The organism is Staphylococcus sp. EZ-P03 (assembly GCF_003344575.1).
In the GTDB taxonomy this organism is placed as follows: Bacteria; Bacillota; Bacilli; order Staphylococcales; family Staphylococcaceae; genus Staphylococcus; species Staphylococcus simulans_B.
The window spans coordinates 1-57,671 of the sequence record NZ_QPMO01000012.1 but is presented as its reverse complement, the minus strand read 5'-3'; the positions used below and the strand labels follow the sequence as shown (position 1 = coordinate 57,671).

46 protein-coding genes and 1 riboswitch are annotated in these 57,671 nt (G+C 37.0%); of the genes, 34 read left to right on the top strand and 12 right to left on the bottom strand.

The features are described 5' to 3' along the window. The first annotated feature begins 22 nt into the window (after nucleotides 1-22). The 6 genes from ygs (at nucleotide 23) to DVJ99_RS07435 (ending at nucleotide 6,507) form a co-directional block, all read left to right on the top strand. On the top strand, nucleotides 23-409 hold the full coding sequence (gene ygs / locus DVJ99_RS07460) for a S1 domain-containing post-transcriptional regulator Ygs (protein ID WP_114603753.1): 387 nt from the start codon (nucleotides 23-25) through the stop codon (nucleotides 407-409). Between the two features lie 175 nt (nucleotides 410-584). Further along, nucleotides 585-1,712: an NADH-dependent flavin oxidoreductase gene (locus tag DVJ99_RS07455; RefSeq protein ID WP_114603752.1), complete on the top strand. Its 1,128-nt coding sequence runs from the start codon at nucleotides 585-587 to the stop codon at nucleotides 1,710-1,712. Between the two features lie 276 nt (nucleotides 1,713-1,988). Beyond that, nucleotides 1,989-3,533: an L-glutamate gamma-semialdehyde dehydrogenase gene (pruA, locus tag DVJ99_RS07450; RefSeq protein WP_114603751.1), complete on the top strand. Its 1,545-nt coding sequence runs from the start codon at nucleotides 1,989-1,991 to the stop codon at nucleotides 3,531-3,533. 195 nt (nucleotides 3,534-3,728) lie between these two features. Continuing rightward, nucleotides 3,729-4,919: an ornithine--oxo-acid transaminase gene (locus tag DVJ99_RS07445; protein ID WP_105993667.1), complete on the top strand. Its 1,191-nt coding sequence runs from the start codon at nucleotides 3,729-3,731 to the stop codon at nucleotides 4,917-4,919. Nucleotides 4,920-5,028: 109 nt separating this feature from the next. Beyond that, nucleotides 5,029-6,273, top strand: coding sequence for a Glu/Leu/Phe/Val family dehydrogenase (locus DVJ99_RS07440; protein ID WP_105993668.1), 1,245 nt, complete (start codon nucleotides 5,029-5,031; stop codon nucleotides 6,271-6,273). Between the two features lie 141 nt (nucleotides 6,274-6,414). After that, nucleotides 6,415-6,507: a type I toxin-antitoxin system Fst family toxin gene (locus tag DVJ99_RS07435; protein WP_114603750.1), complete on the top strand. Its 93-nt coding sequence runs from the start codon at nucleotides 6,415-6,417 to the stop codon at nucleotides 6,505-6,507. Nucleotides 6,508-6,821: 314 nt separating this feature from the next. Here DVJ99_RS07435 and argH read toward each other — a convergent pair whose 3' ends face one another. Together argH and DVJ99_RS07425 are read right to left on the bottom strand one after the other, a co-directional pair. Further along, a complete protein-coding gene (gene argH / locus DVJ99_RS07430; RefSeq protein ID WP_114603749.1) occupies nucleotides 6,822-8,195 on the bottom strand; it encodes an argininosuccinate lyase in 1,374 nt (457 codons plus the stop codon). Next, the gene (locus DVJ99_RS07425; RefSeq protein ID WP_105993670.1) at nucleotides 8,185-9,390 is read right to left on the bottom strand and encodes an argininosuccinate synthase; all 1,206 of its coding nucleotides are present in this window, start codon (nucleotides 9,388-9,390) and stop codon (nucleotides 8,185-8,187) included. Before DVJ99_RS07425 ends, argH begins: the two co-directional genes overlap by 11 nt. Before the next feature lie 337 nt (nucleotides 9,391-9,727). Here DVJ99_RS07425 and DVJ99_RS07415 point away from each other — a divergent pair, with 337 nt between their 5' ends. From DVJ99_RS07415 to DVJ99_RS07390, 6 genes are all read left to right on the top strand, one after another. Further along, on the top strand, nucleotides 9,728-11,059 hold the full coding sequence (locus DVJ99_RS07415; RefSeq protein WP_114603747.1) for a glucose-6-phosphate isomerase: 1,332 nt from the start codon (nucleotides 9,728-9,730) through the stop codon (nucleotides 11,057-11,059). Nucleotides 11,060-11,179: 120 nt separating this feature from the next. Beyond that, nucleotides 11,180-11,704 carry a signal peptidase I gene (gene lepB / locus DVJ99_RS07410; RefSeq protein WP_114603746.1) on the top strand — a complete coding sequence of 175 codons (525 nt, stop codon included), beginning with the start codon at nucleotides 11,180-11,182 and terminating at the stop codon, nucleotides 11,702-11,704. A gap of 16 nt (nucleotides 11,705-11,720) precedes the next feature. After that, nucleotides 11,721-12,287 carry a signal peptidase I gene (gene lepB / locus DVJ99_RS07405; RefSeq protein ID WP_114603745.1) on the top strand — a complete coding sequence of 189 codons (567 nt, stop codon included), beginning with the start codon at nucleotides 11,721-11,723 and terminating at the stop codon, nucleotides 12,285-12,287. 127 nt (nucleotides 12,288-12,414) lie between these two features. After that, on the top strand, nucleotides 12,415-15,885 hold the full coding sequence (gene addB / locus DVJ99_RS07400) for a helicase-exonuclease AddAB subunit AddB (protein ID WP_114603744.1): 3,471 nt from the start codon (nucleotides 12,415-12,417) through the stop codon (nucleotides 15,883-15,885). Further along, nucleotides 15,882-19,541 (top strand): helicase-exonuclease AddAB subunit AddA, encoded by a 3,660-nt coding sequence (gene addA, locus DVJ99_RS07395; RefSeq protein ID WP_114603743.1) that lies wholly within the window; start codon nucleotides 15,882-15,884, stop codon nucleotides 19,539-19,541. The genes addB and addA overlap by 4 nt, the downstream gene beginning before the upstream one ends. A 175-nt stretch (nucleotides 19,542-19,716) precedes the next feature. Continuing rightward, nucleotides 19,717-20,628, top strand: coding sequence for a fumarylacetoacetate hydrolase family protein (locus DVJ99_RS07390; RefSeq protein WP_114603742.1), 912 nt, complete (start codon nucleotides 19,717-19,719; stop codon nucleotides 20,626-20,628). Here the strand turns inward: DVJ99_RS07390 and DVJ99_RS13110 are convergent. From DVJ99_RS13110 to DVJ99_RS07375, 4 genes are all read right to left on the bottom strand, one after another. Next, nucleotides 20,596-20,745: a hypothetical protein gene (locus tag DVJ99_RS13110; protein ID WP_162912153.1), complete on the bottom strand. Its 150-nt coding sequence runs from the start codon at nucleotides 20,743-20,745 to the stop codon at nucleotides 20,596-20,598. The genes DVJ99_RS07390 and DVJ99_RS13110 overlap by 33 nt on opposite strands. 39 nt (nucleotides 20,746-20,784) lie before the next feature. Continuing rightward, complete coding sequence (locus DVJ99_RS07385; protein ID WP_114603741.1) at nucleotides 20,785-21,180, bottom strand: YisL family protein; 396 nt, start codon at nucleotides 21,178-21,180, stop codon at nucleotides 20,785-20,787. Between the two features lie 151 nt (nucleotides 21,181-21,331). Beyond that, nucleotides 21,332-22,654, bottom strand: a complete 1,323-nt coding sequence (locus DVJ99_RS07380) for a CoA-disulfide reductase (RefSeq protein ID WP_114603740.1) — start codon at nucleotides 22,652-22,654, stop codon at nucleotides 21,332-21,334. Between the two features lie 114 nt (nucleotides 22,655-22,768). Beyond that, nucleotides 22,769-23,614 carry a Cof-type HAD-IIB family hydrolase gene (locus tag DVJ99_RS07375; RefSeq protein ID WP_114603739.1) on the bottom strand — a complete coding sequence of 282 codons (846 nt, stop codon included), beginning with the start codon at nucleotides 23,612-23,614 and terminating at the stop codon, nucleotides 22,769-22,771. A gap of 242 nt (nucleotides 23,615-23,856) precedes the next feature. Between DVJ99_RS07375 and DVJ99_RS07370 the strand changes: the two genes are divergently transcribed. From DVJ99_RS07370 to clpB, 3 genes are all read left to right on the top strand, one after another. After that, a complete protein-coding gene (locus DVJ99_RS07370) occupies nucleotides 23,857-24,165 on the top strand; it encodes a metal-sulfur cluster assembly factor (RefSeq protein ID WP_105993681.1) in 309 nt (102 codons plus the stop codon). A gap of 310 nt (nucleotides 24,166-24,475) precedes the next feature. Further along, nucleotides 24,476-26,329, top strand: a complete 1,854-nt coding sequence (locus tag DVJ99_RS07365) for an acyltransferase family protein (protein ID WP_114603738.1) — start codon at nucleotides 24,476-24,478, stop codon at nucleotides 26,327-26,329. 238 nt (nucleotides 26,330-26,567) lie between these two features. Next, entirely contained in the window at nucleotides 26,568-29,174 is a 2,607-nt protein-coding gene (gene clpB, locus DVJ99_RS07360; RefSeq protein WP_114603737.1) for an ATP-dependent chaperone ClpB, read from the top strand. A gap of 99 nt (nucleotides 29,175-29,273) precedes the next feature. On the opposite strand, the gene DVJ99_RS07355 is transcribed toward clpB, so the two are convergent. Beyond that, nucleotides 29,274-29,477, bottom strand: coding sequence for a YjzD family protein (locus DVJ99_RS07355; RefSeq protein WP_105993684.1), 204 nt, complete (start codon nucleotides 29,475-29,477; stop codon nucleotides 29,274-29,276). 258 nt (nucleotides 29,478-29,735) lie between these two features. Between DVJ99_RS07355 and DVJ99_RS07350 the strand changes: the two genes are divergently transcribed. From DVJ99_RS07350 to DVJ99_RS07340, 3 genes are all read left to right on the top strand, one after another. Further along, nucleotides 29,736-30,677, top strand: coding sequence for a beta-ketoacyl-ACP synthase III (locus DVJ99_RS07350; RefSeq protein ID WP_114603736.1), 942 nt, complete (start codon nucleotides 29,736-29,738; stop codon nucleotides 30,675-30,677). 11 nt (nucleotides 30,678-30,688) lie between these two features. Beyond that, nucleotides 30,689-31,933 carry a beta-ketoacyl-ACP synthase II gene (gene fabF / locus DVJ99_RS07345; RefSeq protein ID WP_105993685.1) on the top strand — a complete coding sequence of 415 codons (1,245 nt, stop codon included), beginning with the start codon at nucleotides 30,689-30,691 and terminating at the stop codon, nucleotides 31,931-31,933. Nucleotides 31,934-32,231: 298 nt separating this feature from the next. Then, nucleotides 32,232-33,464 (top strand): MFS transporter, encoded by a 1,233-nt coding sequence (locus DVJ99_RS07340; RefSeq protein WP_114603735.1) that lies wholly within the window; start codon nucleotides 32,232-32,234, stop codon nucleotides 33,462-33,464. A gap of 57 nt (nucleotides 33,465-33,521) precedes the next feature. On the opposite strand, the gene DVJ99_RS07335 is transcribed toward DVJ99_RS07340, so the two are convergent. Continuing rightward, nucleotides 33,522-33,896: a DUF3899 domain-containing protein gene (locus DVJ99_RS07335; RefSeq protein ID WP_114603734.1), complete on the bottom strand. Its 375-nt coding sequence runs from the start codon at nucleotides 33,894-33,896 to the stop codon at nucleotides 33,522-33,524. A 284-nt stretch (nucleotides 33,897-34,180) separates the two neighbouring features. Between DVJ99_RS07335 and opp3b (DVJ99_RS07330) the strand changes: the two genes are divergently transcribed. The 13 genes from opp3b (DVJ99_RS07330) (at nucleotide 34,181) to DVJ99_RS07270 (ending at nucleotide 50,138) form a co-directional block, all read left to right on the top strand. Beyond that, nucleotides 34,181-35,107, top strand: coding sequence for an oligopeptide ABC transporter permease (opp3b, locus tag DVJ99_RS07330; RefSeq protein WP_105993688.1), 927 nt, complete (start codon nucleotides 34,181-34,183; stop codon nucleotides 35,105-35,107). Continuing rightward, nucleotides 35,107-36,174 (top strand): oligopeptide ABC transporter permease, encoded by a 1,068-nt coding sequence (gene opp3C / locus DVJ99_RS07325; protein ID WP_105993689.1) that lies wholly within the window; start codon nucleotides 35,107-35,109, stop codon nucleotides 36,172-36,174. Before opp3b (DVJ99_RS07330) ends, opp3C (DVJ99_RS07325) begins: the two co-directional genes overlap by 1 nt. Before the next feature lie 15 nt (nucleotides 36,175-36,189). Next, nucleotides 36,190-37,272, top strand: coding sequence for an ABC transporter ATP-binding protein (locus DVJ99_RS07320; RefSeq protein WP_105993690.1), 1,083 nt, complete (start codon nucleotides 36,190-36,192; stop codon nucleotides 37,270-37,272). Then, entirely contained in the window at nucleotides 37,262-38,305 is a 1,044-nt protein-coding gene (locus DVJ99_RS07315; protein WP_114603733.1) for an ABC transporter ATP-binding protein, read from the top strand. Before DVJ99_RS07320 ends, DVJ99_RS07315 begins: the two co-directional genes overlap by 11 nt. Before the next feature lie 13 nt (nucleotides 38,306-38,318). Beyond that, a complete protein-coding gene (locus DVJ99_RS07310; protein WP_105993692.1) occupies nucleotides 38,319-39,986 on the top strand; it encodes a peptide ABC transporter substrate-binding protein in 1,668 nt (555 codons plus the stop codon). 168 nt (nucleotides 39,987-40,154) lie between these two features. Further along, nucleotides 40,155-41,144: an MsnO8 family LLM class oxidoreductase gene (locus tag DVJ99_RS07305; protein ID WP_114603732.1), complete on the top strand. Its 990-nt coding sequence runs from the start codon at nucleotides 40,155-40,157 to the stop codon at nucleotides 41,142-41,144. A gap of 23 nt (nucleotides 41,145-41,167) precedes the next feature. Continuing rightward, a complete protein-coding gene (locus tag DVJ99_RS07300) occupies nucleotides 41,168-41,779 on the top strand; it encodes a GNAT family N-acetyltransferase (RefSeq protein WP_114603731.1) in 612 nt (203 codons plus the stop codon). Between the two features lie 90 nt (nucleotides 41,780-41,869). Further along, nucleotides 41,870-41,969, top strand: a riboswitch (TPP riboswitch). 159 nt (nucleotides 41,970-42,128) lie between these two features. Beyond that, a complete protein-coding gene (thiC, locus tag DVJ99_RS07295; RefSeq protein WP_114603730.1) occupies nucleotides 42,129-43,874 on the top strand; it encodes a phosphomethylpyrimidine synthase ThiC in 1,746 nt (581 codons plus the stop codon). Between the two features lie 584 nt (nucleotides 43,875-44,458). Continuing rightward, entirely contained in the window at nucleotides 44,459-45,388 is a 930-nt protein-coding gene (gene opp3b, locus DVJ99_RS07290; RefSeq protein WP_114603729.1) for an oligopeptide ABC transporter permease, read from the top strand. Next, complete coding sequence (gene opp3C, locus DVJ99_RS07285; RefSeq protein WP_114603728.1) at nucleotides 45,385-46,428, top strand: oligopeptide ABC transporter permease; 1,044 nt, start codon at nucleotides 45,385-45,387, stop codon at nucleotides 46,426-46,428. Before opp3b (DVJ99_RS07290) ends, opp3C (DVJ99_RS07285) begins: the two co-directional genes overlap by 4 nt. 21 nt (nucleotides 46,429-46,449) lie before the next feature. After that, complete coding sequence (locus DVJ99_RS07280; RefSeq protein WP_114603727.1) at nucleotides 46,450-47,529, top strand: ABC transporter ATP-binding protein; 1,080 nt, start codon at nucleotides 46,450-46,452, stop codon at nucleotides 47,527-47,529. After that, on the top strand, nucleotides 47,526-48,461 hold the full coding sequence (locus tag DVJ99_RS07275) for an ABC transporter ATP-binding protein (RefSeq protein ID WP_114603726.1): 936 nt from the start codon (nucleotides 47,526-47,528) through the stop codon (nucleotides 48,459-48,461). The genes DVJ99_RS07280 and DVJ99_RS07275 overlap by 4 nt, the downstream gene beginning before the upstream one ends. Before the next feature lie 51 nt (nucleotides 48,462-48,512). After that, nucleotides 48,513-50,138, top strand: a complete 1,626-nt coding sequence (locus tag DVJ99_RS07270) for a peptide ABC transporter substrate-binding protein (protein WP_114603725.1) — start codon at nucleotides 48,513-48,515, stop codon at nucleotides 50,136-50,138. 54 nt (nucleotides 50,139-50,192) lie between these two features. Here DVJ99_RS07270 and DVJ99_RS07265 read toward each other — a convergent pair whose 3' ends face one another. Beyond that, the gene (locus DVJ99_RS07265) at nucleotides 50,193-50,483 is read right to left on the bottom strand and encodes a hypothetical protein (RefSeq protein ID WP_105993696.1); all 291 of its coding nucleotides are present in this window, start codon (nucleotides 50,481-50,483) and stop codon (nucleotides 50,193-50,195) included. 151 nt (nucleotides 50,484-50,634) lie between these two features. Beyond that, nucleotides 50,635-51,630, bottom strand: coding sequence for a tryptophan--tRNA ligase (trpS, locus tag DVJ99_RS07260; protein WP_105993697.1), 996 nt, complete (start codon nucleotides 51,628-51,630; stop codon nucleotides 50,635-50,637). Nucleotides 51,631-52,042: 412 nt separating this feature from the next. Between trpS and spxA the strand changes: the two genes are divergently transcribed. The 3 genes from spxA to pepF all read left to right on the top strand — a co-directional run bounded on the left by spxA (nucleotide 52,043) and on the right by pepF (nucleotide 55,474). Next, nucleotides 52,043-52,441 carry a transcriptional regulator SpxA gene (gene spxA, locus DVJ99_RS07255; RefSeq protein ID WP_002481951.1) on the top strand — a complete coding sequence of 133 codons (399 nt, stop codon included), beginning with the start codon at nucleotides 52,043-52,045 and terminating at the stop codon, nucleotides 52,439-52,441. 310 nt (nucleotides 52,442-52,751) lie between these two features. After that, the gene (mecA, locus tag DVJ99_RS07250) at nucleotides 52,752-53,468 is read left to right on the top strand and encodes an adaptor protein MecA (RefSeq protein WP_105993698.1); all 717 of its coding nucleotides are present in this window, start codon (nucleotides 52,752-52,754) and stop codon (nucleotides 53,466-53,468) included. A gap of 197 nt (nucleotides 53,469-53,665) precedes the next feature. After that, on the top strand, nucleotides 53,666-55,474 hold the full coding sequence (gene pepF, locus DVJ99_RS07245; RefSeq protein WP_114603724.1) for an oligoendopeptidase F: 1,809 nt from the start codon (nucleotides 53,666-53,668) through the stop codon (nucleotides 55,472-55,474). Nucleotides 55,475-55,740: 266 nt separating this feature from the next. On the opposite strand, the gene DVJ99_RS07240 is transcribed toward pepF, so the two are convergent. Then, nucleotides 55,741-56,070: a staphostatin A gene (locus DVJ99_RS07240; protein ID WP_162912152.1), complete on the bottom strand. Its 330-nt coding sequence runs from the start codon at nucleotides 56,068-56,070 to the stop codon at nucleotides 55,741-55,743. A 134-nt stretch (nucleotides 56,071-56,204) separates the two neighbouring features. Further along, nucleotides 56,205-57,368, bottom strand: coding sequence for a C47 family peptidase (locus tag DVJ99_RS07235; protein ID WP_114603722.1), 1,164 nt, complete (start codon nucleotides 57,366-57,368; stop codon nucleotides 56,205-56,207). Between the last annotated feature and the right edge of the window lie 303 nt (nucleotides 57,369-57,671).

Here is a 57,671-nt window from a genome sequence, read left to right as displayed (position 1 = left end):
TACGAATTAAGGGGTTATTAAGTTGAATAATCACTATAAATCAGGACAGCATGTGAAAGTAAAAGTGACTGGTATTCAACCTTATGGCGCATTTGTAGAAACCCCTGACAACACTGAAGGACTCATTCACATATCAGAGATTATGAATGACTATGTCCATAATTTAAGTCGTTTCTTATCTGAAGGACAAGTTGTGAAGGCTAAAATATTATCCATTGATGAAGAAGGCAAACTCAATTTGTCGCTGAAGGATAATGACTATTTTAAGAATTATGAACGTAAGAAAGAGAAAAAATCTGTTTTGGATGAGATCAAAGAAACTGAAAAATACGGGTTTCAAACATTGGAAGAACGTTTACCGGTTTGGATTGCGCAGTCTAAGAAAATGATTAGAGAGAATAAGCTTTAATCTTATACGAGGTCAGTATACGACATTTAATGGAGATGTGGTATGCTGGCCTATTGTTTTGTCCTATGGTCAGTAGTGGTACATAGTTAATGACACAATGAGCAATTTTTTTCTGAAATAATTCCGAGTACTGTACAATGTTTTAATAGAAAGAGAAAGAGGAGGAAACACGACTATGGATAAGAAATATGAACCATTGTTTTCACCATATACATTGCCGAACGGAGTAGAAATCCGCAATCGTTTCGTACTTGCACCCCTTACACATATTTCATCAAATGATGATGGTACGATTGCTGATGTTGAATTGCCATATATGGAAAAACGTTCGAAAGATGTTGGTATTAGTATCAGTGCAGCAAGTAATGTGACAGATATTGGGAAAGCATTCCCTGGACAACCTTCAGTTGCACATGATTCTGATATTCCTGGTTTAAAACGTTTAGCACAAGCGATGAAGAAACATGGTGCGAAAGCACTTGTACAAATTCATCATGGCGGGGCACAAGCGTTAGATAACTTAACACCTAATGGAGATGTTGTAGCGCCGAGTCCAATTACCCTTAAAAGTTTTGGCCAGCAGCAAGAACATGATGCACGTGAAATTACACCAGAAGAAATTGAAAAGACAATCAAAGCATTCGGCGAAGCAACACGTCGCGTAATCGAAGCAGGCTTTGATGGTGTCGAAATTCATGGTGCCAACCATTATCTAATCCACCAATTCGTTTCACGTCACTATAACCGACGCAATGACGAATGGGCAGATCCGTATAAATACCCGCTTGCAGTTGTAGATGAAGTAGTGAACACTGTAAAACAATATGGTGATAAAGACTTTATTATCGGTTATCGTTTCTCACCAGAAGATGCGGAAGCAGAAGGCATCAAAATGGAACAAACAAAAGAATTGCTTGGTTACTTATCTGATAAACCGCTGGATTATCTGCATGCTTCATTATTTACGATTCATTCAGAAACAAGAGAAGGCAAGTATCAAGGCCAAGAACGTATACGTTTGATTCATGAATGGATCGGCGGTAAAGTACCGTTAATCGGTATCGGTTCAATCTTTAATGCAGATGAAGCATTATCCGCATTTGAAACAGGGGTTGAATTTATCGCATTAGGTCGTGAACTTTTATTAGATCCGCGTTTTGTTGAAAAAATCAAAGAAGGACGTACAGACGAAATCATTTCCTACTTTGACTCAAAACGTGAAGATAAACATGAATTGCCGCCGAATTTATGGGAACAATTCAACAAAGGCTTTTACCCGCTGCCTAAAAAAGGCGAGCACTAAAAATTTAATTTTTCAGTGAGCATTATATAAAAATAAACCATTTGATGGACGCAATATATATGAAAAATGAGACTGCACGTATATTTTCGTGTGGTCTTTTTTAATTTTAGTGTAGATTCTACATATCGCACAACGACAGTAGATGAGCAATCACACTATTAAAAATTTTCACAATTTTGAAGATTTTCCTTTTACATAGTCTGAATTTTATGTAATTATAAGAAATGTAAGGGCTTTCTTAAACCATTTTTAATATTAAACAAAGGGGGATTAAAAATGATTCCGTACAAACATGAACCATTTACAGATTTTTCAAAAGCAGAAAATAGAGAGGCTTATGAAAAAGCACTCAAAAAAGTCGAAGAAGACTTAGGCAAAGAGTATCCACTCATTATTAATGGTGAACGTATCTATACTGACGACAAGGTGAGATCATTCAACCCGTCAAATAGAGAAGAGACAATCGGATATGTTTCTAAAGCAAACAAAGCACATGCAGAAAAAGCTTTAGAAGCAGCAAAAGAAGCATTTAAAACTTGGCGTACAGTGCCGCCTGAAGTAAGAGCAGACATCTTATTCAGAGCAGCAGCAATTACACGCCGCCGCAAACATGAGTTCTCAGCAACACTTACAAAAGAAGGCGGTAAGCCATGGAAAGAAGCAGACGCAGATACTGCAGAAGCAATTGACTTCATGGAATACTACGGCCGCCAAATGTTAGAACTTAAAGACGGCAAACCTGTCAACTCTCGTCCAGGCGAATATAACCAATTTGATTATTTACCAATCGGTGTATCAGTTGTAATTTCACCTTGGAACTTCGCTTATGCGATTATGGCAGGTACTACAGTAGCACCTGTAGTTACAGGGAACACAGTATTATTAAAACCGTCATCAAATACACCAGTGATTTCATATAAATTTATGGAAGTATTAGAAGAAGCAGGACTTCCAAAAGGGGTAGTTAACTGGATTCCTGGTGATTCTAGCGATATCGGCGACTTCTTAGTAGAAAATAAAGATGTCGGCTTGATTTCATTCACTGGTTCTAAAAATGTCGGTACAAGCATTATGCAGAAAGCTTCAAAAATCCAAGAAGGTCAAAATCACTTGAAACGTGTCATTGCTGAAATGGGCGGTAAAGATACGATTGTAGTAGACAGCGAAGCAGACTTGGATGTAGCGACAGATGCGATTGTTAATTCAGCATTCGGCTTCTCAGGCCAAAAATGCTCAGCTTGCTCTCGTGTTATCGCAGTTGAAGATGTCTATGATGAATTATTAGAACGTGTACAAAAAGCGACAGAACAATTAACTGTCGGCGATGCTTCTAGTTACGATAACTACATGGGACCTGTTATCGATGACAAAGCACTGAAGAAAATCAAAAAATACTTGAAGATTGGTGAAGATGAAGGCCGCTTAGTTACAGGCGGCAAAGTGGATGATGAAGTAGGGAACTTCGTTTATCCGACAGTCTTTGCAGATTTAGCTTATGACAGCCGCGTGATGCAAGAAGAAATCTTCGGACCGGTAGTCGGCTTCAGCAAAGCGAAAGACTTTGACCAAGCCATCGACTATGCGAATGCGACTGAGTATGGTTTAACTGGCGGTGTTATCTCTAATAACCGTATGAAATTAGAACAAGCACGCCGCGACTTTATGGTCGGCAACCTTTACTTCAACCGCGGTTGCACAGGCGCGGTCGTAGGTTATCAACCATTCGGCGGCTTCAAAATGTCAGGTACAGACTCTAAAGCAGGCGGCCCGGATTATCTAGTACTTCACTTGCAAGGCCGTACAGTATCTGAACATCTATAAGGTAACAAGCGCCAATCGAATAAAGCAGGAATTTAAATGAATAAGGAAATCACATTATAGCTTTCATCATTAAGATGAGAGGTATCTATAATGTGATTTTTTTCAAAGCTGTTTTATATTGGAACACAACAGAATTGAATCACATTCATCACATATAAATATAAAGAAAAAAGCGTTTATAAGGAGGAATAATTTATGACAAGATCAGAAGATATCATTAAAAAAACAGAACACTATGGGGCACGCAACTACACACCACTTCCAATTGTCATTTCAGAGGCTGACGGTATTTGGGTTAAAGATCCAGAAGGCAATAAATACATGGACATGTTAGCAGCTTATTCAGCAGTCAACCAAGGACACCGTCATCCTAAAATTATTCAAGCGTTAAAAGATCAAGCAGATAAAGTGACTCTAGTTTCTCGTGCTTTCAACAGTGACAATTTAGGGGACTGGTATGAGAAAGTCAGCGAATTAACAGGTAAAGAAAAAATCTTACCGATGAATACAGGCGCTGAAGCTGTTGAGACTGCAGTTAAAGCAGCACGCCGCTGGTCTTATGATGTTAAAGGGATTGACCCGGATAAAGCGGAAATTATCGCATTTAACGGCAACTTCCACGGACGTACAATGGCACCTGTGTCATTATCATCTGAAGCGGAATATCAACGCGGTTATGGTCCATTATTAGAAGGGTTCAAAAAAGTTGATTTCGGTGATGAAGCCGCATTAAAAGATGCGATTAATGAAAACACAGCAGCTATTTTAGTAGAGCCGATTCAAGGTGAAGCGGGCATTAACGTTCCGCCGGAAGGTTATTTGAAAACAATCCGCGAATTAGCTGATGAGCATAATATCTTATTCATCGCAGATGAAATTCAATCAGGCTTAGGCCGTTCAGGTAAAATGTTTGCGACAGATTGGGATGGTGTGAAACCAGATGTTTATATCTTAGGTAAAGCTTTAGGCGGCGGTGTGTTACCAATTTCAGCGGTAGCAGCTGACCATGAAGTATTAGATGTCTTCACACCAGGCTCTCATGGTTCTACATTCGGCGGTAATCCTTTAGCAGCTGCAGTGTCAATTGCGGCATTGGATGTATTAGTTGATGAAGATTTAGCGGGACGTTCACAAGAGTTAGGCGAATATTTCCAAGAAGAATTGAGAAAAATCGATCATCCAGCGATTGAAGAAGTACGCGGACGCGGATTGTTCATCGGTTTACAATTAAATGAAAGTGCACGCCCATATGCTGAAGCGTTAAAAGAAGAAGGCTTACTATGTAAAGAAACGCATGATACAGTGATTCGTTTTGCGCCTCCGCTTGTTATTTCTAAAGAAGAAATCGATGACGCATTAGAAAGAATCAAGAAGGTATTCAGCTAAGTTCAAAAAGTTGTAACAAAAGGATTGAAAACACTTTAAAAAGGTTGCGCTTATGTTACAATACAAATGAAAGCGAAATCATTGTTAGGAAAAAGAGGCGAGAAGGATTATGACTGAGAACAATAATTTAGTGACATCGACACAACAAATTATTAAAGAAGCATTGCATAAATTAGGTTTTGATGACGGCATGTACGATCTTGTGAAAGAACCATTACGATTTTTAGAAGTTCGTATTCCAGTAAGAATGGATGACGGTACGGTTAAAACATTTACTGGTTACCGTGCGCAACATAACGATGCAGTTGGACCTACTAAAGGCGGAGTACGTTTCCACCCGAATGTCAATGTAGATGAAGTTAAAGCATTATCAATGTGGATGACAATGAAATGCGGTATCGTGGACTTACCATACGGTGGCGGTAAAGGCGGTATCATCTGTGACCCGCGTCAAATGAGTATTCATGAAGTTGAACGTTTATCACGTGGTTATGTTCGTGCAATTTCACAAATTGTTGGGCCTTCTAAAGATATTCCGGCACCAGACGTTATGACGAACTCACAAATCATGGCTTGGATGATGGATGAGTACAGTGCATTAGATAAATTCAACTCTCCTGGATTTATCACTGGTAAACCAATTGTACTTGGCGGTTCAGAAGGACGCGACCGTTCAACAGCACTTGGTGTTGTAATTGCGATTGAACAAGCTGCGAAACTTAAAGATCTTGACCTTAATGGTGCAAGAATTGTAATTCAAGGTTTCGGTAACGCAGGTAGTTTCTTAGCGAAATTCTTATTTGATAAAGGTGCTAAAATCGTTGGTATCTCTGACGCATACGGTGCATTATCTGACCCAGAAGGTTTAGATATCGATTACCTATTAGATCGCAGAGACAGCTTCGGTACAGTTACAAACTTATTCGAAGAAACAATCTCTAACAAAGAATTATTCGAATTAGATTGTGATATCTTAATCCCAGCTGCAATCGAAAACCAAATCACTAAAGATAACGCACCAAACATTAAAGCGGATATCTTAGTAGAAGCAGCAAACGGACCTACAACACTTGAAGCAACACGTATCTTACACGAGCGCGGCGTATTATTAGTACCAGACGTACTTGCAAGTGCCGGCGGTGTAACAGTATCTTACTTCGAGTGGGTACAAAACAACCAAGGTTACTATTGGTCAGAAGAAGAAGTAAACAAAAAAATGCGCGATAAATTAGTCACAGCATTTAACGATATTTATGAATTAGCACAAAACCGTAAAATCGATATGCGTTTAGCCGCATACATCGTAGGTATCAAACGTACAGCAGAAGCTGCACGCTACCGCGGTTGGGCATAAGTCAATAATGAGTTATATTAATTAGAAAAGAGTCGACAATGTCGGCTCTTTTTGCGTTTTGAAATTACAAAAAATCAAGTATAATATAAAGGTCGCCTTAACTTCCATAGGCGAATTGTGCTATGGAAGGAGGTGGAATCTATGGTAATACTCTTTGTCAGTATTATAGCCCCTATTATATCAGGGTGCGTTGTTGCGATTTTCACATTTTGGCTAAGTAACCGCAACAAATAATAAGGCGATCTAGCTACACCAAAAAATCCCCTCACTACTGCTGATAGTGAGGGGATTGGTGTTTCTATGGAATACTCTTTGTTAATTGAATTATAACACTAGGGTGTAGTGATTTGCAAAGAAATAATAGCACGGAGTCATTAACCATCATTGAAACTACACTTATTCAAACCTTGTCACAAATTACTTTAGATAATGTTAAAGCAAATATAGTAAAGCAGTATCGTTTAGAAGATTTAAGACAATGGATTAAGCATTCTATTTAAAATAAACAGCCGAATCTCACAATAGCGTGAAATTCGGCTGTATTTTTATTAGAGTAACGCTTTTGCGACTTCGATTTGATGACGTACTGCATCTTGTCCTGTAGAACCATAACTTTTTCTGCGTTTTAAGCAGTTTTCTGGTTTGAGGTAACTATAAATCGTGTCATCGATTTTTGATGAGAATGATTGATATTGTTCAAGCGGCACATCAAGTAAGTAGCAATCGTGCTGGATACACCAATATACGATTTGTCCTACGATTGCATGTGCCTCTCTGAAAGGTACGTCTTTTTCAACGAGATAGTCCGCAAGTTCTGTCGCATTTGAGAAGTCGTTATGAACTGTTTCGTTTAAACGATCTGTATTAACGGTCATGCTTGCTAACATACCTTCAAAGATACGAAGTGAACCTGTAACAGTATGGACTGCATCGAATAAGCCTTCTTTATCTTCTTGCATGTCTTTGTTATAAGCTAGAGGCAAGCCTTTTAATGTCATTAACATACTGACAAGATGACCTGTTGTACGGCCTGTTTTGCCTCTGATAAGTTCTGCCATATCCGGGTTCTTTTTCTGCGGCATAATCGATGAGCCTGTTGAAAATGAATCGGATAAAGTAATGAATTTAGCTTCATCAGTTGACCAGAAAATAATTTCTTCAGAGAAACGTGATAAATGAATCATTACGAGTGAAATGGCATTTAAAGTTTCTACGATATAATCACGATCACTGACTGCATCTAAACTGTTTTCATACAGCGATGCAAAGTCTAACAATTCTTGTGTTTTCTTACGATCAATCGGATGTGTTGTCCCGCTGAGTGCTGCAGCACCTAATGGATTGATATCAATACGTTTTAAAGCATCTTCAAAACGATTTTTATCACGTTCTAACATCCAGAAGTAAGTCATGACGTGATGTGCGAATGAAATCGGCTGTGCACGCTGTAAGTGCGTATAGCCGGGCATGATCGTATCTACATGTTTATCTGCCAAATGTACAATTGTTTCTTGAAGTGAATGAATTAATGCGATGATTTCTTTTACGGCTTTCTTCGTATAAAGGTGCATATCTGTCGCAACTTGGTCATTACGGCTGCGGCCTGTATGCAGTTTACCGCCGACAGGGCCGATACGTTCGATTAATTCATGTTCGATATTTAAATGAATATCTTCTAATGCTTCTGTAAATTCAACTTTACCATCATGGTAGTCTTGTTGGATGTCCTGGAGTCCCTTAATAATGGTGTCGCTTTCTTTGGAAGTGAGGATACCTTGTTTAGCAAGCATTGTCGCATGTGCAATACTCCCTTGAATATCTTCATCTATTAATAGATGGTCGAAATGAATAGATGCGTTAAACGCATCTACCCATTCTTCTGGTTCCGATTGGAAACGACCGCCCCAGGCTTTATTGCTCATTAGAATAACCCCCATGCAACATAGAATTGACTTCAGTAGGCAAGCCGTAGATTTCAATGAATCCTACCGCTGCTTCTTGATTGAATGCATCTTCTTTTGTATAAGTCGCAAGTTTTTCATTATATAAAGAGTAAGGTGATTTTCTTCCGTTAACGACTGCATTGCCTTTGAACAATTTCACACGTACTTCCCCAGTGACATGTGCTTGTGTAGAATCGATAAAGACTTTTAATGAGTCAGTTAAAGGTGAGAACCATAAACCATTGTATGTTTGTTCTGCAAATTGTTTTTCGATAACTGGTTTAAAGTGTGCAACATCTTTAGTCAAAGTGATTGTTTCTAAAGCTTTATGTGCTTTAAGAATCACTTCAGCGCCAGGTGTTTCATAAACTTCACGAGATTTAATTCCGACTAATCTGTTTTCAACATGGTCGATACGTCCGATACCATGTTTGCCGGCTAAATCATTTAAATACAAAATCAAATCATCTAATGGATACGCTTTGCCATCGATTTCTACTGGAATACCTTTTTCAAACTTCAAAACGATTTCATCAGGTGTATCGGGTGTATCTTCAATTTCGCGTGTTAAATCAAATGCGTCTTTCGGCGGCGCTGCATACGGATCTTCTAAAATACCGCATTCGTTTGCGCGGCCCCATAAGTTTTGGTCGATAGAATAAGGCGAGTCATGGTTGATCGGTACGGGAATATTATTTTTAATCGCATAATCGATTTCTTCTTCACGACTCCAACCCCATGAACGTACCGGTGCAAATACTTTCAATTCTGGGTTCAACGCTTTGATGGCTACTTCAAAACGTACTTGGTCGTTACCTTTACCAGTACAGCCATGTGCAATACCAACTGCATTTGTTTTTTCTGCGATTTCGACTAATTTTTTAGAGATTAATGGACGAGATAATGCTGAAACGACTGGATAAGTATTTTCATACATTAAATTACCTTTAATGGCATAAGCTACATACTCGTCACTGAATTCTTTAGTAGCATCAATGATATAGCATTCAACTGCGCCCATATCTAATGCTTTTTGATAAACAACATCTAAATCTTTTCCTTCTCCTACATCTAAACAGCAAGCAACAACATCGTAACCTTTATCGATCAGCCACTTAACTGCCACACTTGTATCTAATCCGCCTGAATAGGCTAATACGATTTTATCCTTCATAATTTATACACCTCGTTAGAATAGTTTGAATTTTTTAACATGTTATTATCATAGCAGATTAAAGATGAGAAATAAACCATTATTTTACATAAATATACAGAAATATGAAATCTCAATCATTTATGTTCCTGCAATGGCGGGCTTATACAATATTATATGCACATACCATAAAATATCAGAAAAGGCTTTAAATCAAGAAAAGTACGAGGATTTTGTAAAAAATGGCGATTTTTTCACAAATCCAGTTGAGGTTGAAAAATCATAGACAGTTTTATTGAATGTGTTGTCAGAAATTTAGTAAAATATGAGTGAAATCAAAAAGCAGGAGGCAGTTCAAATGACACATATTGAGCTAGACTATAGCAAAGCTTTAAAATTCGTTGACGAACATGAGTTAACGCAACAACAAGAAATCGTTAAAACAATCCACCGTGTAATTCATGAAGGTACTGGTGCAGGCAATGACTTTTTAGGATGGTTAGACCTTCCGGTCGATTATGATAAAGAAGAATTCTCACGTATCTTAGAAGCAGCTAAACGTATTAAAGAACATTCAGATGTTTTAGTTGTAGTAGGTATCGGCGGTTCTTATTTAGGTGCACGTGCCGCAATTGAAATGTTGACATCATCATTCAGAACAAGTGATGAATATCCTGAAATTGTCTTTGCGGGCAACCACTTATCATCATCTTATTTACATGACTTAATCGAATACTTGGACGGTAAAGATTATTCAGTCAATGTTATTTCTAAATCTGGTACAACTACTGAACCAGCTGTTGCTTTCCGTCTCTTCAAACAATTATTAGAAGATAAATACGGTAAAGAAGAAGCAAAACAACGTATCTTTGCGACAACTGATAAAGCAAAAGGTGCTTTGAAACAACTTGCGACAAATGAAGGCTATGAAACATTTGTAGTACCTGATGATGTCGGCGGACGTTATTCAGTATTAACAGCTGTAGGTTTATTACCGATTGCGGCTGCAGGTATTGATATTAAAGCTATGATGGACGGTGCTGCGAAAGCACGCGAAGAACTTTCTTCTGATCAATTAGAAGACAATATCGCATACCAATATGCGACATTGCGTAATATCTTATATGCAAAAGGTTATACAACTGAAATGCTGATCAACTATGAACCATCATTGCAATACTTCAATGAATGGTGGAAACAATTATACGGCGAATCTGAAGGTAAAGACTTCAAAGGAATTTATCCTTCAAGTGCTAACTACACAACTGACTTGCACTCATTAGGACAATATGTTCAAGAAGGCCGTCGTTTCTTATTTGAAACAGTTGTGAAAGTCGACAATCCTAAACACGATATTACTATCGAAAAAGACGCAGATGATTTAGATGGATTGAACTATCTTGCCGGCAAAACAATTGATGAAGTAAATACAAAAGCATTCCAAGGTACTTTACTTGCACATACTGACGGCGAAGTGCCGAACTTAGTAGTTAAAATCCCTCGTATCGATGCGGAAACATTCGGCTATGTCGTTTACTTCTTCGAATTAGCTTGTGCAATGAGCGGTTACCAATTAGGTGTGAACCCATTCAACCAACCAGGTGTAGAAGCATATAAACAAAATATGTTCGCATTACTTGGCAAACCAGGTTATGAAGATAAAAAACAAGAATTAGAAGAACGTCTATAATACTTCATACTATCAACTCCCATTTTACTTTTAAGTAGAGTGGGAGCTTTTTTAGATTTTGAAAAAAATTAAATTCCCTCTATAATAGTAGTAATCCAATGAATAGGTTAGGAGATAATAGTGAGGAAAATTGTAAAATATTTGCTTTCCGTGATAATTGCGATTATTATTGTAATGTTGATTCAAGCGTTTATCATAATCGGTGCAGTTGTAAAGACTGATAGTATGGCACCCGAACTTAACAAAGATGACCGTATATTAGTAAGCAAAGTACAAGCGGCTTTCAACCAAATACATAATAGCGATGTCATCATGTATCGCCATAATGGGCATACATATTTTGGCCGTGTCATAGGTACACCAGGAGAGTCGGTTGAATATAAAGATGGTCAGCTTTTTCGTGATGATCAACTTGTAAAAGAACGTTATGATATTAAAAATCCGATTCAAAATTTAGCATTACGCGATTTAAAACATTCTGAAGGAGATATCTTAGCACCTAAACACTATCTTATGCTGAACGATAATCGTGCACAGCAACAAGATTCCAGACAGTTTGGGACGATACACCAAAAAGATATCATAGGTAAAGTTGTCTTGAGATATTATCCTTTCCAGCAATTCAAAATTTCATTTAACGAATAATAGAGGTGTTGATACAGTGAAAAAGGAAGTCATTGAGTGGATTACCGCCATAGCGATAGCTTTGGTATTAATCTTTATCATTAATAGTTTTGTCGCAAAATCTTATACTGTCCGCGGAGATTCTATGCATCCTACACTAAAAGATGGAGAAAAAGTCATTGTTAATGTCATCGGCTTTAAAATGGGCGGACTTGAAAAAGGCAATGTGATTGTATTCCACGCAGATAAAAATGCAGACTATGTTAAACGTGTCATCGGAACACCAGGCGACAGTGTAGAATATAAACATGACGTACTTTATGTAAATGGCAAAAAAGTAAAAGAACCTTACTTAGATTATAATCAAAAACATAAAAGCTATAATGAAATCACAGGTAGTTTCCAAGTGAAAAACCTGCCGAATTCGAATGGTTCGAATAAAATACCAAAAGGCAAACTGTTAGTACTCGGAGATAACCGTGAAGTAAGTAAAGACAGCCGTTCATTCGGTTTAATCGATAACGAACAAGTTGTCGGTAAAGTCAGCTTGCGTTACTGGCCATTCACCGCATTCAAAGTGAATTTCAACCCAGAACAAAACTAAAATACAAGATAGATTTTTAAAGGAGTTGCTGCGAAATGTAGCAGCTCTTTTTTTAAATTTCATTGACGATAGGCTATGGATATATAATGGGATATGAGCTACAATATTTTTCGAAGAGGTGAGAAAAGTGACTGTATTAAACGCATATATTGGTAGGGCCGGTACAGGAAAGTCGCATGCGATGTTAAGTGAAATCAAACAAAAGATGAAACAAGATCCATTAGGCGATCCGATTATCATTATTGCCCCTACACAAAGTACATTCCAAATCGAACAAGATTTTGTAAAAGACCCAGAATTAAACGGCAGCCTTAGAACAGAAGTCCTTCACTTTGAACGTTTAAGTCATAGAATTTTCCAAGAAATCGGCGGTTTAACTGAAGATTATGTTTCAAAAGGTGCCATGGAAATGATGGTATTCGATATTTTGCAAAACCATCGCAAAGAATTGAATCTCTATCAATCTCAAGTGAAATATTATGGATTCAGTTCAAAGCTGACTGAACAAATTCAAGATTTTAAGAAATATGCTGTAAGTCCTGAACAGTTAGAGGATTTTGTTTCTGAAAATCAATTACAGCCGCGCACGCAAGATAAGCTGCATGATATTGCATTAGTATACCGTTATTTAGAAGCACGTTTAGCAGATAATTTTGTATCATCTGAAGATACGTTATATAAATTTGTAGAACAAATGGGCAAATCTGAATGGTTGAAACGTGCAGAGATTTATATAGACGGTTTCCATAACTTTTCAACGTTAGAATATCTCATGATAGAAGCGTTAGCCAAACATGCAAAATCTGTCAGCGTATTATTAACGACGAACGGAGATAAAGATCCATTTAGTTTGTTCAGAAAATCATCATCTGTCTTAACGCATTTAGAAGAAATCGCACAGAAATTAGACACAACAGTTAATTTACGACAATTCACTACAAAATACCGTTTTGATAATGCAGACTTAAGCCACTTAGAAAGCAGTTTTAATGAACTCTTTATCGATAAAGTACCGAATAAGGGCCATGTAAATATTCTTGAAGCTTCGAATGTACGTGAAGAAGTTAATGCGGTCGCACGTGATATTATCCGCAAAGCACGAGAAGAAAATATTCGTTATCAAGATGTCGCAATTTTATATCGTGATGAAGCTTATGCACATTTGATGGAGAGTGTGCTGCCTGAATATGAAATTCCGTTTAATATCGATACGAAGCAATCAATGACACATCATCCTGTGATGGAAATGATTCGTTCTTTAATTGAAGTCATTGAAACAAAATGGAGTTTTGAACCGCTGATGCGCTTGTTCAAGACACAAGTATTAACACAAAAATTTAAAGACAGCCGTTACTTAACAGATATCTTGGAAAATTATGTGCTTGAAAGAGGAATATATGGTCAACGCTGGATAGATGACGGTTACTTTAAAATTGAGCAATTTAATCAAATGGGCTTAAAACGTCAACCGATGACAGAAGAAACAGAAGCGGTGTATCAGCGTGTGATTGAATTGAAAGACTTTGTCATGAAACATATCCTCAAATTTGAACAAGCATTAAGCGAAGCTGAAACAGCAGTCGAATTTGCGGCAGCATTTTATGAAGTCTTCGAATCCTTTGAACTGCCGAGTCAATTGATGACTGAACGCGATGAATTGGATTTAGCCGGCAAGCATCAGCAAGCTGAAGAACTTGATCAAGTATGGAACGGTTTCATTCAAACACTTGATGATTTGGCTACAGTGTTCGGCGACGCTGAGATGACACAAAAACGTTTCTTAGAACTCTTTGATGTTGGATTAGAACAATTAGAGTTTGTGATGATTCCGCAAACATTAGACCAAGTCGCAATCGGTACAATGGATTTAGCTAAAGTCGATAACAAAGAGCACGTCTATATGCTTGGCATGAATGACGGTGTGATGCCGCAAGCTATTTCAAGTTCAGGACTTATCAGCGATGAAGAAAAGAAATATTTCCAAGAAGAAACACAAGTAGAATTAAGTCCGACTGCAGATGTGCTGCAAATGGATGAAGCGTTTGTTTGTTATATTGCGATGACACGTGCTAAACAACATGTCACTTTCTCATACAGCTTAATGGGCATGAACAACGATGATAAAGAAGTCAGCCCGTTTATCCAGTCAATTCAAGAGCTCTATACCAATTTAGAAGTTGAAAATATCCATTACAGTGCACAGCAAAATCCATTAACTTTAATGGAGCATCCGCACCAAACGAAAATCAATTTATTCGAAGAACTGCAAAGCTGGCTGCATCATGAGCTGACTGCAGATGCTTGGTTAGATACTTATCAAGCCATGGCAAACAATGACCGTTTATCAAAAGGGCTTTACTATCTGACTTCAGCACTGACTTATGATAATAAAACAGTACAACTGAGTCAGGATCAATCCAAAGCATTATACGGCGATACCATCAATGCCAGTGTATCACGCTTTGAAGGTTATCAGAATTGTCCGTTCAAACATTATACTTCACATGGACTTAGACTGAATGAGCGTACGAAATATAAATTAGAGAACTTCGATTTAGGAGATATCTTCCACTCTGTCTTAAAATACATTGCAGAGAAAATTGACGGCGACTTTAAAAATCTGACTGATAAAGCAATCAAAGCACTGACACAAGAAGCCTTAGAAAGTATCTTGCCGACAGTACAATATAACTTATTGAATTCTTCTGCGTATTATCGTTTTATGTCATATCGTATCGGTGCCATTGTTCAATCGACGCTTACAGCATTGAAATATCAAGGAAGTTTCTCTAAATTCAAGCCGCAAGCATTTGAAAAATCATTCAGAAGAAAACCTAAAACACCAGATCAACTTGAGGCACAAGCACTTTATACGACACAAGGTATTCCGATTAATGTGCGCGGACAAATCGATAGAATCGATACGTATACACATCAAGACAGAAGCTTTGTGAATATTATCGACTATAAATCTTCGGCTTACAGCGGAACATTGGATTTGAAAAAAGTGTATTACGGATTGCAGATGCAGATGATGACTTATATGGATGTCGTCTTGCAAAATAAACAACGCTTAGCGTTATCAGACCAAACTGAACCTGGCGGTTTACTTTATTTCCATGTACATGAACCGCGTGTTAGATTTGCGAACTGGGCAAGCATTGATGAAGACGAAAGGGAAAAAGAATTATTGAAATCTTATCAATTAAGCGGGCTGATTAATAGCGACCCGGATGTATTGAATGCGGAAGATACACGATTAGAACCTTCTTTCAAATCTGATATTGTACCGATTAATATGCTTAAAGGCGGCGGCTTAGGCAAAAATAATCCGGTTGCAGATACGAAAACAATCTATAAGTTTATCGAACATAATAAAAAGAACTTCACACAAATTGCCTCAGATATCATGGATGGACATACTGAAGTCGCACCGATGAAATATGATAAAAAGCTGCCTTGTGATTTCTGCAGCTACAAATCTGTATGTCATGTCGACGGCATGATTGACAGCAAGCGTTATCGCACAGTAGATGAAAAGATTAATCCAATTGAATTATTACGACTAGAATCAGATGAAGAGGAGGATGAAGCATGATACCGAAAAAACCAGAGGGTGTAATGTGGACAGATGGACAATGGAAAAGTATTTATGCTTCAGGACAAGATACACTGGTTGCGGCAGCGGCAGGTTCTGGTAAGACTGCAGTACTCGTTGAGCGCATCATTCAGCGTATTTTGAGAGATAAAATAGATGTGGACCGCCTGCTTGTTGTGACGTTTACAAATGCTAGTGCGCGCGAAATGAAGCATAGGGTAGAAAAGCGTATTACAGAAGCTTCATTAGAAGATCCAAGCAATGCGCATCTTAAAAATCAACGTGTTAAAATTCATCAAGCGCAAATTTCAACGTTACACAGCTTTTGTTTGAAATTAATCCAGCAGCATTATGATGTCTTAGAAATCGATCCGAATTTCAGAACCAGCAGCGAAGCAGAGAATATCTTATTGTTGGAACAAACAATTGATGAAGTGCTTGAAGATTATTATGCATCACTTGATCCTGCTTTCATTGATTTGACTGAACATCTTTCATCAGATAGAAGCGATGATGCATTCAGAAATATTATCAAAAGTATGTATTACTTCTCAGTCGCTAACCCGAATCCGATGCAGTGGCTGGCTGCATTAGCACAACCTTATGAAGATGAAGCGGTACAAGACGAATATCTGCAGTTGTTGACAGAGCTTGCAGGTGTATTTATGCAGACGGCATTGGAAAATATTAATAAAAGTTACGACCTTTATAGTGAACTTGCGCTTGTAGATAAGCAACTCGCAGTGGTAGAAGGAGAACGTGCTTTTATGCAGCGTGCAATGGAAGGCGGATTGCTTAATACCGAAGTCATCAGAAATCATCAATTTGAAAAAAGATTCCCAAGTGCCGTTAAAAAAATCAAAGAGGCCAACGAAGGATATGAGGCAGACCTTGAAAGCGCGAAAGGATATTATGATGACTATAAAGCTGCAGTGCAAAAAGTGCAGCAAGAATATTTCTCTCGCTCAGCTGAAGACTTAAAAGCAGATATGCAGCGCTTAGCACCTAGAGTAAAAGTGCTGGCAAATATTACACAAGATGTAATCAATAAGTTCGGTGAGAAGAAACGCAGTCGTAATATCTTGGATTTCTCAGACTATGAACATTTTGCATTGAAGATTTTAATGGACGAAACAGGTCATCCGACTGAACTTGCACAACATTACAGAGACCGTTTTGATGAGATTTTAGTCGATGAATATCAAGATACCAACCGTGTTCAAGAACAAATCTTAAGTTGTATCAAACGCGGCGATGAAACGAACGGCAATCTCTTTATGGTAGGGGACGTAAAACAATCGATTTACAAATTCAGACAAGCAGATCCAAGCTTGTTCATTGAAAAATATAATCGTTTCTTAGCAGACGGAAGTACAGGTATGCGTATTGATTTATCACAAAACTTCCGTTCAAGACCTGAAGTGCTTTCAACTACGAACTATATATTTAAACATATGATGGATGAATCAGTAGGTGAAATTGTATATGACGAAGCGGCACAGCTTTATTTTGGTGCGCCGTTTGATGAACAACCGCATCCGCTGCATTTAAATGTCTTGGTAGAAGATGAAGCCTCTGAATTAACCGGCACTCAACAAGAAGCAGAATATATTGCGAATCAAGTTGAAACGATATTAAATCATCATGAAGTATATGATACGAAGACGAAGACTTATCGCAAGCCGACGTATAAAGATATTGTGATTTTAGAACGAGCTTATAGTCATGCCAGAGAACTACAACAAGCTTTTAAAGATAGAGATATTCCTTTCCATGTAAATAGCAAGGAAGGTTATTTTGAACAAACTGAAGTCAGATTGGTACTCTCATTCTTAAGAACAGTAGACAATCCGCTGCAAGATATTTATTTAGTCGGATTGATGCGTTCAGTGATTTATCAGTTTACAGAAGATGAATTAGCACATATTCGTATATTGAGTCCTAATGACGACTATTTCTATCAATCCATTCAGCACTATATTCAACATGAAGCAGCAGATGCAAAACTGGTTGAAAAACTGCAAGACTTTTTGAAGGATTTAGCATTCTATCAAGATTTCAGTTTAAAACATCCTGTATACCAATTAATCGATCGCTTCTATAATGATCGTTTTGTGATTCAATATTTCAGCGGATTAATCGGTGGAAAAGGGCGTCGTGCTAATTTATACGGCTTGTTCAATAAAGCAGTTGAGTTTGAAAAATCCAGCTTTAGAGGATTATTCCAATTCATACGTTTTATCGATGAATTAATCGAAAGAAAACAAGACTTCGGTGAAGAAAATATTGTCGGACCGAATGATGATGTGGTCAGAATGATGACCATTCATGCTAGTAAAGGTTTAGAGTTTCCATTTGTCATCTATTCTGGATTAACAACTAAGTTTAATAAGCAAGATTTAAGCAAGCCTGTCATACTTAATCAAAAATACGGCGCTGGCTTGAATTATTTTGACACAGAAAAAGATATTGTTTATCCATCTTTAGCATCGACAGCATTAAAGGCAATTAACGAAAATGAATTAATTTCCGAGGAAATGCGTTTGATGTATGTTGCTTTGACACGTGCAAAAGAACAGCTCTTCTTAATAGGACGTGTGAAAGATGAAAAGGCATTAGAGAAATTAGAAAAAGCACCGATTTCAAACAATATGCTGCAAATGAGTTATCGTTTGAGTGCGCCTAGTCCATTCAATTTGATTTATCCTATTTTGGCTAAATACCAATCTTCAAGTATTACGAACGATTTGAAGTTTGAAAATAATATTGAAACGGTAGAGGCATCGATTCGACCTTCTGTCGAAACACACATTGATTATTATGAAGATATCAAAGCAGATATAGCGGATAATACAGAAGAAGATTACCGTACAGTAGCGGATATCCAAAACTATCAAACTGAACAGCCGACACTTCAGCAGCAGATTGAAACACAACTTGCATTCGAGTATCCGTATCAAAAAGATATGGTGAAACCGACAAAACAATCTGTATCAGAGTTGAAACGCCAGCTTGAAACAGAAGAAAGCGGAACAAGCTACGAGCGTGTGCGCCAATACAGATTAGGGGCATCTACTTATGAACGTCCGCAATTCTTGCGTCAGCATCAAAAACGAAAAGCTAATGAAATCGGTACGTTGATGCATACTGTGATGCAGCATCTGCCGTTTAAAACAGAGCGGTTAACAGAAGCGGAACTAGATGCATATATAGACGGGCTAGTTCAGCAGAATATTATAGAAGATGATGCTAAAGCAGATATTCGAATAAGTGAGGTCATGGGCTTTATTAATAGTGATTTGTATCTGAAAATTGCACAAAGCAATCAAGTAATGCGCGAAGTGCCGTTTGTGGTCAATCAAAGCGAAGTCGACCAAAATATGGATCCGAATGAAGGGGTATCCATTATTCAAGGGATGATTGACTTGATTTATCGCGAAGGAGATCAATACTACTTTGTAGATTATAAAACAGATGCTTTCCACCAAAGATTAGGTGTGTCTGATGAGGAAATGGGTCAGCAATTAAAAGACCGATATAAAGTACAAATGCACTATTATCGCGCAGCTTTAGAAACAATTTTGAATACAAAAGTGAAAGGTTATTTATACTTCTTCAAATTTGGTACGTTATCACTCGATGACTCAAACCATTAAGGAATTATAGATAGGGTAGAGATAATTAAAGGGAAATTGGTATACGCTATTAGCCAAAGTACCATAAAGTTTGATTATCTCTACTTTTTATTGAGAGAATTAATGAAATATTTGTTATTTTTCTGAAAATAAAGTTATAATGTAAGTTAAGATTGAGATGAGGAGCTGATATTGAATGAAATTCTTGTCATTCAAACATAATGATGAAACATCTTATGGTGTAAAAGTAAAACGTGAAGAAGCAGCTTGGGATTTAAGAAAAGTATTCGCTGATTTTGGCGAAGGCGACTTCCATCCTAAGACATTATTAGAAGGTTTAGAACAAAACCATACATTAGATTTCCAAGAACAAGTGCGTAAAGCAGTTGTTGCAGCAACAGATAGTCCGAACTCTGAAGGCTATAAAGTACAATTTGCGGATGTAGAATTTTTACCGCCGGTTACTCCGCCGAATAATGTCATTGCTTTTGGCCGTAACTATAAAGAACATGCAGATGAGTTGAATCATAGTGTTGAAAGACTTTATGTCTTCACTAAAGCAGCATCATCTTTAACTGGTGATGAATCAACAATTCCAAACCATAAAGATATTACAGATACACTTGATTACGAAGGTGAATTAGGGGTTGTAATCGGTAAATCTGGAGAGAAAATTCCTAAAGGTCTGGCATTAGACTATGTATACGGCTATACAATCATTAACGATATTACAGACCGTACAGCACAACGCCAGCAAGACCAAGCATTCTTATCTAAAAGTTTAACAGGCGGCTGCCCAATGGGTCCTTATATCGTCACAAAAGATGAATTGCCGACACCTGAAGACGTAAACATTGTAACTAAAGTCAACAATGATATCCGTCAAGACGGCAATACAAGTCAAATGATTTTGAAAATTGATGAATTAATTGCTGAGATTTCAAAATTCGTCGCATTGCACCCTGGTGATATTATCGCAACAGGTACACCATCTGGTGTAGGTGCAGGTATGAATCCTCCGCAATATTTACAACCAGGTGATGAAGTGAAAGTGACAATCGATAATATCGGTACATTAACAAACTTTATCGCAAAAGAAGAAGAATAAAATATAAATCATCTTACTTTCATCAAGCTGTTGGAGACAGCAGATGATTAAAAGCAGCAAGTTGATTGCAGTGGATAACTGCATTCGGCTTGCTGCTTTATTTTTTTGTGTCGACATAAAAAAACTCACCACATAATTGTGATGAGTTCCATTTGCTTATTGGCCAATACCAAACATACTTGAAATCGGACCTTCAGGCAAGATAATACCTAATGCCATAGTAATAATAATTAAGACAATAACACCCCAGAAAAGTCCGTTATGTGATTGACCGCGTTGTTTGCGGATTAATGTAGTTTCCATTAATGCCACAACTGCAACACCGCATACCATTTTCAATGTTAATAGCATGTGTGCGCTTCCTGTCGCTGTCGCAAATTCTACAACAATTTGCCAAACACCGCTGAATAAGATCAGTAATAGGAATAAGCGTAATGCCATGTGTAATGGTTTGTAAGCTTTTTTAGGGGCACCTGAAGATGTAAAACTTAAATATGCTGCGATAAATAAAATAATACCGATGACCCAACTGAAAATGTGTAAATGTAACATGTATTTTCCCCATTTCTTCGATATTCCGTATTCATCATAACATACATACAGTGCTTGATTATAATTATTATAATGTTCTTAATGTTGGATTTTGTATAGAATGTGAAAAATGAACGGTTTCACGTTATTTTTTAATACAAATTTTTAAAGATTATTTTGATTGTGCTTTATAACCTATGATATTAATAATGTCTTTTGGCGAACTGTACGGCGGTGCATAGGCAGGTTCGAATTCAGTCAGCTCATCAATTGTAAGTTGATTTTGCATTGCCATGGATAATACATCAATACGTTTATCTGCACCAGCTTTGCCGACAGCAGCTGCTCTTAAAATACGGCGTGATCCTTTTTCAAAGTAAACACGCAAGTGGATACGTTCAGCACCTGGGAAATAGCTTGCATGACTGAGCTGTTCGTTTTCTACCATTTCATAATCAAAGTGTTCTAAGTCATCAGGTGTGACACCGACACTTGTCAGTGTGTAATCAAAGAATTTTACAGCGTTTGAACCTAAGAAGCCTTTGAAAGGCGGTGCTGTTTGGTGTGCAATATGCTGAGAAACGATACTTGCGCCGCGATGGGCTCCCCAAGCTAATGCGACACGTGTCGGCAAATCAACATGGCGATAGTAATAAGATGCAATATCTCCGATAGCATAAATATCTTCATAATTTGTTTGAAAATACTCATTGACCGGAATATAGCCATCCTCGTTACGTGTTATATCAGTGTCTTCAAAGAACTCAGTGTTCGGCAGAATACCTAAGCCTTCAATAATCATATCGAAATCTTCTGCATTGCCTGATTTGAAGTGAACGGTTTTTCCCTCTACCTTATCAATTTCTTCATTAAGACGATAATCAATATTACGTTCATCCATCGCATCAAAGATGACATGATTCATATCTTGATCCATCAATTTATTTACTTTTTCTGAGCGGTGAATCAATACCGTTTCTAAACCATTGATATGCAAGTTTTCAAGTACTTCCAATGAAATATAGCCGGCACCTACAATTAAGACTTTCTTCACATCGTGATGCTTGATAAATTGATCAATCGCATCTGTGTCTTCTAAGTTACGCAATGTGAAGGCCATATCAGTATCAAGCGGTAAGCGGTTTGCGCGGCACCCGGGACTTAAAATTAATTTGTCATAACTATCTTCAAATGTTTCGCCTGACGTTCTGTTTTTTACTGTAACGGTTTTATTTTGCGGATTGACACCGATGACTTCGTGATAAACGTGAGCGTCAATATCTTTGTTTGCTTTGAAGTCTTCTGGTGTATAATTTAAAAGCTCATCTCGCGAGTGAACGATACCGCCTAAATAATAGGGCAGACCGCAGTTTGCGAAAGTGACGTCTCTATCTTTTTCGTACACGGTAATTTTAAAGTCGGAATTTAATCTGCGTAATTGGCTGGCCGCTGTAGCTCCGCCAGCTACACCGCCTACAATAATAATGTGTGTCATTGCATAACCTCCATAAAAGATATGATTGTATAAAAAAACAAGGTTTGATGCGAAGTGTGGGATGAAAATACGAATGTTACACTTGCAAACCTTGAATAAGTTAAAATCTATAAATTAATAAGAATGCACATTGGCATTGGATTGATAAGGAATATTGAGACTGAAAAAGTCATTTAAATAACGTCCGATACCATCATTGTTATTAGAGTATGTGACTTCGTTTGCGATATATTTCAGCTCGTTCAAGCCGTTTTCCATCGCAATACCGTGTTTGGCATACTTAATCATTTCAGTATCGTTATCTTCATCACCGAAAGCGATAATGTGGTTACGGTCGACACCGAGTACTTCTGTCACACTATCAATACCTCTTGCTTTGCTTATACCCCGTTTTACAATTTCGATAACAGGGAAAGGTGCGCCCCAGCGGCGGTGTTCGATACTTTCAGCATAGAAGCGTGATAACATTTGTTTTACTCTTGGAATCATATGTTCATCAGCTTCAATCAAGATTGAAGTCGGTGCTTCATTCAGCTGGCTGACAATGTCGCCTGTTTCGATTTTCGGGTTGCCCATAGAAAATCCTTCAAAAAGGTGTTCATCATAAGTATCGATATACACATGATCTTTTACTTCAGCGATAATATTTTTAACTTGCATCGTACGTAACGATTCGATAATGCTTGAAGCTAAATCAGGATCCAAAGTTTCATGCGTGATTGGGAAATCTGAATCCGTCGGATTATGCACAAATGCACCGTTGAAATTGACAATCGGTGTTGTCAGTCCTAATTGGTCATAATAAGGACGGCTGGCTCTGAAAGGTCTGCCTGTCGCAATCATAATATGATGACCTTGTGCTTTGAGTGTTTGTAAAACTTTAAATGTATAAGGTGAAATGTTTTTCTCGTCATTCAATAATGTTCCGTCTAAATCCAAACAAATTAAATAAGGTTCCATAATATATTCTCCTTAATGCTAAGTTGAAATTATAATCAAGCAACGTTGTAAAACGTTAATAAACATAGAGCGGAGCGAAGGCTGAATTGCCTTATTCTTCCAAGCTCAGTTAAACAAAACATTGTTGCTGCTAATGGTAAGACTCATTAATTGAGTGTATTCCTATAATAGCATTTTATTGGAGTTTTGTCGGATATTTGATATATTGTTATTAATGATTATTGCTTAGAGAGGTGAATATAATGGAGGAAGCATTAAAAGATAATATTTTAGGTGCATTAGAAAACGTAATCGACCCTGAACTAGGCATTGATATCGTTAACTTAGGGTTAATCTATAAAGTTAATCTTGAAGATGACGGTTTATGTAAAGTTGAAATGACATTAACGTCAATGGGATGTCCTTTAGGACCGCAAATCATTGAACAAATCAAAATGGTGCTTGCGGAAATTCCTGAGATTCAAGATACAGAAGTTAATATCGTATGGAATCCGCCATGGAACAAAGACATGATGTCACGTTACGCTAAAATTGCATTAGGCGTGAGCTAAGGATTGCTATTGCGTAAGTGAGATAAATATACAGAAACGACTTATTTGTTTAAAGCGAAAAATACAGCTGAAAACGATAGGTCGTTTCTTTTTATTTATAGTGTTATCAGGAAAAAGTTCACAAAATTGTTACATTTGGTTGTGTGGCTCTTTCTAAATAAAAGAATTAATTACATGAGCATAAAATATCTTGATATTGCAAGATTATTACATTATTATTACAATTGGTAAATAAGAAGTAAAAAAGCGGTACGAGTAGTGAACTGTACTGAGTAATGGAAAATCTAATAATAGAAAGAAAGGTAAGTGCATGAGTAATTTGAAACGAAGTTCATCTAAGAACAGCACGTCACCTGCGAAACCGAAAAAAATGAACTATATGCCTGGCCTTGATGGATTACGAGCTATAGCAGTCATCGGGATAATCATTTACCATTTGAACAAACAATGGTTATCTGGCGGATTTCTTGGTGTAGATACGTTCTTTGTTATTTCAGGATATTTGATCACAAGTCTCTTATTAATTGAGTATAAGCAAACAGGTACAATCAGTTTAAAGCGTTTCTGGTATAGACGTGTAAAACGTTTGATTCCAGCTATGTTGTTTGTGGTGAGTGTCACAACAATATTAACGCTGCTGTTCCAACGAGAAGAAATTGTGAAAGTGAAACACGATGCGATTGCGGCCATTTTCTATGTATCTAACTGGTGGTATATCGCAAAAGATGTGAATTACTTTGATCAGTTTTCATTTGAACCTTTAAAACATTTATGGTCATTAGCGATTGAAGAACAATTCTATTTGTTCTTCCCGTTAGTACTTATATTACTGTTGGCAAAAATTAAAAAACATAAACAAGTGGTATTAATCTTTTGGATTGTATCATTAGCATCATTATTAGCAATGGTTGTGATTGCACAACCCGGCATGAACTTCTCACGTGTTTATTTCGGTACGGATACACGTTTGCAGACATTGCTTTTGGGTGTCATTTTAGCATTCTTCTGGCCGCCGAACAGATTGAAAAAAGATCCGCCGCTTGCGGTACGTTCGGCAGTAGATATTATGGGAACGTTAGCTTTAATTATTCTTCTTGGTCTGTTTGTCGTAGTTGAAGACCAAAGCTATTGGATTTACAACGGCGGATTCTATTTAATCTCAGGAATTACATTGTTCCTTATCGCAAGTGTTGTACATCCAAGCGGTTTATTAGCACGATTTATGGGCAACCCGATATTTGTTTATATCGGACAGCGTTCATACAGTTTATATCTTTGGCATTTCCCAGTCACTGTCTTGATACATCGCCATTTTGTGGCAGGTCAAATTCCAACATGGGTATATATTGCAGACGTTCTGCTTACATTAGGTATGGCAGAGTTCTCTTATCGTTATGTTGAAACACCATTTAGAAAACAAGGCTTCAAAATGCTGTCATTGAAAGCAAAATCAAAACGTGTCTTGGTTCGCTGGATTTGCTTGCTGGTAATTACTATTCCGTTTGCTGTTATATTGGCTGGAGTATTTGATCACTACGGCAAAGATAAAACAGAGGATAAAGCGACACAATTCAATACGAATGAAATCGATAAGTTTGTCGTGCGCCCAGTGCCTTATGGCAAAATGGACTTCCTCGGCAATGGCGGCGGCAAGCAGCAAGAAGAACAACTTGATGTCTATACAGATGTCAAACCATTATTAATCGGTGATTCTGTAATGGTTGATATCGGCGAAAGATTTAAAGAACAAGTTCCGAATTCCGTGATTGACGGTAAAGTCGGACGTAATATGTTCCAAGCCAAACCGCTTATCAATGAAAAGTACAGTCACTATAATCAAAAAGGCGACAATGTCATTATTGAATTAGGTACAAACGGCGACTTTAATAAAGAACAATTAGATGATGTCATTGCTTCATTCGGCAAAGCTAATGTTTATTTAGTCAATACACGTGTACCGCGTTCATATGAAGGACATGTCAACCAATTGATGAAAGAAGCCGCAAAAGAACATAAAAATGTTAAGTTAGTCGATTGGTATAAACGCTCTGCAGGCCATTCTGAATACTTTGCACCAGATGGTATCCACTTAGAATATCCGGGTGTCAAAGCTTTATCAGATGAAATTATCAAAACAATGGGTCTGGATAAAAAAGATAAATAATGTTTAAACTACTGAAGTCGGGATCAACGCCTGACTTCAGTTTCTTTATATTTATAGGAATGAGTATGCGAAAGTCAAAGATGTTATGACTCAGAGAAAAAGGGTAAAAAAAGTAGTGGTTCTAAAGCGTTATAAGTTGAAATCAAAAGCACGAATGCTCTATACTAGGTATAAGGTCAAAGTAAGTCAAAGTCAAAAGAAAGCTTGCTTAGCATACTGAGTAACAGAGGTGAAGTCAATGGATGCAAATAAGATGACCTATGCTGTGCAAGAAGCATTGCAACAGGCAATTCAGATTGCACAAGCACATGAACAGCAAAATGTGGAAATTGAAGCGGTACTGACTGCCGCATTAAAAGAACCAGAAAGTTTATTCAATAGCGTATTAGAACGTGCAAATATTGATACAGATGCTTTATCAAAAGCGTATGAAGATAAACTAAAACGCCATGCAACAGTGAAAGGCGATAATATTCAATATGGCCAATATATCGGCAGCAAAACCAACGAACTGTTTAATAAAGCAGAAGCGATTATGCAAGAATATGATGATGACTTCGTATCAATGGAACATGTCTTATTAGCTGCTATCGCAGTCGACGATACAACTAAACAACATGTCGGAAACAAAGATGAAGTAATCAAAGAAATCATTAAGAAAATCAGAGGGGGAAATCACGTGACATCTCAAAACCCAGAAGCAAACTATGAAGCGCTTGAAAAATACGGTCGTGATTTAGTAGAAGAAGTCCGAAAAGGAAACATGGATCCTGTCATCGGACGTGACGAAGAAATTCGTAATACGATTCGTATTTTAAGCCGTAAAACTAAAAACAACCCGGTACTTATCGGTGAACCTGGTGTAGGTAAAACTGCTATTGTAGAAGGGTTGGCACAACGTATCGTTAAAAAAGACGTACCGGAATCACTGCTTGATAAAACAATCTTTGAATTAGACTTAAGTGCACTTGTGGCAGGTGCGAAATATCGCGGTGAATTCGAAGAGCGTTTGAAAGCGGTACTTAAAGAAATCAAAGATGCGGATGGCCGTATTATTCTCTTTATCGATGAAATTCATATGTTAGTCGGTGCCGGTAAAACAGACGGTGCGATGGACGCAGGCAACATGTTGAAACCTATGCTTGCACGTGGTGAATTGCATTGTATCGGTGCGACAACTTTAAATGAATATCGTGAATATATCGAAAAAGATTCCGCATTAGAACGCCGTTTCCAAAAAGTAGGTGTATCTGAACCAGATGTTGAAGATACCATTTCAATTCTGCGCGGATTAAAAGAACGCTATGAAGTGTATCATGGTGTACGTATTCAAGACCGTGCGCTAGTTGCTGCGGCAGAACTTTCAGACCGCTATATTACAGATCGTTTCTTACCGGATAAAGCGATTGACTTGGTGGACCAAGCATGTGCAACGATTCGTACAGAAATGGGATCTAATCCGACAGAACTTGACCAAGTGAACCGTCGTGTTATGCAGTTGGAAATCGAAGAAAATGCGTTGCAACATGAATCAGACAGTGTCAGCCAGCAACGCTTAAAAGAGCTGCAAGAAGAATTATCTAACGAAAAAGAAAAACAAGCAGCAATCCAATCACGTGTAGAACAAGAGAAAGAAAAAATCTCTAAACTCCAAGAAAAACGTGCAGAATTAGATGAAAGCCGTAAAGCATTAGAAGATGCTGAAAACAATTACAACTTAGAAAAAGCAGCTGAATTGCAACACGGTAAAATTCCTAAATTACAAAAAGAATTACGCGAATTAGAAGATGCTTTCCAAGATGAACAATCAGAAGACAGTGACCGTATTATCCGTGAAATTGTTACAGATGAAGAAATCGGAGATATTGTCAGTCAATGGACAGGTATCCCAGTGACTAAACTTGTAGAAAGCGAACGTGAAAAATTATTACACTTGGGCGATATCTTGCATGAAAGAGTCGTAGGTCAAGATAAAGCAGTGGACTTAGTATCTGATGCAGTTATTCGTGCACGTGCAGGTATTAAAGACCCTAATCGTCCAATCGGAAGCTTCTTATTCTTAGGACCTACGGGTGTAGGTAAAACAGAATTAGCTAAAGCATTAGCTTCTTCATTATTTGATTCAGAGAAACACATGATTCGTATCGACATGAGTGAATATATGGAAAAACATTCTGTCTCTCGTTTAATTGGAGCGCCTCCAGGCTATGTCGGTCATGATGAAGGCGGACAATTGACAGAAGCGGTACGCCGCAATCCTTATTCAGTAATTCTTTTAGATGAAGTTGAAAAAGCACATTCAGATGTCTTTAACGTATTGCTTCAATTGTTGGATGAAGGTCATTTAACAGACTCTAAAGGCCGCAATGTAGATTTCAAAAACACAATTATTATCATGACAAGCAACATCGGTTCTCAAATCTTGTTAGAACAAGTGAAAGAAACAGGTGTTATTACTGAATCAACAGAAAAAGCAGTGATGAACAGCTTAAATCAATACTTCAAACCAGAAATTCTGAACCGTATGGATGATATTGTATTATTCCGTCCATTATCTATTAATGATATGAGCATGATTGTAGATAAAATCTTAACAGAATTGAATATTCGATTATTAGATCAACGTATTTCAATCGAAGTATCAGAAGCAGCGAAAAAATGGTTGGGCGAAGAAGCTTATGAACCGCAATTCGGTGCACGACCATTAAAACGTTTCGTACAACGTCAAATCGAAACACCGCTTGCACGCATGATGATTAAAGAATCATTACCTGAAGGTACTACAATTACTGTAGATTTAGATGATGACGGTTTGCAATTCAATGTTAAAGAAGCACAAATTTAATATGCTATATGAAAGAACAGCCTTATCAGACGATAGGGCTGTTTGTTTTTTGGCAAAAGAAAAATCCAGCAATATATGCTGGATTGATCGCTCATAAAATTAATGATGATTATCTTCCGATGCTGCAGATTGTTTAATCGGTTTCATAAGAGCATCTAAGATAACGACAACAATTGTAAAAATTACCGCTAATACTAATGGAAGAATCATATTTAACGGACCGCCGCCGGCTAAACTGTTTAATACGAAGTTAACCATTTCTAGCAGCAAAATAGACCAGAATAGTACCATAATGTATCTCATCTGTTGTGCCTCCATAAAATATCTTTACTTTAATTATAAATTAGAGCGGTTGCTTTGTATAGTGAAATCAGGAAATCGGTTACGATAAATGCAGTGTTTGCTTGTAAAAATATCACATTTATTGTGATACGGACAATCAAATATTATAATAGGATAAGTAATTCCATAATGAATGATGATAAAGCACTTGTATTCAAAAAGTAGAATATGATAAATTAATACCTGGTATTAAAATTATTTTTAAGAAGGTGTAAAACCATGAATGTGGGTATTAAAGGTTTTGGGACTTATGTTCCAGAAAAAGTAGTAGACAATGCCTATTTTGAGTCTTTTTTAGAAACATCAGATGAATGGATTTCTAAAATGACTGGTATAAAAGAACGCAGATGGGCAAGCGAAGATCAAGAAACATCTGACCTTGCGTATGAAGCTAGTGTAAAAGCAATCAAAGATGCAGGTATTGAACCTGAAGATATAGATATGGTTATTGTCGCAACTTCAACAGGAGACTATCCATTTCCTACTGTCGGCAATATGCTGCAAGAAAGATTGGGATTAGGTAAAGTTTCAACAATGGACCAATTAGCAGCATGTTCAGGATTTATGTATTCATTAATCACTGCAAAACAGTACATACAGTCAGGAGACTATCACAATATATTAGTAGTCGGCGTAGATAAACTTTCTAAGATTACGGATTTAACAGACCGTTCGACTGCCATTTTATTCGGTGATGGCGCTGGTGCTGCAGTAGTAGGTGAAGTATCTGAAGGACACGGTATTATCAGTTATGAAATGGGTTCTGACGGCAGAGGCGGAAAATATTTATATTTAAATCCAGAGAACGGCAAGATCTTTATGAACGGCCGAGAAGTCTTTAAGTTTGCGGTTCGTATTATGCCGGAAGCATCTTTGAATGTCGTGAAAAAAGCAGGTATTACTCCGGATGACGTTGATATGTTCATTCCGCATCAAGCTAACATCAGAATTATGGAATCAGCTCGTGAACGCTTAGGCATTCCAAAAGAGAAAATGAGTGTTTCAGTAGATAGATTCGGTAATACTTCAGCGGCTTCTATTCCGTTAAGTATTGGACAAGAACTCGAAAACGGCAGAATTAAAGACGGCGACGTCTTAGTATTAGTCGGTTTCGGCGGCGGCCTGACTTGGGGCGCAATCACATTAAGATGGGGAAAATAGGAGGATAAGGTATGAGCAAAGAGCAACGCGTTGTAATTACAGGAGTTGGCGCATTATCTCCACTAGGTAATGATGCAAATACGTCATGGGAAAACGCTTTAAAAGGTGTTAATGGAATTGATGAGATTACTCGTATTGACACATCTGATTACAATGTACATTTAGGCGGAGAATTAAAAGACTTCAATATTGAAGATTATATTGATAGAAAAGAAGCACGTCGTATGGACCGTTTCACACAATATGCAGTCGTTGCTGCACGTGAAGCTGTTCAAGACGCAAAATTAGATATTGACGACACGAATGCGGATAGAATCGGTGTTTGGATCGGTTCAGGTATTGGCGGTATGGAAACATTCGAAGTTGCCCACAGTCAATTGCTTAATCGCGGACCACGTCGTGTCAGTCCTTTCTTCGTACCAATGTTGATTCCTGACATGGCAACTGGACAAGTATCTATTGATTTAGGTGCTAAAGGACCTAACGGTTCTACAGTTACAGCTTGTGCAACAGGTACTAACTCAATCGGAGAAGCTTTCAAAATCATCCAACGCGGCGACGCAGATGCGATGGTTACAGGCGGCAGTGAAGCACCGATTACACACATGGCAATTGCTGGATTCAGCGCAAGCCGTGCTTTATCTACAAATGATGATAAAGAAACAGCATGCCGACCATTCCAAGAAGGCCGCGACGGCTTTGTAATGGGTGAAGGTGCAGGTATTTTAGTGATTGAATCATTAGAATCCGCAAAAGCACGCGGTGCCAATATCTATGCAGAAATCGTAGGTTACGGTTCTACAGGCGACGCTTATCATATCACTGCACCAGCGCCAGAAGGCGAAGGCGGCTCTCGTGCAATGAAAGCAGCTATGGATGATGCAGGCATTGAACCAAAAGACGTTCAATACTTGAACGCGCATGGTACAAGTACACCTGTAGGCGACTTAAACGAAGTTTTAGCCATCAAAAATACATTTGGCGATGCAGCGAAAACTCTAAAAGTCAGCTCAACTAAATCAATGACAGGTCACTTATTAGGTGCAACAGGCGGCTTAGAAGCGATCTTCTCAGCACTTTCTATCCGCGATAGCAAAGTCGCACCGACAATTCATGCCGTAACACCAGACCCTGAATGTGATTTAGACTTCGTACCAAACGAAGCGCAAGATCTAGAAATCACATATGCTATGAGCAACAGCTTAGGTTTTGGCGGTCATAATGCGGTATTAGTATTGAAAAAATTCGAAGACTAATTTATATATTTAATCATTTTTCAAAGCGTTTGAAGCTCTAAAATAGTGTTTCAAACGCTTTTTTCAGCATTATTTTGTCCTTTTGAGATGTACAATAGCCCTCAGGGAAAATAAAGGTGTGGTATGCTTTGAAAAAATTCAGTATGAAAATACATGGTTTATTTAGAAAAAAGAGATGAATATTTCGAGTTTCTTCTATATAATAGTGGAAAAATTTTACGAAGTTATAACTTGTTATTTTAGTTAAGAAATAATCGTGTATAATGTAAATTATTCTGTCAGAGAAAAGGAGAAGCCTATGCATCAATTTAAACAACTCTCTTCCACATTGAAGGCAAGAATATTCTGCGACTTTATTTTCACAGTGACCTCTTCTGCAATATTACCGTTTATGGCACTGTATTTAACTACGATGGTCAATGCGGTGTTTGCGGGAACTTTTTTAATTACGACGATTATCGCCGGATTCTTTCTAGCATTTTTAGGCGGTTATATTTCAGATCATTTTGAACGTAAAAAGACAATCAGCTGGATTCATTTGGTTTTAGTCATTGCACTTTTGGTAATGCTGCTGACGATAAATCAGCATCAGTTAGGACTAGTGCTGTTTTGTATCGCATTTTTTGTGTATGAATTATTGATGTCACTAGAATCGCCTGTATTTGAAGCGGCAATCATGGATGCAATCCCTATTGATTTGAGAGATTATATCTTTAGACTCTTTTACTGGATCAGTAATGTGGCCATGGCGTTAGGTATGCTTTTAGGGGCGTTATTATATGAAGAACATCGTCATCTGCTGCTAGGGTTGTTGCTTGTTTCAACATTATTGAGCTGGGGTGCGTTTATCTTTTTTTATGACGTGCAGCAAAAATATGCAGCGCATCATGATTCATTAGACTCAGTCGTAAAGAAATTTGCGAAAGGTTATTTGAATGTATTTAAAGATAAATCATATATGATGCTGATGATAGGTTTTGCTTTTGTCTTCATGGCAGAAGCTTCATTAGACTCTTATGTAATTGTCCGTCTGAAAGAGACATTTGTTCCTGTAGAAATACTCGGTATTGAAATCAGCAGTGTCCGTATTTTCACTATGATTATGATTGTGAATACGATTACGGTTGTGTTGTTGACTTTCAAAGTGAATGCATGGGTGGAACGTTATTCTAAACGCGGTATTTTTATTGCGGGTATTATTTTGTATACCGCAGGTTATGCTTGGCTGACTTCATCGAACGATTTACTTTGGATTTTGGTGTTTGCTTTCATTGCAACTTTAGGAGAGCTGGTGTATTCGCCGATTTACAATGCAGAGCGTTTTAAAATGACACCTGAAGACCAAAGAGGTGTCTATGCTTCAGTAAGCGGACTCTCTATAAGGAGTGCAAACATACTGGCGAGATTCGGTTTGATTCTAGGTGCTTTCTTAACTCCTTGGATGATGTCTGTGTTCACCGGGGTTGTTGTACTGATTGGATTTATATTTATGTATATCGTGTTGTTTCAAAAGCAAGCAGCAAAACAATAAAATACGAGCAACAAAATAAAGCGCTGGAGTATTGAACTCCGGCGCTTTAAAAATGAGTTAAAACGTAAAGATAGCTAATAAAGATAAAATAACAAAGATGACATTGACGAGTGTCATATAAATTGTCCACTTTTCTACGATGTATACGTCTCGTTTAACTTTTTTAGGGTTGATGAATTCGTCATCGACATGTGCTTTACGATGTTTAGCACTCGACATTTGATAACGGATGCGTCTGAATCCATAGCTTGTCGCATCAAAGATACCGTCTTGAACCAGTACAAAGATAAAGCCTGTAATAAACAGCAGCATGCTGACTACAAAAAAGACATCCACAAAGCCGCTCCAAGTATGTTCTCTGAAAAGCCAAATGACCAAGCTTAAAAGGGGAGAAAAGAGTACCCAAAAAAGCCACTGAAAATGTTTACGCATTACACTATGCTCCTTTAATACATTAAAATTATAAAGTAATTTACTGCTATAATTTAAACATAACTATAAAGTTTTTTTCATAGAAATACAGGATTATGAAATCTTTTCAAAACCTTGATACTTCAACTTTTATTATACATGTATAGCGGAACATTTTGTTATAACATTATAATTATTCAAAAAATTGTGTTGATTTTAAATGTAAACTACCGATATACTAATATTAAAATATTTCTGATAATTAGAAGGGAATGTTTAATTTGTATTTATAAGGGGGATTGTCAATGCTTAGATATATACTCAAGCGTTTTGGGTACATGCTTGTTTCTCTATTCATTATCATGACCATCACTTTCTTCTTAATGAAATTGATGCCGGGTTCACCGTTTAATGATGCGAAACTGAGCGCAGACCAAAAGGAGATTTTGAACGAAACTTATGGTTTGAATGATCCGGTCATCGTGCAATATCTGCATTACCTTAAAAACGTTGTCACAGGAGACTTTGGGGTGTCATTCCAATATCATAACCAGCCTGTGTGGGATTTAATTCAGCCGAGATTGATTCCATCGATGGAGATGGGCTTTGCGGCAATGGTTATCGGTATTATTCTAGGTTTGATTTTAGGGGTTGCGGCAGCAACTAAACAAAATACATGGGTGGACTATTCAGCAACTGTAATTTCAGTTATCGCAGTTTCAGTACCATCATTCGTATTAGCAGTATTATTACAATATGTTTTCTCTGTAAGATTAAGATGGTTCCCGGTAGCTGGTTGGGAAGGTATTTCCACAGCAGTCTTACCGTCACTCGCACTTTCAGCAGGAGTACTTGCGACAGTCGCACGATACATACGAGCGGAAATGATCGAAGTGCTGAGTTCGGACTACATCTTGCTTGCAAGAGCTAAAGGGAATTCGATGATGCGTGTATTATTCGGACATGCATTGCGAAACGCGTTAATTCCAGTTATCACTATCATCGTACCGATGTTAGCGGGGATTTTAACTGGTACATTAACAATCGAAAATATTTTCGGGGTTCCAGGACTAGGGGATCAATTCGTAAGATCGATTCAAACGAATGACTTCTCTGTCATTATGGCAACCACACTTTTATTCAGTACGTTATTCATCGTATCGATTTTCATTGTAGATATTCTCTACGGTATTATCGATCCGCGTATTAGAGTACAAGGAGGTAAGAAATAATGGCAGATAAACGAGACCAGCTGCATGGAGAAGATTATTCTAATGCGGCACTTACACATACAACAGATGGGGAAAATGCGCCGAACTTTATCTTAGCTGAACAAGATATCGAAAGAGAACCTGAGATTCAGCGTGAAAGCAAGAACTTCTGGCAAGATGCTTGGAGTCAGTTGCGACGCAATAAATTAGCAGTTATCGGGATGATCGGTTTGATTTTGATTATCATCATGGCATTGTTAGGGCCGATGATGAGTGGTCATGACTACGCTGAACAAGATGTCGACAGACGTAACCTTCCTGCTAAGATTCCTGTACTCGATAAAATTCCATTTTTGCCATTTGATGGACAAGGGGCAGATGGCACGGATGCTTATAAAGATGCAGGGGTCAAAGAGAATTTCTGGTTTGGGACAGACCAACTAGGACGTGACTTATGGTCGCGTACTTGGCAAGGTGCACAAGTTTCATTATTCATCGGGGTTGTCGCAGCAGCACTCGATATCTTTATCGGTGTAGTTTACGGTGCGATATCCGGTTTCTTCGGCGGACGTGTCGACAACGTCATGCAGCGGATTATTGAAATTATTGCCTCGATTCCAAACTTGATTGTCGTTATTCTATTCGTATTGATTTTTGAACCATCGATTTGGACGATTATTTTAGCGATGGCGATTACTGGATGGATCGGAATGAGCCGTGTGGTACGCGGAGAGTTCTTAAAATTAAAAGGACAAGAATTCGTCCTTGCTTCTCGTACATTAGGTGCTTCTAAATGGAAATTGATTTTCCGTCATATTTTACCGAACACGCTTGGCGCGATTGTTGTAACTTCAATGTTCACAGTACCAAGTGCTATCTTCTTCGAAGCATTCTTAAGCTTCATCGGTATTGGTGTGCCGGCACCTAAAACTTCTTTAGGTTCGCTTGTAAATGACGGACGTGCCATGTTATTGATTCATCCGCACGAACTATTCATACCAGCAGTTGTATTAAGTTTATTAATCTTATTCTTCTACTTATTCAGTGATGGATTACGTGATGCATTCGATCCGAAAATGCGTAAATAAAGGGAGGCAAAAGGTATGTCAGATAAAATATTAGAAGTAAACAACTTGCATGTCTCCTTTGATATTGATGCAGGAGAAGTGCAGGCAGTGCGCGGTGTTGATTTTTATTTAAGAAAAGGGGAAACACTTGCCATTGTAGGAGAGTCAGGTTCTGGCAAGTCAGTGACTACAAAAGCACTGACAAAACTCTTCCAAGGAGATGCAGGACGTATCAAAAAAGGAGAAATCTTATTCCTTGGCGAAGACTTAGCACAGAAATCTGAAAAAGAATTAATCAAATTAAGAGGAAAAGATATTTCTATGATTTTCCAAGATCCGATGACATCTTTGAATCCAACGATGCAAATCGGCAAACAAGTCATGGAACCTCTGATTAAACATAGAAATTACAGTAAATCACAAGCGAAAAAACGCGCTTTAGAGATTTTAGAAATGGTAGGCTTGCCGAATGCGAAAGAACGTTTTAAAGCGTATCCGCACCAATTCTCAGGCGGGCAAAGACAGCGTATTGTCATTGCGACAGCACTTGCATGCGAACCGAAAGTATTGATTGCGGATGAACCGACAACAGCACTTGACGTAACGATGCAAGCACAAATCTTAGACTTGATGAAAAGATTGCAGAAAAAGATTGATACATCGATTATTTTCATTACGCACGACTTAGGGGTAGTTGCTAATATTGCGGACCGTGTGGCAGTAATGTACGGCGGTCAAATGATTGAAAGAGGAGAAATCGATGAAATCTTCTATGATCCGCAGCATCCATACACTTGGGGCTTGCTGTCATCAATGCCTGATTTAGAAACTGGCAATGATATTGAATTAACAGCGATTCCAGGAACACCGCCGGATTTATTGCATCCGCCGAAAGGAGACGCTTTCGCACCAAGAAGCCAATATGCTTTAGATATTGATTTCAAAGAAGAGCCGCCTTGGTTCAAAGTTTCACCGACACACTTTGTAAAATCATGGTTGTTGGATGAACGTGCACCGAAAGTTGAACCGCCATTGCTGGTTCAGCAGCGTCAAAGAAAACTGGCTAATAAGTTCGATAAGCCGCAACGACAAAAGGGGGTGGCGTTCAATGAAGGATAATCACAAGCAGCAATTCACAGAATCAGAAACAGCTCGCAAGCAGCAAGAAGAAACAAAACATGAACAAGCAGCGCTTCAAGCACAACGCAATGAAACGCCGTCACAAGATGTATTGTTAGAAGTTAAAAATCTAAAACAGTATTTCAATGTCGGCAAACGCAATGAAGTACGTGCAGTTGAAGATATTTCATTCAAAATTTTCAAAGGGGAAACATTCGGTTTAGTAGGCGAATCAGGTTGCGGGAAATCGACAACCGGCAAAGCTTTAATCAAACTGAATGATGCAACAGCAGGAGAAGTATATTACGAAGGGGTTAATATACAAGATATTAAAAAACGCAAAGATATGCTGAAATTCAATAAGAAAATCCAAATGATTTTCCAAGATCCGTATGCTTCATTGAACCCAAGATTGAAAGTCATGGATATTATTGCTGAAGGTATTGATATTCATAAACTAGCAAAAAATACGAGAGAACGTAAAAAGCGTGTTTACGACTTGTTAGAAACAGTAGGGCTGAATAAGGAACATGCCAATCGTTATCCGCATGAATTCTCAGGCGGGCAAAGACAACGTATCGGTATTGCCCGCGCATTGGCTGTAGAACCAGAATTCATCATCGCAGATGAACCTATCTCGGCATTAGACGTTTCGATACAAGCTCAAGTCGTCAACTTATTATTGAAACTGCAGCGCGAAAAGGGGATTACGTTCTTATTCATCGCCCATGACTTATCTATGGTGAAATACATTTCAGACAGAATTGCAGTGATGCATTTCGGTAAAATCGTAGAACTAGGTACGGCGGATGAAATCTATAACCATCCTTTACATCCGTACACAAAATCTTTGTTATCTGCAGTACCGCAGCCAGATCCTGAAAGCGAACGTACAAGAACACGTCTGACTTATAAAGAAGATAAAGAGAAAGACAAGGAACGTACGCTGCAGGAAGTCAGTGCTGGACATTATGTCTTTGTGACAGATGAAGAAGCAGAAGAATTAAGACAAAGATTACAACAAACGGTGTAAGGGGGATAAAGCGATGAAGAAAAAATTAATTTCATTTGCTATGACTTTGATTATCGCAGCCCTTGTACTTAGTGGTTGCAGTCAAGGCGGCGGTATTTATGATGGCAAGGGACAAGTTTACCGTTCTGTATTAGCACAAGATATGAGTACGCTGGATAGTGTACTTGCAACAGATACTGTATCATTTAATATTTATAACCAAGTTTATGAAGGTTTATATTCATTAGATGATGACGACCAAGCGATTCCGGCGATTGCCAAAGGCATGCCTAAGAAAAGCGATGGCGGTAAAACATTAACAATCAAAATGCGTAAAAATGCGAAATGGTCAAACGGCGACCCTGTCACAGCGCATGACTTCGTATTTGCTTGGCAAAAAGCATTGAAGCCGGAAACAGCTTCTGAATATGCATACATTATGTACGATATGAAAAACGCGCAAAAAATCAACGAAGGTAAGCTGCCAGCAAGTAAATTGGGTGTGAAAGCACTGGATGACTACACACTTCAAATTAAGCTGAACAAACCTTTACCTTACTTTGATCAAATGCTCGCATTCGGAACATATATGCCTCAAAATGAAAAAGTAGCAAAAAAATATGGTAAAAAGTATGGGACAACTGCAGATAAAGCAGTTTACAACGGACCATTCGAATTAACAGATTGGAAAGTTGAAGACAAAATTCTAATGAAAAAGAACCCGAAATATTGGGACAAAAAAGCTGTTAAATTAGATAAAGTCAGCTACAAAGTGTTAAAAGACCAACAAGCAGGCGCATCTTTATATGATACTGGCTCTGTAGATAATGCAGGGATTACATCAGAGCAAGTAGAGAAATATAAAGACAGCCCGGCATTGTTTAAACGCTTGAAAGCATCTACTTTCTTCTTGAAATTAAATCAAAAAGAACAAAAAGAATTCCAAAACAAAGATATGCGTTACGCTATAGCCCAATCTATAGATAAAAAAGCGTATGTCGATAATGTGTTAGGCGATGGTTCAAAACCATTTGATGGCTTTACATCGAAGAAAACAGCAATCTTGCCTGATGGCAAAGATTACGCTGATATGGTTGAATCACCATTGAAATATAATCCGAAAGAAGCGAAAGCGCATTTGGATAAAGCCAAAAAAGCACTTGGCAAAAATGAATTTACATTTACATTAAATACAGAAGATACCCCAAGTTCAAAAATTTCAGCCCAATTCATCAAATCACAAATTGAAAAGAACTTGCCAGGTGTGAATGTAAATATTAAACAATTACCGTTCAAACAAAGGGTAACAGCAGAATTAACAATGAACTACTCCATGTCTTTATCTGGTTGGGGACCTGACTATCCAGACCCAATGACGTATTTAGATACGATGACAACAGATAATGCACAAAACAACACTGACTGGAGCAGCAAAAAATTCGATAGTATGTTAAAAGAAGCGAACGGTTCATTATTAAAACAACCAAAAAAACGTATCGATCATTTGAAAGATGCGGAAGAACTGATGTTAAGCGAAGCACCAGTCGCACCGATTTATCAGCAAGGTGCAGCAAGTTTGCGCAACCCTCAGCTGAAAGGTATTGTTTACCATGAAATCGGTGGAGAAACAACCTTGAAACATGCTTATATCGATAAGAGTATCGATAGAGAAACAGGCAAGAAAAAGAAAGATAAAGAGTAATCAACAAAGGGATAAATTTTTCACAAAATAAGGGGATTTAAATATCAAAAACACGGTCGGTTTCGGCCGTGTTTTCTTTTTTCGTCATTATGGTGAAATCATAGTTTTTGACTTTCTCATCTTTGAGCCATAGCATAAATTTAAGAGCAGAGAATAGGAGAGGGTTACATGCTGCCGGTGAGTATATTAGATCAAACACCTATTACAAAAAAGCAAACTTCAAAGGAAGCACTGCGTCAGACGGTAGAATTGGCACAACTTGCAGACGAATTAGGATATACCCGCTATTTAGTCGCAGAACATCATAATTTAAATGATGTCATCGGCACATCGCCAGAAATTTTGACGATGCATTTATTAAATCAGACAAAGCGCATGCGCATTGGATCAGGCGGTGTCATGCTGATGCATTATCATCCGTTGAAGGTGATAGAACAATTCCATTTGATTGACGAATTATCAAACCATCGTGCAGATTTAGCGGTGGGCAAAGCACCTGGCGGGTTCCCGAAAGTGACAGGTATATTGAAAGAAGATTTAAAAGAGCATGGACTTTCGTTTAATGAAAAGTTTGAGATTTTAAGAGGACTGAATACACAAAATTTCGACTCAGACTCAAAATATGCTGGACTTAAAACAGCTAAAAGAGGCAGTACCCGCCCAAGTGTTCCGATTTATTTGCTTGGGACGAGTTTAAATGCTGCGATTCAAGCAGCGGAAGCTAAAGTCGGTATTATTTATGCATTTTTCATTAATTCGAGTCAAGAAGATTTAGAAGAAGCATTAAAAGCTTATAAATCTCGCTACCCTGAAGGAAGATTTATTGTCAGCGTACCTGTTATGATTACTACGAGAGACGGCAATCAATTACCGTTTCGTTTTTCTCAAAGACATTATGAGCTGATTTCAGAAGATGGCAGGCGTACGGTTTTGAATACAAAAGCACAAGTCGATGCATATCTTTCTGAAAGCAATGAAAAATTTGACGTTGTTGAGAAACGTATGCATATTATGAGCGGAAATAAGGAAGAAGTAGTAAGTAAATTAGATGAAATTAATCGAAGCGGACTTATAGATGAATGGATGCTGCATATGCCGATTCCAAATCATAAGTTGAGAATGAACACAGTCAGACAATTAGCACCCGAGCACGTTTGATAGAAACAAAGGAGATTTTTGACGTGAACAACGCAATACAAATTACATCTGCAAGACCAGAATTTAAAGATGCGGGCGCATTGAACTACATCGCTATCGGCAATTTATGCCATGTGATGGTAGGAAGCGATAATCAAGGTGTGATCGAACACTATATGCAAAAGCTTTACCAAATGAGAAAGAATCGTTTCAGTTATGAGCATACACTCGCTGCTATGATTGATGGACAAGTGGCAGGACTAATCACATGTATGCCGTACCGAGAATTAGAAAAAGCATTAGTACCGACGGTAGTGGAGATAATAGCATTGAAGCGGATATTCGTTGTACCGCAGTTGATGATATATTACAAATCTATTTTCTCTTTAATCAACTTGAAAGAAGCAGAAGAAGATGAGTATCATGTTTCTATGTTGTCTGTATCTTCTGATTTTCAACGCCGCGGCGTAGGTCAAACGCTATTAAAAGCAGCTGAAAACATAGCGAGAGAAAAAGGGTTTGATAAAATTTCGCTGACGGTCAATCAATACAATGACAAAGCGAATGCTTTATATGAAAAGTTAGGCTATGAAAAGGTCGGGGAGACGACAGTAGCCAGAGAAACTTTGAATAAAATGAGAAAATATTTAAACTGAAATTCTACAATAAAAGGTGTTTAATACAATTTATCTCATTGACTTGTATATTAGATTGTTGAGTGTTAGTATAAAAATGTAAATTAAATATTTCATTGCTAGGGGTGCCCTATAGGCTGAAAGATAAACAAATCAACCCTTTGAACCTGATCTAGTTAGTACTAGCGTAGGGAAGCGTACATAGACGATTAAGTAATCAAACGAATAAATACAAACATGCATGGTGTATGTTTGTATCAAGTTCAGTATGTATAAATCTTTGCGCATTCATAAATTTATGAATGCGTTTTCTTATTTGTCGTGTCTTGAGGTATACCTCCTAGCATTGAAGCAGGGAGGATTAATTTTTATGAAACAAGAAGCCATTGAATTAAAAAAAGGTTTTCCAGCAAGCAAACGTGTATTTAAGCAAGGGGCAGATGAAGATATTCGTGTGCCTTTCAGAGAAATCGAATTAAGCGATACAGTAACAGAGTACAGCACACAAAAGAATGCGCCATTAACGGTCTATGACACAGCAGGTGTCTATCATGAAGAAGGTTATGAAGTAGATGTTCAAAAAGGGATTCCGAAATTACGTACCGACTGGATTGATGCACGTGATGATATAGAAGCTTATGAAGGACGTAAAGTACAGTCGATTGATAACGGCTTTAAAAAAGAAGGCCATCATAAATTTGTGGAAACGCCTTTCAATTATCAGCCTAAACGTGCAAAAGAAGGTAAACGCATAACTCAAATGCACTATGCGAAACAAGGTATCATCACAAAAGAAATGAAATTTGTAGCGGTACGTGAAGGGGTAGAACCTGAATTTGTCAGAGATGAAATTGCAAGAGGACGTGCGATTATTCCTAATAACGTCAACCACCCTGAATCAGAACCGATGATTATCGGTAAAAATTTCCAAGTGAAAATCAATGCGAATATCGGAAACTCAGCGGTGTCGTCATCAATTGAAGCGGAAATTGAAAAATTAGTGTGGGCGACACACTGGGGTGCAGATACAATTATGGATTTATCAACAGGCAAAAATATTCATGCCACACGTGAATATTTATTAAGAAACTCACCAGTTCCTGTCGGTACTGTACCGATTTATCAAGCGTTAGAAAAAGTGAATGGTGTTGCTGAAGATTTAACTTGGGAAATTTATCGCGACACTTTGATCGAACAAGCCGAACAAGGCGTCGATTACTTTACTATTCATGCAGGTGTCTTGCTTCGCTATGTACCGTTAACAGTTAATCGTTTAACAGGTATTGTCTCACGCGGCGGTTCCATCATGGCACAATGGTGTTTAGCACATCATGAAGAAAGCTTCTTATACGAACACTTCGATGATATCTGTGCCATTTTAAATCAATATGATATCGCAGTGTCATTAGGAGATGGTTTGCGCTCTGGTTCTATTTATGATGCGAATGATGAAAGCCAATTCTCTGAATTGAAGACATTAGGAGAATTGACTGATATCGCATGGAAACACGATGTTCAAGTTATGATTGAAGGACCAGGACATATCCCAATGCATAAAATTAAAGAAAACCAAGATCTAGCAGATTTCTATTGTAAAGAAGCACCATTCTATACATTAGGACCGCTTACAACTGATATTGCACCTGCATACGACCATATCACTTCAGCTATCGGTGCAGCACAAATAGCAAGCTACGGAACAGCTATGTTATGTTACGTGACACCTAAAGAACACTTAGGTTTGCCGAATAAAGATGATGTACGCGAAGGTGTTATCACTTATAAAATCGCAGCACACGCAGCAGACCTATCAAAAGGTCTTCCAGGTGCTTCTGATCGTGATGATGCAATTAGTAAAGCACGCTTTGAATTCCGCTGGATTGACCAATTCAATCTATCACTAGATCCAGAACGTGCGCGTGAATATCATGATGAAACTTTACCGAAAGAAGCAGCAAAAGTTGCACACTTCTGCAGTATGTGCGGCCCTAAATTCTGTTCAATGCGAATTTCTCATGATTTGCGTCAAAATCATTTTGATGAACAAGAAAGACAAGAAGCGATGAAAGAAAAAGCAAAAGACTTTGTAGAACAAGGCAGTCATATTTATCAATAAACTGAAGTGTTATGTAAAAGCAATAAGTTAGAAAACTATAAATCATGCAGGTTGGTTTCGTTCTTTCGGAACCAACCTTTTTTAATGCGCATATAGGAAAGCAATAATAATAGTTTCGATAAAAGTCATTAAACTTATGAGTATCCAGAAGGATGAAGCGTGGCATGAGGCAATATTTTGATAGTGTTCATAAAGGCCATCGAATTTTCTTTGTGGATTCTTTTTCTTTAAATGAAATGATGTGCGAGCGAAAATATAACGAAATAAGTGCAAAGATCCTTTGGAAAGCAGAATTTTGAATATTAAGATAGCAAACACAAGGAAAGATAAAACGAATAATAATGAATTGAACTGTTCATGGTAAAAGCCTAGTATGCTGACAATAAAGTAGATGAGAATACTGAAGATTAGAGCCAGTTTTAATTTATTAGAAGTCAATCAGACCACCTCTTCTTATGATATATATTAATTATAGGGTATTTTTATGCGTAATGATATAAAAATTTATATTGCGCAACGCTAAGAAAATGTATATAATACGTTTATCAAAAGATTCAGAAAAATACAACGAAAGAGTGAGCAACATGATTAGATACATATTACAAAGAATTGGATTCATGGCAATTACGTTATTTTTAATTATGTCTATTACTTTTTTCTTAATGAAATTGATGCCTGGTTCGCCATTTAATGATGAAAAATTAAATGCTGCACAAAAGGCGATTATTAATGAAAAGTATGGATTAAACGATAGTTTACCAGTTCAATATGTGCATTATTTAGGAAAAATAATAAGAGGAGATTTCGGGGTTTCGTTTCAATATGATAACAAAGAGGTTTGGTCATTAATTCAACCAAGACTCGGACCATCAATGGAAATAGGGATTTACGCGATGATTATTGCTGTTGTTTTCGGTATTTTATTCGGTTTAATTTCAGCATTTAAAAAGAATACTTGGATAGATTATACATCTACAGTAATTACAGTATTTGCAATTTCAGTACCCGCCTTTGTTTTAGCCGTACTTTTACAATACTTTTTAGCTGTAAAATTAGAGATGTTTCCAGTTAGCGGATGGACATCACTTGAATCAGCGGTACTGCCGACTGCATCACTTGGACTAGGGTTGATTGCAGTTATAGCCAGATACATTCGTTCTGAAATGATTGAAGTTTTGAGTTCGGACTATATTTTATTAGCGAGAGCGAAAGGATTATCTGAAAGCAGAATCTTGTTCGTTCATGCATTAAGAAATACCTTGATTCCATTAGTTACTGTCGCAATACCGATGCTTGCAAGTGTGTTGACAGGGACATTAACAATTGAAACGATTTTTGCTATTCCTGGTATAGGTGATCAATTTGTAAGATCTATTCAAACCAATGATTATCCAGTCATTATGGCATTGACTTTATTATTCAGTTTCTTATTTATCGTGTCTATTTTTGTCGTGGATATTTTATACGGCATTATTGACCCAAGAATCAGAACTCAGGGAGGTAAAGAATCATGACACAGAATCAACATTCAGAGAGTCAGGCACTGTCAGATAAAAATATACTTGATACCTCTAAGTTTCAATTTAGAAAGATTAATGTCAATGATATTGAGAAAAACGAAAGAGAATACCATTCAACAATTAAACATATATGGGTTCAAATTAAAAAAAACAAAGCTGCATTTTACGGCATGATCGGCTTGATAATTCTAGTTCTGTTTGCTTTGATAGGACCGTTGGTCAGTCCTTATACGTATTATGAACAAGATACAAATAGTACTAACTTGCCACCGAAAATTCAAGGTTTAGACAAAGTAGAGTTTCTTCCGTTTGATGGTAAGGATGCCAATGGAAGAGATTTATACGCTGAACAACATGTAGAAAAATATCACTGGTTTGGTACTGATAATTTAGGCCGTGATATTTGGACTAGAACTTGGAAAGGTGCACAAATCTCAATATTTATTGGTTTAGTAGCGGCCTTTATGGACATAGCTATCGGTGTGACATATGGTGCGATTTCAGGATATATTGGCGGTAAAACAGATTTGTTTTTACAACGTGTGATTGAAATTTTGAGTTCGATTCCGAACTTGATTGTACTAATTTTGTTCGTATTGATATTTGAACCTTCTATCTGGACAATTATCTTAGCAATGAGTGTTACTGGATGGATTGGTATGAGCCGTATTGCTCGTGGTCAGTTTATGAAATTAAAAAATGAAGAATTTGTATTGGCAGCTCGCTCATTAGGTGTTTCGAATTTAAAAATTATATTCAAGCATATATTACCAAATGCAACAGGTGCAATCATTGTTACTTCGATGTTTACAGTACCAAGTGCGATTTTCTTCGAAGCATTTTTAAGCTTCATTGGTTTAGGAATTCCAGCACCGCAAGCATCTTTAGGGTCACTCGTAAATACTGGACGCAAATTTTTATTAACGTTCCCGTATCAATTATTTATTCCAGCCATCATTTTAAGTCTGCTTATTCTATGTTTTTATCTATTTAGCGATGGCTTACGTGATGCATTTGACCCTAAATCAGAATAATAAACATCAGGAGTGTAGAGTATGAGTAAAATACTAGAGATTAATAACTTGTATATAGATTTTCATTTAGATAACGGTGTAGTACATGCGGTTAGAAATGTAAATTTAGATTTAGAAAAAGGGGAAACTCTAGCAATTGTAGGTGAATCCGGCTCAGGTAAATCCGTGTTAACAAAAGCCATTACTAAATTATTACCTCCTAAAATTGCAAAAATCAAAGAAGGTTCTGTACTGTTTGATAACAAAGATATGGTACAACTATCTAATCACGAGTTGCAGTCTATCCGTGGTAAAGAAATTTCAATGATATTTCAGGATCCAATGACAGCACTGAATCCAACTATGAAAATAGGTAAACAAATCACAGAATTATTGAAAGTCCACAAAGGTGTTGCATTTAGTGACGCTAAAGATGAAGCAATTAAAGTGTTGGAGAGTGTAGGTGTACCTCAAGCAGCTAAGCGTTTTAACTATTATCCTCATCAATTTTCTGGAGGACAAAGACAACGTATTGTTATTGCTATGGCATTATTACTGGATCCAAAAATTATTATTGCAGATGAACCAACAACTGCACTAGATGTTTCCGTTCAAGCAAAAATATTAGAGTTGTTTAAAGCTTTGCAAAAAGAATACAATACATCAATTATTTTTATCACGCATGACTTAGGTGTAGTCGCAAATGTCGCTGACAAAGTTGCAGTAATGTATGCAGGTGAAATTGTTGAATACGGTACAGTTGATGAAATTTTTTATAATCCTAAACACCCATACACATGGGGGTTACTAGGATCAATGCCGCATTTAGAAACTGATAAATCAGTAAAATTAGCTTCTATTCCAGGTTCACCACCAGATTTAATGTTCCCGCCAAAAGGGGATGCATTTGCTAGAAGAAGTGAATTTGCTATGGATATTGATTTTGAACAAGAACCGCCAACATACGAGTTTAGTCCAACGCATTATGCTAAATCATGGTTATATCATAAAGCTACTCCGCAATTTGAAGTTCCAGAGGTCGTTAAAGAACTCAATAAATCTTTTGATGGTAATGATTATGCACAACCTAAACTTCTAAGCGAAGGAGACTATTCATCATGACACAGGAAGTAATTTTAGAAATCAAAAACGTTAAGAAGTATTTTAATATTGGCAAGCCGACAGAAGTAAAGGCAGTAGATGATGTAAGCTTAGACGTTTTTAAAGGTGAAACTTTTGGTTTGGTAGGAGAATCTGGATGTGGGAAATCTACATTAGGAAGAACGATTATGCACCTTTATCAAGCAACTTCTGGAGAAGTATTGTATGAAGGCAGAGATTCTCAAAAATTCAAAAATAAAAAAGAAAAATTAGAGTTTACACAAAGTGTACAAATGATATTCCAAGATCCGTATGCATCATTGAATCCAAGATTTAAAATCATAGATATTATTTCTGAGGGCTTAGATGTACAAAAACTACATAGTTCAAAGAAAGAAAGGAAAGAAAAAGTATTTGAATTATTAGAACTAGTGGGATTGAATAAAGAAAGTGCATATCGTTATCCACATGAATTCTCTGGTGGACAACGTCAACGTATAGGTATTGCACGTGCGTTAGCAGTTAACCCTAAGGTTATAATTGCGGATGAACCTATCTCAGCATTAGATGTATCAATTCAAGCACAGGTCGTCAACTTATTGCAAGAATTACAAAAAAGCATGGGATTAACTGTACTCTTTATAGCCCATGATTTATCAATGGTAAAGTATATCTCTGATCGTATCGGTGTAATGTACAAAGGTAAGTTGGTGGAATTGGGAGATGTAGAAGAAATCTACAACCACCCATTACACCCTTACACAAAATCATTACTTTCAGCTATACCGATTGCTAATCCTAAATTGGAACGATCAAGAGAAATTATTGATTATAATGCTGAAGATGAAAGCAACAAAGGATTTAAACGCTCTGAGGATTTAAAATTATATGAAGTCAGAGAGAAACATTTTGTCTATTGTACAGAAGAAAAATACAAAGAGCTATCAAAATAATTGTATATTAAAATTTTTAATATAAATCGCAACAGGAAGAAGGAAACAGCAATGAATAAGAAAGTTAAAATCGCTACTGGTATATTGTCGTCACTGTTAGTGTTGACGGCTTGTTCAGGTGGCGGAAATTCAGGTAAGGATACTAAGACTTTAAAATTAGTGGAAGGTTCTGATATTCCAACATTAGACCCTTCATTAGCTACAGACCAAGTATCATTTACACAATTCAATCAAATTTATGAAGGATTATATGTTCTTGATAAAAATGATAAACCTGTACCAGGAATTGCCAAAGGAAATCCAGAAAAATCTGCAGACGGTAAGACTTGGACAATCAAATTACGAGACGATGCAAAATGGTCTAATGGTGAACCTGTCACTGCGAACGACTTTGTGTTCGCATGGCGCAGAACTGTAGATAAGAAAACTGCATCTGAATATGCAAAAATGTTCGAAAATATCCAAAATGCAAAAGAAATTACTGAAGGGAAAAAATCACCTGAAGAGTTAGGTGTAAAAGCAGTTGATAAGCATACTTTGAAAATCAGCTTAGTAAAAGATTTACCATACATGCAATCATTATTATCATTTGGCAGTTTTATGCCTCAAAATGAAAAATTTGTAAAAGAACATGGTAAAAAATATGGTACTACTGAAAAAGATGTTCTTACAAACGGACCTTTCAAAATTGAAAATTGGAAAAATGAAGATTCATGGGATTTAGTTAAAAATGATAAGTATTATGACAAAGATAAAGTTAAATTAAATAAAGTACATTATAAAATTGTTAAAGATTCTCAAACAGCAGTTAATATGTATGAATCTAAAGACACTGATATGACAGGTCTTACTCCAGAAAATATTAAGAAATATAAAAACAGCAAAGATTTTTATACAAAAGAAGACGTTGCAGTTTATTTCTTAAGATTAAACAAAACACATAACAAAGCGCTTGATAATGAGCACTTTAGAAAAGCTTTAGCTTCTTCTATCGATAAAGATACTTTTGTCAAAAACAACTTGAACAATGGTTCTAAAGCAACAAATATTTTAACTGCCAAAGACTTCATCAAATCAAAAGACGGTAAAGATTATACTGAAGGCATAAAAGACGGTGTTGCTTACAATAAAGAAAATGCTAAAAAAGAATTAGAAGCAGCTAAAAAAGAATTAGGCCAAGATAAATTTGAAATCAATTTCTTAACATATGACCAAGATACTGCTCTAACTCAAGCAGAGTTTATCAAAGCACAAGTTGAGAAAAACTTACCTGGTGTAACTCTAAAAATCAAACAATTGCCATTCAAACAAAAATTAAAAGAAGAAACAAAATTAAACTTTGATATCTCAATGGGCGGTTGGGGTCCAGACTATCCAGATCCAACAACTTACTTAGATTTATTCAGATCAGATAGCCAATTTAACCAAACTGGTTTCTCAGATCCTGCATATGATAAAGCGTTAGATGACGCAAATTCAGATGAAGTATTGAAAGACCCTGCAAAACGTTTTGAAGTATTAAGAGGAGCAGAAGATAAATTATTAGAAAATAGTCCAATTGTTCCATTATTCCAAAAAGGTGGCGCTGGCTTGAAACGTCAATACATTAAAAACTTTGAATACCACAAATTTGGTGGAGATTATTCATTAAAAGAAGTTGAATTATCAGATAAATAATTTCACAACTAAAAAAACGCTATTACTTATTTAAGAGTAATGGCGTTTTTTTAGTTACTTTATAGTATGAAATACAGCGATAAACAATGTACCGAGATAAAAAGTTAAACTCGCGTAAATCCAAAAGTAGTTTGTTCCTTTGGATTTGGCACGTTCTTGTGCGTTATGAAATAAGGGAAAATTACCGTTAAAGAAAATAGATCTGCCGACAAAGAAGGCAAAGATAATGAAAGAGCCGACAAATAAAATGATATTGATTGCTGGATTGTAATGTACAAACAGACTGTAAATGACATAAAGCGTTGCTGCGATACAAGCAATCGTACGAATGATAGCAGAAAGCATAGGAAGCACCTCACATTTATTGTATACATTCATTATATAGTATTTAATGTGTTAAAGGTATAGAAATTAAAGTGGTGTAATGTTTTAAAATAGGATAAAGAAAACCGTATATCCTCAGAAGAGAATATACGGTAGATATGTGTTGATTATATTATCTTTTACGTTTACGTCCTAAGCCCATCGCATTTTCCATTTTTTGCAATGTGCGTGAAGAAGCTTTGATTGCTTTGTCGCGTCCAAGGTCTAAGATTTCATCAAGTTTATCTGATTGATAGTAGTCATTATAGCGTTCTTGGAATTCTGTTAAGAAGTTTTTAACAACTTCTGCCAAGTCGCCTTTGAAATCGCCATAGCCTTTACCTTCATAGCGTTGTTCAAGTTCTGCGAATGATTCGTCAGTCAAGCTTGAATAGATAGAGAGAAGGTTGCTGATACCTGGTTTGTTATCTTTATCATATTTAATGATACCGTCTGAGTCAGTGACAGCACTTTTAATTTTTTTAGCTGCTGTATTAGGGTTATCTAATAAAGAAATGAAGTTTTTAGCGTTATCATCGCTTTTACTCATTTTTTTAGTAGGATCTTGAAGACTCATGACACGGCCGCCGATTTTCGGCATGCGTACTTCTGGTTTTACAAGTACGTCATTGTAGCGGCTGTTGAAGCGGTCTACAAGATTACGTGTTAATTCAAGATGCTGTTTTTGGTCTTCTCCGACAGGCACAATGTTGGTATTGTAAAGTACAATATCAGCTGCCATTAATGGCGGATAAGTTAAAAGTCCTGCAGGAATACCTTCTGTTTGTTTAGAAGATTTATCTTTGAATTGTGTCATACGTTCTAGTTCGCCTACAGAAGAAATTGTTGTCAGCATCCATCCGGCTTGGACGTGTGCAGGAACCTCTGATTGAATAAATAAAGTTGATTTTTCTGGGTCGATTCCTGATGCTAAGTAAATTGCAGCTAATTGACGGATACGTTCGCGCAATTTCAATCTGTCCTGCGGTACTGTAATTGCGTGTTGATCTACGATGCAGAAGAAACAATTATAGTCGTCTTGTACTTCACTGAATTGTTTTAGCGCACCGATATAGTTGCCTAAAGTTGGAATTCCGCTCGGTTGAATTCCTGAGAATAGAGTTTCCATTTATGATGCCCACTTTCTTACGATAATGTAGTAATAGTTTTATTATAGCAGTATTTTAATTGTTTGTAATGTGTGTTAAAATATATATGTAGCTAATTTTTTAACATATCGCAAGCGTAACAATTTTTTTTAAAAGTTTGAACAAAAGACGTTGTTTTGGGGGCTCAAATTTGAGAATTCGATATGTTTGAAATTTTCTATTAATATCCCCGTTTTTCTCATTTAATTTTAATGTTGAAGGGGTATACTATAATCATAGAGTTAAGAGAGAAGAATTCGAGCGTTGATCATAGATAAAACATTTCATTGTTTAGACATAGATGAGTATAGCGTTTTGATTTTAAGTGAATTTTCTTAACTGAAACTACAAAATCAATGAATAAAATTCATGATAAATAGGAGAGTGAGATGTATGGTAACACTATTCACATCACCAAGCTGCACATCTTGCCGTAAAGCGAAAGCATGGTTACAAGAACATGACATTCCGTATACGGAGCGTAACATTTTTTCAGAACATTTAACAATTGATGAAATTAAACAAATCTTAAAAATGACAGAAGACGGAACAGACGAAATTATTTCAACACGTTCTAAAACATATCAAAAATTAAACGTGGATATTGATTCATTACCACTACAAGAATTATATACAATCATTCAAGATAACCCAGGCTTATTACGCCGTCCGATTATCTTAGATGAAAAACGTTTGCAAGTTGGTTACAACGAAGATGAAATTCGTCGTTTCTTACCAAGAAAAGTGCGTACGTTCCAATTACAAGAAGCACAACGTATGGTAGATTTATAAGATATCATTCAAAACTCAATGAATACGAAAGAGCTGCAGTACAATGTGCTGTGGCTTTTTATGTGCTTTGAGTAATTAATGCAATGTTCGAGCGGTTTCCGTGGAATATTAAAGGGTAATATGTTATTATAATAAGTCAACGGTAAGTCATGTTTTATGTTATAAACAAATAGATTGTAATTTGCACACCGTTTTAATACAATATGGGTACTATTCTAGGTTGTCGACAAAGTAGACGCTGCCTAGACTCTAGAAAAGTTTGTCTAAAGTCTAGATATTGCTATTCATCGACTGTAAGGAGTGAGATGATATGAGAATAGAGCGCGTAGATGATACAACTGTTAAACTTTTCATAACGTATGGTGACATTGAAGCAAGAGGTTTCAAAAGAGAAGACTTATGGACAAACCGTCAACGAGGTGAAGAATTCTTCTGGTCAATGATGGAAGAAATCAATGAGGAAGAAGATTTCGTTGTTGAAGGTCCATTATGGATTCAAGTACATGCTTTTGAAAAAGGTGTGGAAGTCACTATTTCTAAATCTAAGAACGAAGAAATGATGAATATGAATGACGAAAGTATGAATAATGAATTTGATCGCCAATTAAATGAATTACTTGAACAAACGTTTGAAGAAGAACACGAAGAAGCAGAACAAAGACAACATTCAAAACGTTCTCAATCAAGAGATCAATTCAGTAAAAAAGCACGTCATACCAACGGTCGTCTTGTTATCGTAAAATTCGATGATTTAGAGTCTGTTATTGATTATGCACATCATAACAATCAGCCTACTGAAGGCTTTGAAGATTTATTATATATGTTGAATAATGAGTACTATTACGCAATTCATTTTGATGAAAGTGTAGTAGAAGAAACAATTAATGACTTCTACAGTCAATTATTAGAATTCGCTGCACCAAGCGATCGTTCAGAAGTTTACTTGAACGATTACGGTAAAATCATTATGAGTCATAACGTAACAGCACAAGTACGCCGCTTCTTTACTGATACTACAGAAGCTTAAGTAATGAAGTATAGATTGAGCCTATCCTTAGTTGGATGGGCTTTTTTATATGCATTTTTTGAATAATCCAAAATAAAACCCTAAAATTGTACGTTTTCTTGACTGTCTCTTATCCATGAGACGCAATAACGTGCAAAATCAACGAAATAATGAGAAAATTAAATTATTGATATTAGCATAAGAGGAGGCTTTTTAATATGAGTCAACAATTAACAAGAGAACAACAAGAACAAAAACATCCTGAGTATACTTGGGATTTAACAACGATTTTTGAAAGCGATGAGGCCTTTGAAGCTGCTTTCAAAGAAGTAGAAGGCTATTTAGGTGCCGAAGAAAAATTTAAAGGCCACTTAGCTGATAGTGCACAAACACTTTATGAAGCATTAGCTTTAGAAGATGAAATCGAAACGAAACTTGAAAAAGTTTATGTTTATGCCCACTTAAAACAAGACCAAGATACAGGTAATGATAAATATACGGGCTATGAAGCACGTGCACATCAATTAGCAATTAAATTAAGCTCAAGCTGGAGTTTCTTAGTACCTGAAATCTTACAAATCGATGAAGCTACAATCCAAAAATTCATCGATGAAAACAAAGACTTAGAACGCTATGCCTTTGATTTGAAATTAATTAATGAGGAGCGTCCGCATGTATTAAGTGCAGATAAAGAAAAATTATTAACAGAAGCACAAGATGCATTATCTACACCTTCAAATGTTTACGGTATGTTCAGCAACGCTGACTTAGAATTTGAAGATGCGGTAGATAAAAATGGAGAAAAACATCCATTAACACAAGGTACATTCATCAAATATCTTGAATCTGATGATCGTGAATTACGCCGTTCAGCGTTTAGAAATCTTTATAAAGCTTACGGTGCATTTAACAATACTATTGCGGCAACATTAACAGGGGAAATTAAAAAACATGTCTTCAATGCACGTACGCATAATTATAAAACAGCGCGCGAAAAAGCATTAAGCAACAACCATATCCCTGAAGCAGTTTATGATAACTTGGTTAAAACTGTTCATGAATATTTACCGCTTTTACATCGTTATACGCAATTACGTAAAGATGTATTAGGTTTAGACGACATGAAAATGTATGACTTATACACACCATTAGTTAAAGATATTAAATTCGAAATGCCTTATGATGAAGCAGTAGAATGGATGTTGAAAGCTTTAGAACCAATGGGCGATGAGTATTTAGATGTGGTTAAAGAAGGCTTGAATAATCGTTGGGTAGACGTTTATGAAAACAAAGGCAAACGTTCAGGCGGTTATTCATCTGGTGCACACTTAACGAACCCATTCATCTTATTGAACTGGTCAGATACAGTGTCTGATTTATTCACATTGATTCATGAATTCGGTCATTCTGCACACAGTTACTTCAGCCGTAAAAACCAACCATCTAATCATAGTGACTACTCTATTTTCGTGGCAGAAGTTGCTTCAACAACTAATGAAGCATTGCTTAGCGATTATATGGAAAAACACTTAGATGATGAACGTCGTTTATTATTATTGAACCAAGAATTAGAACGTTTCCGTGCGACTTTATTCCGTCAAACAATGTTCGCAGAATTCGAACACAAAATCCATCAAATTGAAGAAGCAGGGGAACCGTTGACTGCGAACCGTATGAATGAAGAATATGCGGCACTTAACCGTAAATACTTCGGAGATATTGTAGAAACAGACGAAGACATCAGTAAAGAATGGTCACGTATTCCGCACTTCTACATGAACTATTATGTATATCAATATGCGACTGGTTACAGTGCAGCACAAAGCTTAAGCTATCAAATCCTTAATGAAGGCAAACCTGCAGTAGAACGTTATATCAACGAATTCTTGAAAAAAGGCAGCTCAAATTATCCGATTGAGATCCTTAAAAATGCAGGTGTAGATATGACAACACCAGAACCAATTGAACAAGCATGCAAAATGTTCGAGAAAAAATTAGACGAGTTTGAAAAACTAATTAAAGAATAAACCTTGTGAAATCGTTTACAATATGACAAGTTTGTGACAAAAACGTTTTCATAGGTTCACCGTCTTGAAAAGGGTGGGAACGCGTGGTATATTATGACCATGAAATTAATCACATAACAAACATACCCCTTTGTTTGAAGTGAAAAATTTCTCCCATCCCCTTTGTTTAGCGCCGTGTATTCAGACACGGCGTTTTTTTATGCGCTTTTTTAACACAAAAATACCGGCACAGTAAGACTGTACCGGCCGATTAAAGCTTCGTGTGTTTATCTTTTTTCTAATGTTAATGAACGAGATGTACCGAGTCTTTCAATATTTGTGACTTGATATTGAATATGGAAAGGATCACTTAAAGCAATCAATAATGCGATTTGTTCATCTTCTGTTGACACGAGTGTGATTTCATCTTTTGAATCATCCAATGATTTAATATTGAATAAGTCCTCAGTGTCTTCAGTAGTATCAAAAATCACACGCAAATCGACAATTAAATCATCCTCGCGGCTCATCCATTCTCCTTTTAATTGCGTCAGAAACTCTGATGCTTCTTCTGACAGGTTATTGTCATATTGAATATTGATGACTGTCTTTTCCATTATAAATTCATCCTTTGTATGCAAAAGTAATTTACAGCTGCTCATGCATCGCATGAAACAACATTCACTTATCCTATACCCTAATATAGATTGTACATAGCTTATTGAATGAAACGAAAGCTTATTCTTTCATTTTAGAAGCCTGTAACTGAACCGAACCATTGATAGTGGTCGCCGTTTGAAACAGGGATGATATTACTATCTGCAGGCTGCAGTGTATAGTCTTGATCCCAAGGATTCCAGATGACAATTACTTTTTCGCTGTTAGACAATTCCGCATTGCCTACAACAGCCATTGCATGTCCTGCATGCAATCCTTGTGACGATTCGACTTGTTCTCCTAAGACGACCATACCTTTATTTTGTTTCGTTTGCTGATCAACAACATCATAGCTTGGCATACCGTCATAATAAGAGGTATTGCGGCCTTGTGATTTGCCGTAGTCTATCATTTCTTGAATCGTTAATCCTGTAAATTGGAATTGTTGGCCTGTAAGATTAGGGTGCACTTGATGCATAATAGACTCGCCGTTATACGTTGATGTGTTTTTTGTCGCATTTAATAATGCGGCCATAGAATATCCTGCACACCAGCCGTTATAACCTTGTTGCTCGCGGATTTTGAAATGCGGCAGCAAGTTTACATATTTTGTACCGTAATTTTGAGTTGCTGTTTGTGTTTGTGTCGTATCGACTGTTTGTGCTAATTGCTTTTTAGGTGCTGCGGGCTGATCTGGCTGTGTGGGTTGATTTGGAAGTGTTGTACGTTTAATCAATTTGAGCTGCTGGTGCTGCTCGATGTAATAACCGTTCTTATTTGTGTAGATCGTGATAGGCTGGTTGCCGTTTCTGTATTGGTTTAGGGCATCTGAGATGAATTTTGAAACACGTACACTGTAGTTCGCTTGATTTTTATCTGTATGTACATCGGATGTGTTTTTTGGACTGACAGTTAAGATATAGTGGATTGTATTGCCTTGCATAATAGGGTAGTAATAGTTGCCGTCTTCTTGTCCGTCAAATTTATAGATTTTAAACGGTTTGCCTAATCTGAATCGGCCATGATTGCCGGAACTATCGATTTGGGAGAGTGCTTGTGCATAACTTGCAAAGTGTGCCTTAGCTTCTTGTTCTGCTTTATACGGTATTTCAGTATGATTGACTTTAATCTTTACTGAAGCAGAAGCTGCCGCATGTACGTTGTTTGAGTCGGGGCTTGAAAATGCGCCGCTGATGACCATGATTATAGATAAGAGTAAGATGGAAGCGGCTTTGATAAAGGTTGTTCTGTTATTCAATCATTATTCCTCCATTCAATTACATTCAATTTTGAGAAGTATCTCGTTTTTAAATATAACATAGATTCATTTATAAAATAGTTAATCGTCTAAATATTCAAATATTAAATTACATTAACAACTACGATAAGTAAAATTAATAATTTGATATAAGTTAACCAGTTAAACTCGATTGAATTGTATGAAAGCATAAAAAAACACTTGTCTTAAAGTGTACTGCACCCCAAAAGTTGAACCTACAAAATTCAACTTTTGGGGTGTTTAATTATGAATAAAAGTTATAGTTTAGATTTCAAACTTAAA

What these genes read in the sequence shown, in the direction of transcription:
- DVJ99_RS07455 (WP_114603752.1), top strand. Translation starts at nt 585, where the DNA reads ATGGATAAGAAATATGAACCATTGTTTTCACCATATACATTGCCGAAC.
- pruA (WP_114603751.1), top strand. Translation starts at nt 1,989, where the DNA reads ATGATTCCGTACAAACATGAACCATTTACAGATTTTTCAAAAGCAGAA.
- DVJ99_RS07445 (WP_105993667.1), top strand. Translation starts at nt 3,729, where the DNA reads ATGACAAGATCAGAAGATATCATTAAAAAAACAGAACACTATGGGGCA.
- DVJ99_RS07440 (WP_105993668.1), top strand. Translation starts at nt 5,029, where the DNA reads ATGACTGAGAACAATAATTTAGTGACATCGACACAACAAATTATTAAA.
- DVJ99_RS07435 (WP_114603750.1), top strand. Translation starts at nt 6,415, where the DNA reads ATGGTAATACTCTTTGTCAGTATTATAGCCCCTATTATATCAGGGTGC.
- argH (WP_114603749.1), bottom strand. Translation starts at nt 8,195, where the DNA reads ATGAGCAATAAAGCCTGGGGCGGTCGTTTCCAATCGGAACCAGAAGAA.
- DVJ99_RS07425 (WP_105993670.1), bottom strand. Translation starts at nt 9,390, where the DNA reads ATGAAGGATAAAATCGTATTAGCCTATTCAGGCGGATTAGATACAAGT.
- DVJ99_RS07415 (WP_114603747.1), top strand. Translation starts at nt 9,728, where the DNA reads ATGACACATATTGAGCTAGACTATAGCAAAGCTTTAAAATTCGTTGAC.
- addA (WP_114603743.1), top strand. Translation starts at nt 15,882, where the DNA reads ATGATACCGAAAAAACCAGAGGGTGTAATGTGGACAGATGGACAATGG.
- DVJ99_RS07390 (WP_114603742.1), top strand. Translation starts at nt 19,717, where the DNA reads ATGAAATTCTTGTCATTCAAACATAATGATGAAACATCTTATGGTGTA.
- DVJ99_RS13110 (WP_162912153.1), bottom strand. Translation starts at nt 20,745, where the DNA reads ATGTCGACACAAAAAAATAAAGCAGCAAGCCGAATGCAGTTATCCACT.
- DVJ99_RS07385 (WP_114603741.1), bottom strand. Translation starts at nt 21,180, where the DNA reads ATGTTACATTTACACATTTTCAGTTGGGTCATCGGTATTATTTTATTT.
- DVJ99_RS07380 (WP_114603740.1), bottom strand. Translation starts at nt 22,654, where the DNA reads ATGACACACATTATTATTGTAGGCGGTGTAGCTGGCGGAGCTACAGCG.
- DVJ99_RS07375 (WP_114603739.1), bottom strand. Translation starts at nt 23,614, where the DNA reads ATGGAACCTTATTTAATTTGTTTGGATTTAGACGGAACATTATTGAAT.
- DVJ99_RS07370 (WP_105993681.1), top strand. Translation starts at nt 23,857, where the DNA reads ATGGAGGAAGCATTAAAAGATAATATTTTAGGTGCATTAGAAAACGTA.
- DVJ99_RS07365 (WP_114603738.1), top strand. Translation starts at nt 24,476, where the DNA reads ATGAGTAATTTGAAACGAAGTTCATCTAAGAACAGCACGTCACCTGCG.
- clpB (WP_114603737.1), top strand. Translation starts at nt 26,568, where the DNA reads ATGGATGCAAATAAGATGACCTATGCTGTGCAAGAAGCATTGCAACAG.
- DVJ99_RS07355 (WP_105993684.1), bottom strand. Translation starts at nt 29,477, where the DNA reads ATGAGATACATTATGGTACTATTCTGGTCTATTTTGCTGCTAGAAATG.
- DVJ99_RS07350 (WP_114603736.1), top strand. Translation starts at nt 29,736, where the DNA reads ATGAATGTGGGTATTAAAGGTTTTGGGACTTATGTTCCAGAAAAAGTA.
- fabF (WP_105993685.1), top strand. Translation starts at nt 30,689, where the DNA reads ATGAGCAAAGAGCAACGCGTTGTAATTACAGGAGTTGGCGCATTATCT.
- DVJ99_RS07340 (WP_114603735.1), top strand. Translation starts at nt 32,232, where the DNA reads ATGCATCAATTTAAACAACTCTCTTCCACATTGAAGGCAAGAATATTC.
- DVJ99_RS07335 (WP_114603734.1), bottom strand. Translation starts at nt 33,896, where the DNA reads ATGCGTAAACATTTTCAGTGGCTTTTTTGGGTACTCTTTTCTCCCCTT.
- opp3b (WP_105993688.1), top strand. Translation starts at nt 34,181, where the DNA reads ATGCTTAGATATATACTCAAGCGTTTTGGGTACATGCTTGTTTCTCTA.
- opp3C (WP_105993689.1), top strand. Translation starts at nt 35,107, where the DNA reads ATGGCAGATAAACGAGACCAGCTGCATGGAGAAGATTATTCTAATGCG.
- DVJ99_RS07320 (WP_105993690.1), top strand. Translation starts at nt 36,190, where the DNA reads ATGTCAGATAAAATATTAGAAGTAAACAACTTGCATGTCTCCTTTGAT.
- DVJ99_RS07315 (WP_114603733.1), top strand. Translation starts at nt 37,262, where the DNA reads ATGAAGGATAATCACAAGCAGCAATTCACAGAATCAGAAACAGCTCGC.
- DVJ99_RS07310 (WP_105993692.1), top strand. Translation starts at nt 38,319, where the DNA reads ATGAAGAAAAAATTAATTTCATTTGCTATGACTTTGATTATCGCAGCC.
- DVJ99_RS07305 (WP_114603732.1), top strand. Translation starts at nt 40,155, where the DNA reads ATGCTGCCGGTGAGTATATTAGATCAAACACCTATTACAAAAAAGCAA.
- thiC (WP_114603730.1), top strand. Translation starts at nt 42,129, where the DNA reads ATGAAACAAGAAGCCATTGAATTAAAAAAAGGTTTTCCAGCAAGCAAA.
- opp3b (WP_114603729.1), top strand. Translation starts at nt 44,459, where the DNA reads ATGATTAGATACATATTACAAAGAATTGGATTCATGGCAATTACGTTA.
- opp3C (WP_114603728.1), top strand. Translation starts at nt 45,385, where the DNA reads ATGACACAGAATCAACATTCAGAGAGTCAGGCACTGTCAGATAAAAAT.
- DVJ99_RS07280 (WP_114603727.1), top strand. Translation starts at nt 46,450, where the DNA reads ATGAGTAAAATACTAGAGATTAATAACTTGTATATAGATTTTCATTTA.
- DVJ99_RS07275 (WP_114603726.1), top strand. Translation starts at nt 47,526, where the DNA reads ATGACACAGGAAGTAATTTTAGAAATCAAAAACGTTAAGAAGTATTTT.
- DVJ99_RS07270 (WP_114603725.1), top strand. Translation starts at nt 48,513, where the DNA reads ATGAATAAGAAAGTTAAAATCGCTACTGGTATATTGTCGTCACTGTTA.
- DVJ99_RS07265 (WP_105993696.1), bottom strand. Translation starts at nt 50,483, where the DNA reads ATGCTTTCTGCTATCATTCGTACGATTGCTTGTATCGCAGCAACGCTT.
- trpS (WP_105993697.1), bottom strand. Translation starts at nt 51,630, where the DNA reads ATGGAAACTCTATTCTCAGGAATTCAACCGAGCGGAATTCCAACTTTA.
- spxA (WP_002481951.1), top strand. Translation starts at nt 52,043, where the DNA reads ATGGTAACACTATTCACATCACCAAGCTGCACATCTTGCCGTAAAGCG.
- mecA (WP_105993698.1), top strand. Translation starts at nt 52,752, where the DNA reads ATGAGAATAGAGCGCGTAGATGATACAACTGTTAAACTTTTCATAACG.
- pepF (WP_114603724.1), top strand. Translation starts at nt 53,666, where the DNA reads ATGAGTCAACAATTAACAAGAGAACAACAAGAACAAAAACATCCTGAG.
- DVJ99_RS07240 (WP_162912152.1), bottom strand. Translation starts at nt 56,070, where the DNA reads ATGGAAAAGACAGTCATCAATATTCAATATGACAATAACCTGTCAGAA.